The following is a 56361-nucleotide window of genomic DNA, read 5'->3' as shown; positions in this document are numbered from 1 at the left end:
TCGCGCCCGCCGTCCCGGCCACACGGGGAGCCGGTCCCGTCCTGCTCCCCGTGTGCCGCCCGTTCCCCGCCCGCCGGTCATCCGGTGGCGGCGGCCAGCGGCTCCGGGGCGGGGACGCGGCTGTGTGGAACGGCGGTCCGGCCCAGGCCCTCGACGGCTGCCCGGAGCTCGGTGGCGTCGACCGGGGTGAGCAGGCGGCCGCACGCGCAGTACGGGTGCCCCAGGCCGGCGAGCAGCAGCAGACCGGGCCCGGCGGTGGCGGCGAGTACGGCGGCGGCCGGGGTGCGGGCGCCGGTCCCGGCGGACCGGACGGGGAGCGCGGGCAGGGCCGTCGCCGAACCGTTGCGGGCGAGCAGTGCGTGGTGGGCCCATGCCCCGGCACCGTCCAGCAGGCCGCGGTGGACGGCGATGCGGGCGGCGAGGAGCAGCCCCAGGGCCTCGGCGTCGCCGGGCGCGAGCGCGGCAACGCCGGCACCGGGGGCACTGGCGTCGGCGGCGGCGGCGATGACGTGCACCGCAGCGCCGAGACTCCGCCCGTAGTCGAGCGCGAGGGCCGGGCCGGTCTCGAACGGATCGAAGCAGACCAGCGCGGCACGGGCGTCGGCGCAGAGGGCGAGGCAGGCGGCAATGGCCTGCGGCGAGTAACGGCCGTCCGGGCGCAGCACCTTGGCGAGCACCTCGTACTGCGCCGGGCAGACGGCGAGGACGTGGCGGATCACCTCGACCAGGCCGGCCCGGGTCTCCGGAGCGGGACGGCCGGCCAGCACATCGCTGCGGACCCAGACCAGCGCGGGCGCGGTGCGGGGAGCCCGGTGCCCGCCGGCGGGCGGGCGCAGCAGCGCGAGCGCGGGGCCGCACGCTGCCGCGAGCGTGGTCGGCAGGCGCACGTCGGCCGGGACGCCGCAGGCCCGTTCGCCACCGATCGCGATCACCACGGTCCGGCCGTCGGACGCCGGTCGCGCCGCCGGCCGATCGGACGGTGCGAGGACGGTGCACGGGGCCTGCGCCTCGGCGATGGTCCGGACCCGGGCGAGATGGTCGGCGGGAGCAGCGCCGTCGGTCACCAGGATGAATCGATCGGCTTCGAACTCGGCCAGGAGGTAGGCGAGTTCCGTCCAGGACGCTTCGCCGCCGCGCACCAGGAGGGCGAAGTTCGCGGGTCCGGCCTGGATGCGGCGGTCGAGTTCGGCGGTGCGGCCCATCATGGTCCTCCTCCCACTGGGTCTGTGACCTCGACCATGGGCCGCCCGGCGCCCCGGGCACCTGAGCCGCCGTTCCCGTCCCGGCCGGGCCCGGGCCCGGCCGGGAGCGACCGGGACTGGGCAGATCCAGCCGGGACGGGCCGGAGGCGGCCGGGAGCGACCGGACGGGAAGCACCGGGGGCGGGCACCCGCAGAAACGGCAGATGACCGGCGGCGGGAGTTGCGATCCGTCGTCCGGCATCGGCCGGTTGACATCCGTCAGCCGTCTGCGGCCGCCGCCCCTTCCACCACGAGCTCCGCGTGGACGTACTCCAGCCCGTCCGGGCCGGCCGCCAGGTTCGCCGCACTGCCGAGCGGCAGGGTGAGCGCCGTCCCCGGCCGCAGCGGCACCCGCACGTCCCCGGCGGCGGCCCGGCCGCTCCCCGCCGTGACGAAGAGCGTGTGCTCGACCCCGTCGGCGGTGTGGCCGGCCCGCTCCCGGGGAGCCAGGCGGGCGGACTGCAGCAGGCGCAGCGGACCACCGAGGACTGCGGACGGGTCCGCCGGGCCGGTGCGCCGCAGGTCCCGGATCACCGTGCTGCCCACGAGAGCGTCGCCGTCCCACTGCGCCGGGAGTTCGATCACCAGCCGCTCCAGTGCCCCCGCTCCGAGGTTGCGCAGGCAGTGCCGGGTGCCGACCGCCGTCAGCACCGCGTCTCCGGCGCCGACGGCGTACGGGCGGCCGTCGAGCGTGACCAGGCCGTTCCCCGCGAGCACGACGGAGATCTCCCGGGTGCGGGTGTGCAGGTGTTCCCCGCTCACCCCGCCGGGCGGGATGCGCACCCATTCGACGGCCTCCCAGGCCCCGGCGAGCCCGGCGCGGCGGGCCAGGCAGGCCGACCGCGTGGCCCCGGCCGCGCCGGGCACACCGTGGACGTCCGCCGGTGCGCCGGTGTCAGCGACCACGACCGCGCTACGCACGGACCTCACACCCCTCCGGCTCCGCGCGCTCCTCACCGACCGGGGTTGCGGTCGATCGGTCCCTCAACCACCATGCAGCGCAAGCACGTTCACGATCAGTCAGATCGTCCACGAACCCGCCCGACCCGATCCCCGCCGGCAGTGGCAACCGCTGCCGGCCGTCACGACGGCGGACGGTGTCGGCGAGCGCCTCGGCGAGCGTGACCGGTTCGATCAGCGGGTGCCAGACCCGCAGTCCGAGCCGGCGCGTCAGCCTCAGGATCCGCTCGGCCTGCTCCGTGCCGAGCAGCCCACGCCGCTGGGCGACCACCGTGGTGAGCGCCATGTCGACGCAGACCGCCTCGCCGTGCAGCAGTTCGGGCAGCGCGCGCAGCTCGACCGTCGGGCTGAACGAGTGGCCGTAGTCCGTCAGCCGTTCCGGCCGGTGGTCCCGGGCGTTGGGCTGCAGCTCACGGAGCATGCCGCGCACGGCCCGGGTGAGCACCCGGGCGCCGGCGCGCGGGCTGCCCTGGAACCGTTCGTCCAGGAGGTCGCGGCCGTGCCGTTCGAGCAGCTCGAAGAGATGCCGGTCCTTGATCAGCGCCACCTTGAGGATCTCGGCGAGCCCGTTCCCGAGGTGCCGGCGGTCGAGGGTGATGAGGAAGGCCGGGTCGGGCAGGGTGTCGACGGCGGGGCGGTAGGTGCCGAAGGAGTCCATCCGGTCGGCGACCCGGAACACGGAGTCCATGGTCTTCACCTGCTCGTGCGCGAGCAGGACTAGCGTCTCGTACTCGACGCCCCGGGCGGCCAGGTAACGGTGGAGGTGGTGGCCGTAGAGCTCGTGCACCCGGGCCTCCACGACGACCAGCCGCCGACCGGGCGGTCCGCCGACCCGGGCCAGGGCGGGGTTGCCCGGATCCAGCACACCGGGCACGAAGCGGACCTGGTGGCGGACGGGCAGCGCGGTGCCCACCGTCCGGCCGGTGACCGGCTCGCCGGTGGCGTGCGGTCCGTACGGCAGGACCGGGCCGTGGGCGTGGACCGGGCCCTCGGCGGGGTCGTGCACGGCGGCGGGGTCGCCGGGCGGTCGGTGCGGACGGTGGAGGGTCACGGCGTGACTCCTTCTGCTCGGGCTGCTGCTTCGGGCGCGTCCCGTCCGGGGTGCACACGTCCGCCCGGGCCTCGCATCGGTCCGTTCGGGCCTCGCGTCCGTGCGGGCGGGCGCAGCCGGTTCGGACGCGGCCGCCCGGCCGGGCCAGACGCCCACCGGACGGCCGGTCCGACCCCACATTCCGGCGCCCGGTGTCCCGGGCGCACGGGCGACCGGGCCCATCCGCGTCCCGGGCGGAGCACGGGACATGCCCGCGCCGAAGGCCATTCGCGCCCCACCCCGGCCCCGCCCACCCCGGCCCCCGCCCGGCCCGGCCCCCGACCAACCGCAGCCGGCCCCACCTGCACCCCCGCCCCACCTCCGCCCCGCCGACGTACGGTGGAACTCGGAGGCCGCGCCATGCACGTCACCGGTACCCACTTCACCGACCGCACCGACGCGGGCCGCAAGCTTGCCGCCCGCCTGGGCCACCTGCGCGGCCCCGGCACCGTCGTCGTCGCCCTCCCGCGCGGCGGTGTGCCGGTGGCCGCCGAGGTGGCGGCGGCGCTCGGCGCCCCGCTCGACATCTGCGTGATCCGCAAGCTGGGCGTGCCCTACCAGCCGGAGCTGGGCATGGGCGCGATCGGCGAGGACGGCGTCCGGGTGCTGAACGACCAGGTGATGCGCATCGCCGGGGTCAGTGCCGAGCAGCTCGCCCGGGTGGAGCAGGCGGAGCGCGCCGAGTTGGAGCGCCGTGCCCGCCGCTACCGGGGCGACCGCCCGCCCGCCGACCTGCGCGGTCGCACCGTGGTCGTGGTCGACGACGGTGTCGCGACCGGCTCCACCGCCCGGGCGGCCTGCCGGATCGTCCGGGCCAGGGGCGCGGACCGGGTGGTCCTGGCCGTGCCGGTGGCACCCGGGGACTGGACCGACCGGCTCTCGGACGTGGCCGACGAGCTGGTCTGTGTCGGAACGCCGTCGCCGTTCTTCGCGATCGGCGAGTTCTACGCCGACTTCTCGCAGACCGGGGACGACGAGGTGCTGCGCCTGCTCGCCGAGGCGCGTGGCGGCCACCCGCCGGCGCCCGTCGAGGTGGACCGTGAGCTGACCGTGCCGGCCGCCGGCGTCCTGCTGGCGGGGCGGCTGACCGTCCCGGCGCGGGCGGCGGGCGTGGTGGTGTTCGCGCACGGCAGCGGCAGCAGCCGGCACAGCCCGCGCAACCGTTACGTCGCCGCGTACCTCAACCGGGCGGGCCTGGCGACGCTGCTGTTCGACCTGCTCACCGAGGCCGAGGAGCCGGACCGGCGGAAGGTCTTCGACGTCGACCTGCTCGGCGCCCGGCTGACCGCCGTCGCCGGACGCCTCGCGGACCAGGAGGAGACGCAGGAGCTCCCGCTCGGCCTCTTCGGCGCCAGCACCGGCGCCGCCGCCGCGCTCTGGACGGCGGCCCGGCTGGGCGACGACGTGCGCGCCGTGGTCTCCCGGGGCGGGCGGCCTGACCTCGCCGGTCCCGGGCGGCTGGCCGCGGTCACCGCGCCGACGCTGCTGGTGGTGGGCGCCCGGGACGGCACGGTGATCGATCTGAACCGGCAGGCGCGGTCCCGGCTTCGCTGCGAGAGTGAACTGGCGGTGGTGCCGCACGCGGGTCATCTGTTCGAGGAACCGGGCACGCTGGACCGGGTCGCCGAGCTGGCCCGCGACTGGTTCCTGCGCCACCTGCCACCCGGCTCACCGGCCTGACCAGGCAGACCTTGCACGCCGGGTCGGCACCGCCGGCCGGCCGACCCGGTCGGCCGGCCGGTGTCGGCAGATTACGCCGTCACCCCGATCAGCAGCACATTTTGCCCAGCCGAACCCAGGATTTCCTGATCAGCTTGTACACATTGAACAGTGAAATCCCGACCTGTTGCCCAACCACCCCGCAAGGAGCAAGCTCTCCGCTCAGCCGCACCGCCCACCCTATGCGGCGCGGGCGCCTCAAGCGGATGCCTCAATGCCGAGGCCTCAATGTGGAGGAACGACCGATGACCCCGCAGTCCCACGCCCTTGAGCTCACCCCCGAGGAACGCGAGGCCGGTCTCGACGCCGAGCAGCTGCGCCGCCTCGTCGGACTCGTCGAGCACGACCCCGCCACGGACCCGTTCCCTGTCATCGCGCAGGACGCCATCGTGTTCGTGGTGGGCAACGCCACCCAGACGGCGCAGTTCTACCAGGCCGTGTTCGGCATGGAGCTGGTCGCCTACTCCGGTCCGGAGACCGGCCGGCGCGACCGCAAGGCCTTCGTCCTCCGCTCGGGCTCCTGCCGCTTCGTCATCAAGGGCGGTGTCGCCCCGGACAGCCCGCTGCTGGACCACCACCGCCGGCACGGCGACGGCGTCGTCGACCTGGCGCTGGAGGTGCCGGACGTCGACAAGTGCATCGCGCACGCCCGCGCCCAGGGCGCCAGGGTGCTGGAGGAGCCGAACGACGTCTCCGACGAGCACGGCACCGTGCGCCGCGCCGCGATCGCCACCTACGGCGAGACCCGGCACACCCTGATCGACCGCTCCCGCTACCACGGCCCCTACCTGCCGGGCTTCGTGGCCGCCCAGACCAGGGTGACCCGCCCGGCCGGGCACCCGAAGCGGCTGTTCCAGGCGCTGGACCACGCGGTCGGCAACGTCGAGCTCGGCAAGATGGACGAGTGGGTCTCGTTCTACAACCGGGTGATGGGCTTCGTGAACATGGCGGAGTTCGTCGGCGACGACATCGCCACCGAGTACTCGGCCCTGATGTCCAAGGTGGTGGCCAGCGGCAACCACCGGGTGAAGTTCCCGCTCAACGAGCCGGCCATCGCCAAGAAGAAGTCGCAGATCGACGAGTACCTGGAGTTCTACGGCGGCCCGGGCTGCCAGCACCTGGCGCTCGCCACCAACGACATCCTCTCCACCGTCGACCAGCTGCGTGCCAACGGCGTGGAGTTCCTCTCCACCCCCGACTCGTACTACGACGACCCGGAGCTGCGCGCCCGGATCGGCAAGGTGCGCGTCGAGGTCGAGGAGCTGAAGAAGCGCGGCATCCTGGTCGACCGCGACGAGGACGGCTACCTGCTGCAGATCTTCACCAAGCCGCAGGGCGACCGGCCGACCGTGTTCTTCGAGTTCATCGAGCGGCATGGCTCGCTCGGCTTCGGGAAGGGCAACTTCAAGGCGCTCTTCGAATCCCTGGAGCGCGAGCAGGACCGTCGCGGCAACCTCTGATCACCACCCCTGATCAGAGCCGGTCACGCGGTGACCGGCAAGGAACCGACGGACGGGCCAGGAGGAGCAGGACGATGGCGTACTACCGGCAGCTGGGCAGCATCCCGCCCAAGCGGCACACCCAGCACCGCACACCCGAGGGCGGGCTGTACTACGAGGAGTTGATGGGCGAGGAGGGGTTCTCCTCGGACTCCTCGCTGCTCTATCACCGGGGCATCCCCTCGGCCGTCGTGGACGCGGTGCCGTGGGAGCTGCCGGACCAGTCCACGGTGGCCAACCATCCCCTGCTCCCCCGCCACCTCAAGCTGCACGAGCTGTTCGCGGGCCAGGAGTGGAAGTCCGCGGACGTCGTCGGCAGCCGCCGCCTCGTTCTCGGCAACGCCGACGTGCGGATCTCGTACGTCGCCGCCGGGGCCCCGAGCGAGCTGTACCGCAACGGGCTCGGCGACGAGTGCGTGTACGTGGAGTCCGGCACGGGCACGGTCGAGACGGTGTTCGGCACGCTGGAGGTCGGCCAGGGCGACTACGTGGTCATCCCGCGGGCGACCACCCACCGCTGGGTGCCGTCCGGCGACGAGCCGCTGCGCGCGTACTGCATCGAGGCGAACAGCCACATCACCCCGGTGAAGCGCTTCCTCTCCAAGTACGGCCAGCTGCTGGAGCACGCCCCGTACTGCGAGCGGGACCTCCGCGGCCCGTCCGGCCCGCTGCTGGTCGAGGGCACGGACGTGGACGTGCTGGTCAAGCACCGGGGGGCGAACGGCGTTTCGGGCACCCGGTACACCGTGCCGCACCACCCGTTCGACGTGGTCGGCTGGGACGGCTGCCTCTACCCGTACGTGCTCAACATCCGGGACTACGAGCCGATCACCGGCCGGATCCACCAACCGCCGCCCGCGCACCAGGTGTTCGAGGGCAACGGCTTCGTGATCTGCAACTTCGTGCCCCGCAAGGTGGACTACCACCCGCTGTCGATCCCCGTCCCGTACTACCACTCCAACGTGGACAGCGACGAGGTCATGTTCTACTGCGGCGGCGACTACGCGGCCCGCAAGGGCTCGGGGATCGGCCAGGGTTCGATCTCGCTGCACCCCGGCGGCCACACCCACGGCCCGCAGCCGGGTGCGTACGAGCGCAGCATCGGAGTGGAGTTCTTCGACGAGCTCGCCGTCATGGTGGACACCTTCCGCCCGCTGGAGCTCGGCGAGGGCGGCCGGGCGAGCGAGGACTCCAACTACGCCTGGACGTGGTCGGGCCGGGGGCCGCAGCGATGAGCGGCGCCCCCACCGGCTCCGACGGCGCCGTCCCCCCGCTCTTCCAGGGCCTCTTCGACGACGCGGCGGTGTTCCCGCCGGGGAACCTGCCGCTCGCCGAGGCGCTGCCCGCGCACCGCGCGCACCGCTCCGCGTGGTACGCCGAGGCGGTCGGCCCGCTGCTCTGCGGCGCGGGCCGGCTGGGCGAGCTGGCCGCGGCGGCCCCGGCCGGCGCGGGAGACGCTCTCCGGGTCGGGCTCGTACTGCCGGGGGGCAGTGCCGAGCTCGGCCCGGCGCTCGCCGCCGCCGCGCCGTTCGAACTCGCCGGCGTCGAGTTGGCCACCCGGGACGCCCACGAGGCGGTGACCGCCCTCGACCTGCTGCTGCCACCGGACGTGCCGGCCGCCGTCGAGCTGCCGCGCGAACTGCTGCGCGGTGATGCCCTGGGCGAGGTGCTGGACGTGCTGGTCGACAGCCCGTACCGGGCGAAGTTCCGCACCGGCGGGGTCGTGGCCGGCGCCTTCCCGGACGAGGACGAGCTGGCCGGCTTCCTCACCGGCTGCGCGCAGCGCGGCCTGCCGTACAAGTGCACGGCCGGGCTGCACAACGCCGTCCGGCACACCGACCCGGTCACCGGCTTCGAGCACCACGGTTTCCTGAACGTCCTGCTGGCCGCGCTGGAGACCGACCGGCGGGCCGCGGCCGAGGTACTGGCGGAGCGCTCGGGCGAGGTGCTGGCCAAGGCGGTCCGCGCACTGACCGACCGTCAGGTTACGGTGATCCGGAACTCGTTCACCGCGTTCGGCACCTGCAGCATCGCCGAGCCCCTGGACGACCTGGCCGCCCTCGGCCTGCTGTCGCCCGGTGCCGGCCCCAGCCCCACGCCCCAGGAGGACCGTTGACCACGCCCCGCAGCTGGCTCGCCAGCGCCCAGGACTCGCCGTTCGGCGTGCACAACCTGCCGTACGGCGTCTTCACGGCGGCCGACCGGCCCGGCCGCCGGCGGATCGGCGTGCGCATCGGGGAGTTCGTCCTCGACGCCGGCGCCGCCGCCCGCGCCGCCGGGGCGCCGTCCGCCCTGCTGGACGCCGACACCCTCAACCCGCTGCTGGGTGCGGGCCGTTCGGTCTGGTCGGAGGTCCGCGCGTCGCTGACGCACTGGCTCACCGACGAGTCGTTCCGGGAGGCTCTCTCGCCGCTGCTGGTCCCGGTGGCCGAGGTCGAGCTGCACCTGCCGTTCGAGGTCGCCGACTACGTCGACTTCTACGCCTCCGAGCACCACGCCACCAACCTGGGCCGGATCTTCCGCCCTGGCTCGGACCCGCTCACCCCCAACTGGAAGCACCTGCCGATCGGTTACCACGGCCGGGCCGGCACGGTCGTGGTCTCCGGCACCCCGGTGGTCCGCCCGCACGGGCAGCGCAAGGCGCCCGCCGACGCGGTGCCGTCCTTCGGCCCGACCCGCCGGCTGGACATCGAGGCCGAGGTCGGCTTCGTGGTCGGCGCCCCGTCCACGCTCGGCACGCCCGTAACCCTGGACGACTTCCGCGAGCACGTGTTCGGCGTCTGCCTGGTCAACGACTGGTCGGCGCGGGACATCCAGGCCTGGGAGTACGTGCCCCTCGGCCCGTTCCTCGGCAAGTCCTTCGCCACCTCGGTCTCGCCGTGGATCGTGCCGCTGGACGCCCTGGAGCATGCGCGGGTCACCCCGCCGGCCCGGGACGTCGAGCCGCTCCCCTACCTGGACGACCGCGGCGGCGAACCCTGGGGCCTGGACCTCGGGCTGGAGATCCGCCTGAACGGGCACCCGGTCTCGCGCCCGCCGTTCGCCTCGATGTACTGGACGGCGGCGCAGCAGCTCACCCACATGACGGCGAACGGCGCCTCGCTGCGCACCGGCGACCTCTTCGCCTCGGGCACCGTCAGCGGCCCCGGGCCCGAGACCCGGGGTGCGCTGATCGAGCTCACCTGGAACGGCGAGGAGCCGCTCAAGCTCCCCGACGGCACCACGCGCACCTTCCTGGAGAACGGCGACGAGGTCACCATCACCGCCACCGCCCCCGGCCGCGACGGCACGGTGGTCGGCTTCGGCGAGGTGACCGGCCGGGTCGTGCCGTAACGGCCGGTGGGTGAAGGGCGGCGCCGGGCTCCCGGTGCCGCCCTTCGCACGCCCGCCACCCCGGCCCCTGTCCGGACAGGACCTTGTACCGTGGGCGGCGAGGATCTTCGAACACGCGGCGACGAGGAACGGGAGCGGGCCCGATGAGTGCAGAGGTGCAGGTCCACCGGGACGGCGGCGTGGGGCGGATCGTGCTCGACCGGCCGCGGGCGCTCAACTCGCTGACGCACGGCATGATCACGGCCGTCCACGCGGCGCTGGAGGGCTGGGCGGCGGACGACGCCGTGCGCGTCGTGGTGCTGACCGGGGCCGGCGGGCGCGGGCTCTGCGCGGGGGCGGACATCCGGGCGATCCACGAGGACGCCAAGGCGGGCGGGGCCGGGTCGCGGGCGTTCTTCCGGGACGAGTACCGGCTGAACGCCCTGATCGCCCGGTACCCGAAGCCGTACGTGGCCGTGATGGACGGCATCACGATGGGCGGCGGCGTCGGTCTCTCCGCCCACGGCGCGGTGCGGATCGTCACGGAGCGCTCCACCGTGGCGATGCCGGAGACCCGGATCGGCCTGGTGCCGGATGTCGGCGGCAGCCTGCTCCTGGCCCGCGCCCCCGGCGAGTTGGGCACGCACCTCGGGCTCACCTCCGCCTCGATGGGGCCCGGGGACGCGCTGCTCTGCGGCTTCGCGGACCACTTCGTGCCGTCGGCGGCCGTCCCCGCGCTGCTCGCGGAGCTGACCGCCGCAGCGGACCCGGCCGCGTCCGTCGCCACCGCCGTCGCCGCCGTCACTGCTCATGCCGAGGCGGCGCCGACCGCCGCGCTCGCGGCGCAGCGGGAGTGGATCGATGCCTGCTACGCCGCCGACACCGTCGAGGAGATCGTCGCGCGGCTGCTGGACACGGGGCTCCCGGAGGCCAAGGAGGCGGCCGAGCAGGTGCTCGGGAACTCGCCGACGGCCGTCAAGGTCACCCTGGCCGCGCTGCGGCGGGCCCGCACGCTGCCCACGCTGGAGGCGGTGCTGGACCAGGAGTACCGGATCTCCTGTGCGGCCCTGGCCGGGCACGACCTGGTCGAGGGCATCCGCGCGCAGGTGGTGGACAAGGACCGCAACCCGCGCTGGTCGCCCGCCGACCTCGCCGGGGTGTCGGAGGCGGACGTCGCCCGCCACTTCGCGCCGCGTGAGGGCGACGAGCTGGACCTGGCCTGATCGGGCGGGGCCGGGCCCCCGGGGGCGGTCGGTCACCGTCGCCGCCCGCGCCGCTGCGACCCACCGCGCTCGCCCACCGCGGCGTCGTCGGGGGCGGTCACCGCCCGGCGGGCCGCCGAGCGCTACGGCGTGCGGGCCACCGAGCCGTACGGCGCGTGCGGGTCCGCCCGTCGCCGACGGTGGCGGGCGGCGCGATCCGTGACGACCGTCTCGCATGGCAAGACTGGCGCGAGCAGGGGTGCTTCGGAGATCGTTGGGCGGTCAGGGCGCCCCCTGAGCGGTGCCGAGCAGCGGACATGGGAGTCAACGGCGATGACCGAGACCACCGAGACCTACGAGACGATCCTGGTCGAGCGCAAGGGCCGGGTCGGGCTGATCACGCTCAACCGGCCGGAGGCGCTGAACGCGCTGAACACCCGGCTGATGAACGAGGTCGTCGCGGCCGCCACCGCCTTCGACCGGGACCCGGAGATCGGCGCCCTGGTGATCACCGGCTCGGAGAAGGCCTTCGCGGCCGGCGCCGACATCAAGGAGATGCAGGGCAACCGGTTCCCCGACGTCTACCTGGACGACTGGCTGGGCCCGTGGGACCGCCTCGGCGAGCTGCGCAAGCCGGTGGTGGCGGCGGTGGCGGGCTTCGCGCTGGGCGGCGGCTGCGAGCTGGCGATGCTCTGCGACATCCTGCTCGCCGCGGACACCGCGAAGTTCGGGCAGCCGGAGATCAAGCTCGGTGTCATCCCGGGCATCGGCGGCTCGCAGCGGCTGACCCGTGCGGTCGGCAAGGCGAAGGCGATGGAGCTCTGTCTGACCGGCCGGATGATGGGGGCCGAGGAGGCCGAGCGGGCCGGCCTGGTCTCCCGGATCGTCCCGGCCGACCAGCTCCTGGCCGAGGCGCTGGCCGTCGCCGAGAAGGTCGCGGAGATGTCGGCCCCGGCCGCCATGATGCTGAAGGAGAGCGTCAACCGCGCCTTCGAGACCACCCTCGCCGAGGGCGTCCGCTTCGAGCGGCGCCTGTTCCACGCCGCGTTCGCCACGGCCGACCAGAAGGAGGGCATGGCCGCCTTCGCCGAGAAGCGGCCCGCCTCCTTCACCCACCGCTGACCGGAACGGCGGCGACCGGCAGCGGTTCGGCGACGGCGGCCGGCCGTCGGCGGCCGGCGACCGGCGGGTGACGCGTCACGGATATGGCGGCTGACGGATGCTGAAGTCCGTCAGCCGCCGTCCGTCCACCGGGACTTGCCGGCCGTGACCCGTCGACGTCGGGCCCGTCACTCCTCTCTCACCAACGCCGTGTTGAGCCGGGCCAGGCCGCTGCGGGTCGCGGCCACCACGATCCGGTCGCCGGGGACGAGGGCGCGGGTGCGGTCGGGGTAGTTCCACTGGTAGGTGTGCGGGCTGCGGGCCAGGCGGACGGCGACCACACGGACGCCGCCCGGGTCCTCCAGGTCGTGCCGGTTCATGCCGATCAGGCCGCTGCCTTCCTCGACCCGCAGTTCGGCGATGAGCAGCACGTGCCGGAACACCGACAGGGTGCCCAGCACCTCCCGCCCCATCAGGGCGGCGGCGAAGGCGGGCGCGGCCAGGTAGGAGGTCGAGCGGGAGGCCGCGTTGTCCAGCGTGGCGTAGACGTGACTCGCGAAGTTGTCGTCGAACAGCCGGACGACCACCCTGACGTCCGGCCGCCCCGCACGCGCCTCCAGTGCCGCCTCCAGGTTGGTGGCGTCGTCCCCGCTCACCGCGACGACCGCCCGGCTGTGCTTGAGCCGGGCCCGGCGCAGCTGTTCCGCCAGCGGGCCGTCGTCGACGACCACCGGCACGCCGAGCGCGCGGACCGCCGAGATGCCGCGCGCCTGCGGATCGCGTTCCAGCCCCACCACCGGCACGCCCAGTCCGTGCAGTTGGGCGACGACGCGGGTGCCGACGTTGCCCAGGCCGGCCACGATGACGTGGTCCCGGGTGCCGGCGCCGGGGTTGCGGTGCTGGCCGCGCCGGCCGGAACCGAGCACCTCGACCATGATGGCGGTGGCGACCGGCGCGAAGGTGATGCCGCAGAAGGTGATCACCACCTGGGCGACCCGCTGCCAGAGGCCGCCGGTGCCGGCGCCCGAGGCCGCGTCGGCGGGCTGGTCGGGCTGGGCCGCGCCGGCCAGGTCGAGCAGCGAGACGTAGAGCGACCAGCCGAAGTCCCGGTTGAGGTACCAGAGCAGGCCGAAGGCCATCAGCACCGCGGCGAGCGCGGTGATCAGCACCAGCCGGAGCCGGGCGCTGGTGAAGTAGCGCAGGGTGTCGAGCAGCCGCCAGCGCAGCCGGCGCGCCCAGGCGATCCGGACCGGCGGTTCGCTGGGCAGGGCCTGCAGCGCGGCCACGCCGCCGGTCTCCTCGGGCTCGGGCTCCCGTTGCGCGGGGACTCCCCCGCCCTCTCCTCCGCCCTCTCCTCTGCCTTCTCCCCTGTCCTCTCCCCCGCCGCCGGCTCCGCCGAGGCCGCCCCCGGCTCCACCCCGCCGGACCGGTCCGTCGTCGCCGAACTCGGAGGCCAGCCGGACGAAGGGGGCCGAGTCGCCCTCCTGCTCGGGCAGCAGCCGGATCCGGGTGAGGTCCTGCCGGTCGATCTGGTCGGCGACGATGCAGATCCGGCCGGAGTCGATGTCGTCGTCGTAGGCGATGTGCAGGAAGCGGTCGCCGACCTGGACGGAGTTGGGGCGGGAGAGGGCGGCCGCCGCGAACGCGGGCGCGGCGGTGGCGGAGCCGGAGAGCGCGGCGCCGTTCTTCAGCAGCCGTTCGATGTTCTCGCCGAGCCGCTGGTTGAACATCCGCAGCACGATGCGGATGTCGGGGTTGTGCTCCTGGGCGCTCAACGCGGTGTGGATGTTCTCCTGGTCGCTGCCGTCGACCAGGGCGATCCCGCGGGCGGTCTCGACCCGGACGGCGCGCAGCGCCTCCTCGGTGAGGCTGCTGTACTCGACCACGGCGGCGACACCGGGCAGCTGTTCGATCTGCGGCGCGTGCTCGCGCGTGCGGTCCGGGACCAGCACCACCACCGGGACCTCGTAGTGTTCGACGAGTTCGACGATCAGGCGGTGGGCGAGCGCGTTGCCGCCACAGACGATGTAGTGCTGGCTGACCGGCTCGACCGGAAGGGTCCCCCACCCTGCAGAAGTCATATCGCCGGATGATATCTACCGCGTGTGAGCGGAAGGTGTCCCCCGGGTGGCTGAGGGGAGATCAGTTCGCGCCCCGGGCCGCCGGATCCGCGGCCCCACGCCCGGGTCCCGCCCCGCCCCCGCCCCCGCCCGCCCCGTGCCGTCCCCCGAACGGGCGTACCCGACGGGCGGCCGGCCCCTCCCGTGACGATCATGAGGAGCGCCCGCCCGTCACGGGCCCGCACCGGCCCGCAGATGCCCTTGCGGGCCCGTGGGGCCCCCGCCCGTCACCCGCCGTCAGGAGTACGCCACCGTGGTCTCCCCGATCATCACCCCCAACGGTTCCCCGGTCCAGGGCCCGCTCGCGCTGCTCGCCAAGGCCGCCTGGCAGGTGCTGCTGATCGCCGGGCTCGCCTCGCTCGCGCTCGGGATCGTCGTCTTCGTCTGGCCCAAGCAGACCCTCCTGGTGGTGGGCGTGCTGTTCGGCCTCTACCTGCTGATCATCGGGATCGTGCAGCTGGTCGCCGCCTTCGGCACGCACGCCAGTACCGCCATGCGGGTGCTGGCGTTCATCAGCGGCGCCATCTGCGTGCTGCTCGGCCTGCTCTGCTTCCGCAGCGCGGCGCAGTCGTTGCTGCTGCTGGCGATCTGGATCGGCATCGGCTGGCTGTTCCGGGGCATCACCCAGCTCGCCGCCGCGATCTCGGACGACGCCATGCCCGCCCGCGGCTGGCAGGCCTTCGCCGGCGTGGCCAACACGCTGGCGGGCGTGCTGCTGATGGTCTGGCCGGTCGGGTCGATCACCGCCCTGACCGTCCTGGCCGGGTGCTGGCTGGTGATCCTGGGCCTGATCGAGGTCGTGACGGCCTTCCAGGTCCGTTCCCGGGCCAGGCAGATTCCCGCCGGCGTCTGACCCCGGAGCCGGGGACCCCGGCCACCCACGTCTGCGTGCGCCCGCAAACGGCCGCCACGGCCGCGACGGCCGCTTACGGCTGCGGGGCGTAGCCGAGCAGGAAGCCCGCCGTGTCCAGGCGCTCCGGAGTGAGACGGACGTCCGTCAGCCGCTCGGCGAGCGCGAACGCCGCCTCGGTGTGCAGCCTGGGCCCGGCGTGGTCGGCGTCGGTGAGGTCGAAGCCGCAGTGCGCGAGCAGCTCCGCCACCCCCGGGGCCTCGGCGTCCTCGCCGTCGCGCTGGGTGGGGAAGAGCGGCTCGAAATGCAGCCGGTTCAGCGCCCCCTCCTGCCAGTGGAAGCTGTCCACCGCGTTGCAGTTGCGGAAGTGCGAGACCAGGCGGGTGCCCTCGGCGAGCCTGGGCAGCACGTCCCACAGGGACCCCAGGTAGCCGTTGACCTCGACCGCGACGGCCCAGCCGTCGATTTCGGTGACGGCGACGAGCATCAGCTCCTCGTCGCCGTCCGGGGCGTGCTCGTCCTCGCCGTCGTCGAACTCCTCCCAGGCCTCCACGACCGCCGCCAGGCCGGTGACCCGACGGCCCGGGGCGGCGTCGAACCGCCGCAGCAGATCGTCGGCGGAGATCCCCTGGACGTGCGTCAGGCAGTAGGCCTCGGCAAGGTCGGGGTAGCGGTCCTCGAACCAGGTGAAGTCGGCAGCGTGTGCAGGCATGTGGGGGATGCTGCCAGATGCCTCCGACACCCGGACACCTGGGACGGCATCAGCACCGCCGCCGCCTCGGCCGCGCCGGGCCCGCCCGTCGGCGCCGCACCGGATTCGTCAGCGCCAGGCCGGCGCGTCCGTCCCCCAGCGCCCGGGCGGGCGGGTCCAGTCGGTGGGTGCGCCGGTGTAGGAGACCGGGGGGAGGGCGTGGCGCAGCCGGCCGTACGGCGAGTCGGTCTCCGCGAGCCAGCGCTCGGGCTCGTAGGGCAGGTCGTTCAGCGGCGGAGCCAGCGTGATGCCGTGCTGGAGCCAGGAGGCGGTGCCGGCCAGGGAGTAGCGCAGGTGGCGGCCGCCGGGCCGGCCGGTGCGCTGGTCGGTGAGGGCACGCAGGACGCCGGCCGCGATCAGGTAGCCGGTGCCGTGGTCGAGGGCCTGCGCGGGCAGGACGCCGGGGCGCCCGGCGGGACCGATCGCCCCGGCACCGTCCCCGGCACCGTCACCCGCCTCCACGGCCGCGATGCCGACGCCGGCCTGGACCAGGCTGTCGAAGCCCCGGCGCCCGGCCCAGGGGCCGGTCCAGCCCCAGGCGTTGAGCTGGGCCACGATCAGGCCGGGCCGGCGTTCGAGCAGGGCGTCGGGGGCGAGGCCGTAGGCGTCCAGGGCGCCGGGGCGGTAGCCGGTGACGACGGCGTCGGCGGTGGCCAGCAGCTCTTCGAACGCGGCGCGGTCGGCCGGGTCGGCGAGGTCGAGGCGGGTGGAGCGCTTGCCGAAGCCGGTGTCGGCGTGGGCGTCCTCGGCCTCGGGCAGCCGGGGCGAGTCGACGCGCAGGACGTCGGCACCGAGCAGGGCGAGGGTGCGGGTGGCGACGGGGCCGGCGATGACCCGGGTGAGGTCGAGGACGCGGACGCCGGCGGCGGGCAGCGGCGCGGCGGCCAGCGGGCGGGCGGCGGCGTCGTCGGCCACCCGGATCTCGACCAGGGGGTGCGTGGTGTCACCAGGCGGCGCGATGGCGACGGCGAGCGCCCCCGCCGCGTAGGCACGGTCCTGGATCCAGACGGCCGGGTGCTCCCGCAGCGTCCCGGCGAGCTGCTCGGGCCCGGTGTCGGCGGGCAGTCCGAGGACTCCGAGCAGCCGGTCGCGGTGGTGCGGGTAGTTGGCGTGGGTGCGGACCCAGCCGTCGGCGGCCTGCCAGAAGCCGGAGAGCGGCGCGAAGCTGACCGGGGTGCGGCCGTCGATCTGGAGATGGCGCTCGCTGACGAAGGCGGTGGCGACGGCTCCCTGGTCGACCCTCACCTCCGGGACGGCTCCGCCGGCCCGCAGGGCGGACAGCTCGGCGGCGGCCAGCGAACAGGCGGCGACGGTGGCCCGGGCCAGCCGGCGGACGGGGAGCCGGGCGGGCAGGACGCGGTCGGGGCCGTGGAAGGAGACCCGCTCCAGCAGCCCGGCCGACCCGCCGAGGGCGTCCCACGCGTGCGCGGTCGGCGCGTCGTGGGGGGCGGGCTGGTCGACCGGGGGCATCGGACGCTCTGTCATGCCCGCATTCTGCTCCCGTTCTCAGGCGCTCGCAGTGACGCCCGCCACCAGCATCAGCAGCACCGCGGAGACGACGGTCATCCGGCGGGCGGCCTGCGGGGTGGAGCCGAACCGGCCGCCGAGACGTCCGCTGGCATGGGCGACCAGGCCGTACACGACGGCGCAGGCCAGCACGTTGAGCGAGCCGAGGGCGAGCACCTGGCCGCCGACCGGCAGGGCGGCGGCGGGGTCGACGAACTGCGGCACCAGGGAGAGGTAGAGCAGCAGCCCCTTGGGGTTGAGCAGGGCGGTGAGCATGCTCTGGCGCAGCACGGTGGCGGTGGGCTGCGGGCGGGACTCGGCGAGGACGGCCGAGCCGCCCCGGCGCAGCGCGAGCAGCATGGTGGCGGCGAGGAGGACCAGGTACGCGGCCCCGGTGAGGCGCAGGACGGGCAGGACGGCGGGGACGGCGCGCAGGGCGGCGGCGAGGCCGGCGCTGGAGAGCAGGGTGTGCACGGCGTAACCGGCGCAGACGCCGGTGACGGCGGTGAACGCGGCGCGGCGGCCCTGGCCGAGGCCGCGGGCGGCGATGTAGAGCCAGTCGGGGCCGGGGGTGCAGACCAGCAGCAGGTCGACCCCCAGGAAGAGGAGGAGGGCGTGGGTGTCCATGGTGCTGACCTGTCGTGTTCGTCGCGGGCGTTCCGGTTACCGAAGGTAGCCGGAATGGGGCGGCACGCGATGGCCACTTCGCGCTGGTCAGGGCCACTCTTTGGCAGAATATTGCGCCATGGACCGCATCGACCGCAGAATCCTCCACGAGCTCCAGCAGGACGGCCGGCTCACCAACGCCGAGCTGGCCGCGCGGGTGGACCTCACCCCCTCCCCGTGCCTGCGCCGGGTGCGGCAGCTGGAGCAGGACGGCGTGATCCGCGGCTACCGGGCGCTGCTGGACGGCGCGGCGGTGGGACGTGGTTTCCAGCCCTTCGTGACGATCACCATGCGGCACGAGGACCGGGCCACGGTGGCGGAGTTCGAGCGCCGGGTGGCGGAGCTGCCGGAGGTGGTGGAGGCGCACCGGCTGTTCGGCGAGCCGGACTACCTGCTGCGGATCGCGGTGGCGGACATCACGGCGTACGAGCGGTTCATCACCGACGTGCTCTCGGGGCTGCCCGGGATCGCCCAGGTGAACTCGCATCTGACGATGAAGCAGGTGAAGGCCGACCGGGGCATCCCGACCGGCGGGTAGGGTGCGAACGGCGGGGGGCCGACCGCAGCTCCCGGACCGTTTCCAGGGGGCCACGCCATGCAGAGCACGATCCGCCGTCTCGACCTCGGCTACTTCGTCCGTCCCGCGTCCGAGACGGGCGGCCCGAACGCGGGCGGGCCCACCGCGGGCGGCCCCGAGCCGCGCGTCGAGCCGGTGTTCGCCTACCTGGTGCGGCGGCCGGAGGGGCTGCTGCTCTTCGACACCGGGGTGGGCGGCGGCGATCCGCAGACCGCCGACCCGGAGACCGAGGCCCACTACCGGCCGGTCCGGCGGCCGCTGCCTGCGGCGCTCGCGGCGGCCGGGGTCGCGCCCGCCGACATCGACCTCGTCGTCAACTGCCACCTCCACTTCGACCACTGCGGCGGCAACCCGCTGCTGGCCGGTACGCCGGTGCTGGTGCAGGCGGTGGAGCTGGCGACGGCCCGGCGCGGCGACTACACCTTCGACGCGCTGGTGGACTTCCCGGGCGTGGCCTACCGCGAGCTGGACGGCGAGGCGGAGGTCTGGCCGGGCGTACGGGTGGTGCCGACCCCCGGGCACACCGCCGGTCACCAGTCGCTGGTGGTGGAGCGGCCGGACGGCGGCCCGGTGGTGCTGGCCGGCCAGGCGTACGACTTCGCCTCCGAGTACGGCTCGGCGGTGCTGGCCCGGCAGGCGGCCGCCGAGGGCGTCGCGCCGCCGCTGCCCGGCTACCGGGCCTGGGTCGACCGGCTCGCGCGGTTCGCGCCGAGCCGGGTGCTGTTCGCGCACGACAACGCGGTCTGGGAGCCGGCCGGATAGCGGTGGGGCGCGCCCCTAGAACGCGAACCGCAGTGCGCGCACCCGGTTGTCGAAGTTGGACGGGATCAGCTCCGGCTCGCCGACCGAACGGGCCTCGGGCAGGCGGGTGAACAGTTCACGGAAGAGCACCTTCATCTCCTGCCGGGCCAGGTACGCGCCCAGGCAGTAGTGCGGGCCGCCGCCACCGAAGCCGAGGTGGGGGTTGGGGGAGCGGGTGATGTCGAAGGCGTCCGGGTCGGTGAACACGGCCTCGTCGCGGTTGGCGGAGCCGAAGAAGAGCACCGCCTTCTCCCCCGCGCGCAGCAGGGTCCCGTCGGGGCCGCCGAGGCGGTGGTCGACGGCCAGGGTGCGGCGGAACTGGATGATCGGGGTGGCGTGGCGGACGATCTCGTCCACCGCGCCGCCGAGGTGGCGGTCGGGGTCGCCGAGCAGCAGGGCGCGCTGCCGGGGGTGGGCGGTGAGCAGGTGCAGGCCGTGGGCGAGCGCGTTGCGGGTGGTCTCGACGCCGGCCACCAGCAGCAGGGAGAAGAAGGCGCCGAGCTCGCGCCCGGTCAGCCGGCGGCCGTCGACATCGGCGGTGACCAGGGCGGAGATGAGGTCGTCCGTGGGGCGGCGGCGGCGTTCGCGGCCGAGGTCGGCGACCATGCCCTGCATCCGGGCGAGCGCGCGCAGCCCGCGCCCGGGCATCCGGATCCGGCTGCGCAGCGGGCGGGCCACGCCGGTGTGCTCGGAGGCGTGGTTGACCTGGTCGAGGATGGCGCGGCGGGGCTCCTCGGGGATGCCCATCATGTTGCAGATCACCCGGAAGGGGAGTTCGGCGGCGACCGCGGCGACGAAGTCCTCGGGCCGGTCGCGCTCCACCCGGTCGACCAGGCGGGCGGCCACCTCGCGGATGTCGTCCTCGACCTTGGCGATCAGGCGCGGGGTGAAGGCTCGGGAGACGATCCGGCGCAGCTGGGCGTGGCGGGGGTCGTCCAGGTTGACCATCGAGTCGCCGAAGAGCAGCCGGACCCAGCGGGCGGGTTCGGGGGTGGTGACGCCGGGACCGCTGAGGAAGACGGCGGGGGTGCGGCTGGCCTCGACGACGTCGGCGTGCCGGACGAGCGCGTGGAAGCCCCGGCCGCCGGACCGGCCGGCCGCCCGCTCGCCGAAGTAGACCGGGCCGGGGAGGCGGCGCAGTTCGGCGAAGGCGGCGGCACGGTCGGGGGCGGAGAGCCGCCAGAAACGGGGGTCGGCGAGGTCGGCCGCGGGGGTTTCGGGTGCGGTCGCTGTGCCCATGCCGGGCCTCCTGTCCTGTCGGTGCCCACCGGGAAGGCTCCGGAAGTCCGTGTGCTGGTGAGGCCCACATTTAGTCAGCACCGACAGGGACGGTGTCAAACCGCAATTACCGTATGATTACCGGCTTTTCGGGGGTCGGGTCGCCACGCTTGAGAGGTGGCCGGGCCCGGGAGCGGCCCGGGTCCGTAAGCCGCCGGGGTCCGGGGCTGGCCCGCGGGTCCGCCGGCGTGCGGAACGGCCGGGGTCCGCGGACCGTCGGCTTTCGGGAGCGGCCTGGTTCCGGGAACGGCCGTCACACCCGGGCGTGGGAGGTGATGTCCGCGCCGAACTCCTCGGTCATCGGCGGGGTGACGGTCGGCCGGGCCTGGGCGATCGCCGCCAGGTAGTCGGCGGTGCCCGCTCCCTCGATGCCGTCGGCAACGCCGTCCGGCGTGATGAGGTCCCGCTCGAAGGCGGCCTGGGCGGCCACCCGCGCGGCGTGCTCGATGTCGGCCGGGGTGAACAGCTCGCTCGCGCCGACCAGCGCGTCGAGGTCCACGTCCGCCCGGCCCGCCGCGTACCGGGACCAGATCGCTGCGCGGGCGGCCGCGTCGGGGGTGCCGATCGGGATCAGGTAGTCGAAGCGGCCGGGGCGGAGGAAGGCCGGGTCCAGCGAGCGGATCGAGTTGGTGGCACAGACCAGCAGCCGCTCCTCACCCTCGCGGAAGCCGGGGATGAGCTTGAGCAGCTCGTTGGTGACGCCGTGCATGCCGCCCTGCGCGCCCTCGGTGCGGACCGGGGCGATCTCCTCCACCTCGTCGATGAAGACCAGCGCCCGCTCCAGCCGGCCGATCCGGGCGAAGGCGTCGCGCAGCGCGGCCGCCAGGTTGCCCTCGTCGGCCAGCCGGGACGGCAGCAGCTCGACGAACGGCCAGCCGAGCCGCGAGGCGATCGCCCGGGCGAAGGTGGTCTTGCCGGTCCCGGGCGGCCCGAACAGGGCGATCGCCCGCGGCGGCCGCACACCGTGCCGGGCCGCCCGCTCCGGTTCGGCGAGCGGCAGCACCACCCGGCGCTCGATCAGGTTCTTCTCCGTCTCCATGCCGGCCACCCTGGCCCAGAGGTCGCCGGGCAGCAGCCGGCCGCCCAGCTCGTCCAGCAGCCCGCTGGCCGCGCCGGCCGGCGGCTCGTCCTTCTCGAAGTAGGCGGCCGCGGGGCGCCGGGTGTAGCCGGCGTTGTGCAGGCCCTCGCCGAGCAGCTCCTCCTCCGGCAGGACGTACGCGATGCGGCGCACCCGGCAGGCCACCAGCCGGCGCTCCAGCTCGCGCAGCAGCGCGCTGGCCAGGCCGCGGCCGCGCCAGGCGGGGGCGATCGCGATCCGCATCACCCAGGCGCGCTCGCCCGCCACGGTGGCGAGCGCGGCACCGATCGGCTCGCCCTGGTGGACGGCGACCACGGCGGGCTGGCGGGAGGTCAGCGCGCCGATGCACTCCGCGAGGGAGAACACCGACTCCTGGCCGAGCCCGGCCGTGGTGTCGATCAAGTGGACCACCGCCGCGAGGTCGTCCTCGCGATAGTCGTGAATCAGCCAGTGCACCGGCCGGCCCGCCTCTCCGTCCTCACCGGCCCCGGGCCGGTCGTCCGACCGCCGGCGCTGCGCCGCGCGGTGCCCGAACGGTACGGGCGGGCGCGGACGGCGGTCCCGCGCCGGAACGGACAAGCCGCACCCCGGCAACCGTACGAACCGCCTCTACCGCACGGGGCGGCGAGCGGCACCGGGCCGGGGCGGGCGCGGCACCGGGCCGGGGCGGGCAGGGCGGCTGACGGGCCGGCACCGCGGCGGCGGCCGGCGCGGTCCGGCGGGAGGGCGGCCCGGCCGGGCATGCTCTCACGGGGCGGAACCGGCCAATACCCGAGGGGGCGGTACGGGCCGGGCGAGGCGGGTGCGACGATGAGTGTCATCGTGATGACCGACCGGATCCGCTCGCTGCGCGCCGTGGTCTTCGCTGCGCTCTGCGTGGCGCTGGCCGCCACGGCGCACGTCGCCATGGCCGGCTCCGGGGTCTCCGCGCCGGTGCTCGCGGGCGCGTTCGCGGTCACCCTCGGGTTCACCTGGCTGCTCGCCGGCGGCCGCCGCGGGCTGGGGCCGATCAGCGTCTGGATGGTGGCGGCGCAGACCGCGCTGCACCTGACCTTCGAACAGGCCGGGGCCCTCGCGTCCGGCAGCGGGCTGGCGCGGCTCGGCTCGACGGACTGGGCGGGCCTGCTGCTCTGCAACCCGGAACGGGCGCCGGCCGGGATCTCGCCGGCCGACCTGGCCCGGATGGCCGGGATCGACCCCGACGTCCCGCCCCCCGGGGACCTCCGGCCGCCGGCCGGGGCGCACCACCTGGGCGCACACGGCGGGGCGGCGTCCGCCGGGACGGCCGACCAGAGCATGGCGGGGATGGCCGGCATGCCCGGGATGCCGGGCGGCTCGGACATGCCGGGGATGCCCGGGGTGTCCGGCGGCTCGGGGATGTCCGGCCACGACATGGCGGCGCACGGCATGTCCGTCGGGATGATCGCCGCCCATGTGCTCGCCGCGCTCGCCTGCGCGCTGCTGCTCTGGCGCGGAGAGACGGCGCTGGCCCGGCTGTTCGAGCTGCTCGGCGCGCTGGGCGCCGTCCTGGCGGGTGCGCTGCTCGCGCCGCTGCTCGCCCTGTGGTGCCGGCCGACCGGCTTCCGGCCGCCGGCCCCGCCCGGACCCGCCGCCCACCGGGTCCGCCCGCCGCGGCTGGTGCTGCTCTCGCACGCCCTGGTCCGGCGCGGCCCGCCGTGCGCCGCCCCCGCCTGCTGACGCGCCCACCGTCCGACACCCGACGCCGCTCCCGGCGTCCGCTGCGCGGTGGGCAGGTCGCCCTGCGCCGTGCCGTGGCCGACCGGCCACGCCGCCAGGGCCCGGGCCCGCGCCTGCCGCCGCCGCCCCACCGGGGCGCCGCGGCGTACCCGGCCGGGCCCCACCGACGCCGAGCGTGCCGCCCGCGGCGGCCGCTCCCCAGCCCTCCCCTCAGGACCTTCCATGCCTGACTACGACGGCGCACCGGCCTCGTCCGGCGCCACCGTCCTCGTCGATCCGCCCGTCGTCTCCCTACCGGGGACGGTCACCCGCACCGGGCCCGTCCGCACCGATGCCGTTCCCGCCGAGGCCGCCCGCCTGGCCGAGCCTCGCGAGGAGCTTCGCCGACCAGTCCGCCGACGGGCCCCCGGTACCGGCCCCCGGCACCGCGCCGCGCAGCCGTTCCGCCCGCTCCAGCCACTCCCGGCAGGCCTCGCACCGGGCGACGTGCTTGTCCACCCGCCGGTCCGGCACACCGGCCGCCTCACCGTCGAGGCGGGCGGAAAGAGCGGTACGGAACTGGGCGCATCTCATCCGACCATCGTCCCGCATCACCCGGCACATCGGACCGGCCGGGTGGGTGGCACCGCAGGAACCACAGGCACACCACCCGCCCCGGACGCCTGCACGGGACTCCCTACGGGAGGCCGCACGGGAGGCCGCCGTGGATGACGACCAGCTGACCGCGCTGGCCCTGTCGGCGCGGGAGGGCCGGGCGGCCGACGTCGAGGCCTTCGTCCGGGCCACCCAGCGGGACGTGTGGCGGTTCGTCGCCCACCTCACCGACGTGCAGTCGGCCGACGACCTCGCCCAGGAGACCTTCCTGCGCGCCCTGCGCAGCCTGCCCGGGTTCGCCGGCCGCTCCTCGGCCCGGACGTGGCTGCTGTCCATCGCCCGGCGGACCGTCATCGACCGCTACCGCACGGCCGCCGCCCGGCCGAGGTGCGCCGCCCTGCCGGACTGGCAGGAGGCCGCCGAGCGACAGGGCACGCCGCCCGCGGCAGGGTTCGAGGACGGGGTCGCGCTCGGGGACCTGCTCGACCGGGTGCCGGCGCAGCGCCGGGAGGCGTTCGTGCTCACCCAGGTGGTCGGGCTGAGCTACGCCGAGGCCGCCGAGGTGGCCGGCTGCCCGGTCGGCACCGTCCGCTCCCGGGTGGCCCGGGCCCGCGAGGAGCTGATAGCCCGGCTCCGCGCCGCCGAGCGCGGCGAGGCTCCCCCGCCGGGGCAGGCCGCCGAGCTGGCGGCGGCCTGCTGACGGCGTCACGCACGCCCGCGCCCGGGTGGCGGTGCCGACGCACCGCCGCCCAGGCCGCCGGCACCCCGGCCGGCGCGACAGGCGGGCCAGGCGGGCCCGCGTACGGCTACGCCCGGAACGACTCCGGCCGCTCCGGCGAGGCGGCCGCCAGGGCCTTGGCCACCGCCTCCGCCCCGGCCCGGAGGCCGTAGACGGGGGTCTCGGGCTGCTGGCGCCAGGACTCGTCGATACCGCCGGTGTCGACGGTGTCGAAGCCCAGCTCGTCGATCAGGGCGCGGACGATCCGCTTGGCCGCCTCGTCGTCCCCGGCGACCGGCAGGGCCATCCGCTCCGGGTCCCCCGCGGGACGGGGCCGGTCCAGGAGGTCCTGGGCGTAGGTGCCGTTGAAGGCCTTCACGACCGGGTGGCCGAGGTGCTGCTCCGTCCAGCGGCTCTCGGTCAGGCCGTCGTCCTCGATGCCCCCGATCCGGCCGTCGCGCTTGGGGTAGTAGTTGCCGGTGTCGATCACGGCGAAGCCCTCGGCGGCCCCGTCGAACAGCCCGGACGGGAGGTCGGGCACGTTCTTCAGCGGCACGGTGACCACCACGACCTGCGCGCCGCGGGCCGCCTCGGCGACGGTGACCGGGGTGGCGCCGGTCTCCTCGGCGAGTGCGCCGAGGGTCTGCGGGCCGCGTGAGTTGGCCACCGAGACCTCGTGGCCGAGTGCGGTGAGGCGCCGGGTGAGGTTGCCGCCGATGTTGCCCGCGCCGATGATGCCGATCTTCATGGTTGTCCTTTCGGACCCCTGCCGGGGGTCGGGTCGGGCCGGCGTCACGCCGTGTGGTGCCTGGCTGCAACCCCGGGCCGGACGCGGCTATTTCCGGACCGCGGCGATGTCCGGGACGGAGCGCCGTCGTTCCCGGCGACCGGGCCGGCCGCGCGGTCCGGATCGGCCACGACCGCAGTATTCCGGCCAACCGGGAAAATTCCTTCAAGTGTTCGGAACTGGACCCCTCCTGCCTCCGACTGCTGTACCGGACGCCGCCGCCGAGGTGGTGTCCGGAACGGCACGGGGAATCGGAGGAGCGCCATGTCCGCGCAACAGCCACTGGCCACCGGTGGGCTGACCAAGGACCAGGCCCAGCCGGAGGACCGGTGGATCCTGGTCGTGGCCGCGGGACTGCTCTCGTTCGTGGCGATGCTCGACATGAACGTGGTCAACCTGGCCCTCACCGACATCGCGGACGGCCTGCACGTCTCCCCGACCACCGCGCAGTGGGCCGTCCTCGGCTACCAGCTCCCACTGGTGGCCCTGCTGCTGCCCGCCGGGCGCTGGCTCGACCAGGTCGGCACCCGCTCCGCCCTGCTGCTGGCGGTCAGCTGCTTCGCGCTCTGCAGCGTGCTCGCCGCCGTGGCACCGTGGGCGAGTTGGCTGGTCGCCGCACGACTGGCGCAGGGCGCGTTCGGCGCGGTGCTGTTCGTGCTGATGCCGGTGCTGGCCGCCACGGCCGTCCGGCCCGAGCTGCGCGGGCGGGCGATGAGCGTGCCCGCCACGCTCGGCCCGCTCGGCGCCGTCACCGGGCCGGTGGTCGGCGGCCTGCTGCTCGACCACGTCGGCTGGCGGGCCATCTTCCTGGTCAAGCTGCCGATCTGCCTGGCCGCCCTGGTGATCGCCCACCGCAACGCGCCGCACGGCGGCAGGCTGCGGCTGCCCGACCGGGGTTCCCTCGGCGACGCCGCGCTGATCGGCTCCGCGGTGGCCGCCGTGCTGCTCGGCCTCACCCTCGCGCCCGACGCGCCGGTCTGGCTGCTGCTCGCGCTGCCCGCCGCACCGCTGGTCGTCCTCTGGCTGCGCCGCCCCGGCGGACGGCCGGTCGCCGCCGTGCTGCGGGAGTCCGGCACCGCCGCCGTCAACGGCTCGGTGCTCTCACTGGCCGCCGGGTTCGCCGCCACCCACTACCTGCTCGCCCAGCACCTGCGCCGGGACGACGGGATCAGCGCCACCACCACCGCCCTGACCATGCTGGCCTTCCCGCTCGGCATGGTGCTGGCCGGCCGGTTCGGCGGACGACTCGCCGACCGCTGGGGCGCCCGGCCGACCGCCCTGACGGGTGCGACCGTCACCGCCCTCGGCATGCTGCTGCTCGTCCCGCTGGACACCGACTGGTCGCCGCTCGACATCGCGTGGCGGCTCGCGCTCGCCGGGACCGGCATGGGCCTCAACGGCGGCCCGGTCCAGGCCCTGGTGATGACCGCCGCCAAACCGCAGCAACTGGCCACCGCCGGCTCCGCCGTCCAACTGGCCCGCAGCCTCGGCTTCGCCCTCGGACCCGCCCTCGCCACCGCCGCCACGCTGTTCGGCGACTCCGCCACCGCGGGCGTCCGGGCCGGGCTCGTCCTCGCCACGCTGGCCGCCGTCCAGGCCGTGGCCCTCCTCTCCCTGCGCCACCGCACCAACCGCGCGGGCACCTGACGACCCGCCCGCGCGCACCACACCTCGACCGGAGGAACAGACGCAATGACCGACACCGTCCACGATCCGACCGCGGGAAGGCCGGCCGACGACACGCCGCGCTGCCCGTTCGGATACGACGAACTCCCCGACCCGATACCGCTGTACGGGCCGGAGTACAAGAGCGACCCCTATCCGCTCTACCGGCGGATGCGCGAGGCCGGCCCGGTCCACCGGGTGAAGTTCCCGAGCGGGATCACCGCCTGGCTGGTGACCGGCTACAAGGCCGCGCACGAGACCCTCAACGACCCCCGGCTCGGCAAGAACCACGAGCTGGGCAACGAGGGTTGGCGCAGGCTCGCGTCGATCATGCCGGAGCCGCAGCACTCACAGCTCCAGGTCCACCTGCTGCACCAGGATCCGCCGAAGCACACCCGGATGCGCCGGCTGGTCCTGGACGCCTTCACCCCGCGCCGGGCGGAGGCTCTTCGCCCGCGCCTGGAGGAGCTGGCCGGCTCCCTGGTCGACGAGCTCCCGGAGACCGGCGGCGCCGACCTGGTGGCCGGCTTCGCGGCGCACTTCCCGTTCCGGGTACTCGCCGAAGCGATCGGCCTGCCACAGGAGTTGGCCGTCCGCTTCGACCGGGACTGGGGCAAGGTCGTCCAGCCGGTCGGGCCGCTGGACCCGGGCCGCCCGGCCTACGAGGGCCGGCTGCGCGGCCTGCAGACCTACATCGCCGACGTCGTGGCGCACAAGCGCGCCCACTACGACCCGGCCGGGCCCGACGCCGACCTGCTCGGCCGGCTCGTCGCCGCTTGCGATGCGGGCGAGTTGAGCCGCGAGGAGCTCGACTCGATGGTGTTCCAGCTGCTGGTGGCCGGCCAGGAGCCGGTGACCAACCAGATCACCACCATGCTGATCACCCTGCTGCGCCGCCCCGACCAGCTGGCCCGGCTGCGCGACGGCCTCGCCGCCGACCCGGGCCTGCTCACCCGCGCGGTGGAGGAACTGCTGCGCCACGACGCCGCGTTCGAGCTCACCACCTGGCGCTTCTTCGCCGAGGACAGCGATCTGCACGGGACGTCCGTTCCGGCCGGCGACTCCGTGATCGTCTCGCTCTGCGCGGCCAACCGCGACGACGAGCAGTTCCCGGACGCCGACGTCCTCGACTTCGACCGCACCCCCAACGCCCACCTGGCGTTCGGCCACGGCATCCACTACTGCCCCGGCGCGGCCCTGGCCCGGGTCGAACTCCAGGTCGCCCTCGCCACTCTGCTCACCCGGCTGCCCGGGCTGCGGCCCGCCACCGGGCCCGGCGAGGAGATCGACTCGCTCGCCTGGGTGCCCGCCGTCCTCGCCCGGGGGGTGAACAGGCTGCCGGTCGCCTACGACAAGCGGGTCTGACCGGCCCCACCACTCCCCGGCACCCCCCTCAGCGTCCCGGCGACCGATGCCGGGGCGTGGCTACGCCTGCCCTGAAGCCCGTACACCGTTCCGTGGAGGACCACCATGCCGCCCGCCGGCACCGTTTCCACCGATTCCCAGACCGCGGCCGACCAGAGCGCGGCCGACCGGAGCACCACCGGCCGGACCGCTTCCGGCCCGACCACCACCGCCCGGACCACGTCCCCGTCCCCGTCCGCGTCCGCCACCGTCACGCCGGCCGGCGCCACACCGCCCGGCGCCGTCACGGACCCGCAGGAGATCGCCCGGATATCCGCCGGGATCCTCGATCTGCTGCTGCCGCACCGCCGGGCCTCCGACCCCGGCGTCCACGCCACGCCCGCCGACTTCCCGATCCAGCTGGAGCAGCTGGCGGACTTCCTCTCCAGCGGCGACCCGATCCTGTTCACCCTGCCCGGCTTCCCGTGCAAGTCGCCCAACCTCGCCAAGGTGCTCGGCCACCTGCCCGACGAGGGCGAGCGCCTCTCGCTCACCTTCCTCAACGGTCTCTGCGAGGAGATCGGCAAGCTCTACCAGCCCGGCGCGCAGATCCTGATCTGCTCCGACGGCCACATCTTCGGCGACCTGATCCACGTCCCCGACGACCACATCGACCAGTACTCCGACGAGCTGACCGCCATGATCGAACGCGAGGGCCTGAGCCACCTCGCCACCTTCGACCTGCGCGCCGTCCTCGGCGACCTGCCCTTCGACGAGAAGCGCGCCCGGGTGCACGCCCGGTACGCACCCACCAAGGAGGAGCTGCGCGAGCAGGTGATGACCGACGAGGAGACGCTGAAGCTCTACCGCGGCATCACCCGCTTCCTCACCGAGGACACGTTCGGCTTCGAGGGCAGCAAGTCCGCCCTCCAGCGCGAATGCCGCCGGCGCGCCTACGGCGTCATCCAGCGCAGCCGGGCCTGGGGCGACCTCATCGCCGAGCAGCACCCGCGCTCCTTCCGGCTCTCCATCCACCCGCAGAAGGCGGGCGTGCTGAAGTTCGGCATCCGGCTGCTGGAGGCCGCCGACGCGTGGATGACGCCGTGGCACTCCTCGGTGCTCCACCGGGCCGACGGCGGCTGGGAGCTGCTGCGCAGCGAGGACGCCGCGAAGGTCGGCCGCCTGGTCGAGCGCAACGGCCGCCCCAGCCACTACGAAACCTCCTGACGCTGCATCACCTCGGCCGAGGACGCGGGCGTGCGGTGGTCGAACGCGATCAACGGGTCACCGGTGAGCGGATGTTCGACCACCGCCGCCCGCACGCCGAACACCTCGGCGAGCAGTTCGGCGGTCAGGACGTCCCGCGGCGCCCCGGACGCCACCAGGGTGCCGCGGTGCAGCACGTGCAGCCGGTCGCAGACCGAGGCCGCCGCGTTGAGGTCGTGCAACGCCACCAACGTGGTGCGGCGCTGCTCCCGTAGCAACGCGAGGAGTTCGACCTGGTGCCGGACGTCCAGGTGGTTGGTCGGTTCGTCCAACACCAGGACGTCCGGTTGCTGGGCCAACGCCCTGGCCAGCAGGACGCGTTGGCGCTCGCCGCCGGAGAGCTCGGCGAACCGCCGCCCGCCCGCGTCCGTCATGCCCACCCGCTCCAGCGCGCCGGCGACGATCCGGTGGTCCTCGGCGTCGTCCGCCGCGAACGCCCGCTTGTACGGGGTGCGGCCCATCGCCACCACTTCACGGACGGTCAGCTCGAAGTCCCCGCCCCGCTCCTGGGGCAGTGCGGCGATGTGCCGGGCGGACTGCGCCGGGCTCAGCCCGGCCAGCTCCCGGCCGGCCAGCAGGACCCGGCCGGCGCTCGGCTTCAGGTGCCGGTAGACGGTGCGCAGCAGGCTGGACTTGCCGCTGCCGTTCGGCCCGACCAGCCCGGCGATCTCCCCCTCCTTGGCGACCAGGTGGACGCCGGCCACCACCGTCCGCCCGGACAGGGTGACGCTCAGATCCTCGACCGCGATCCTCAATTCCGCTCCAGTCGTCGGTCCAGCAGGTAGAGCAGGGTGGGCGCGCCGAGCAGGGCGGTGACCACGCCGATCGGCAGTTCCTGGGTGTCCAGCGCGGTGCGGGCGATGGTGTCGACCACCACCAGCAGCACCGCCCCGGTCAGGGCGGAGAGCGGCAGCAGCCGGCGGTGGTCGCCGCCGGCCAGCAGCCGGCAGACGTGGGGCACCATGAGGCCGACGAAGCCGATCGCGCCGGAGACGGCGACCAGGACGCCGGTCAGCACGCTGGTGACGACGAAGATCTCGCGGCGCAGCCGGGTGACGTCGACGCCGAGCCCGGCCGCCGTCTCGTCGCCCATCAGGAGCGCGTTGAGCCCCCGGGCGCGGGCCTGGAGCAGGCCCAGCCCGAGGGCCACGGCAAGGGCGGGGACGGCGAGTTGGCTCCAGACGGCGCCTCCGAGGCTGCCCATCAGCCAGAACAGCACGCCCCTGGTCTGCTGTTCGTCGCCGGTCTGCAGGACGAGGTAGCTGGTGAAGCCGGTGAGGAACTGGCCGATGCCGATGCCGGCGAGCACCAGGCGCAGCGGGGAGAAGCCGCCACCGCGCCGGGCCAGCAGCCAGACCAGGGAGAAGGCGGCGAGCGCGCCGAGGAAGGCGGCCAGCGAGATGGTCAGGCCGACGGCGCTGCCGAAGGCCATTTCGAGGCCGAGCCCGCTGCCGAGGACGATCACGGCGACGGCGCCGAGCGAGGCGCCGGAGGAGATCCCGAGCAGATAGGGGTCGGCGAGCGGGTTGCGGACGAGTGCCTGGACGGCGGTGCCGACGAGGCCGAGCCCGGCCCCGACCATCGCCGCAAGCAGGGCGCGCGGGACGCGCAGTTGCCAGACGATGAGGTCCCGGGTGCCGGGCTCGGGTGCGCTGCCGGTCAGGCGGTGGGCGACCACCGACCAGACTTCGCCGGGCGGGATGTCCACCGATCCGAGCGAGACGGCGGCGGTGAGCGCGGCGACCAGGGCGAGGGTGAGCACGGCCGCGAGCGGCCCGGCACGCAGGGTGCGCGTGCGGGTCCGCCCGGCGGCGGTGGTGGTGGCCGATGCCACGGTCTACTGGCCGTTCTTGACGAGGTCCGGGTGGACGGTGGCGGCGATCTGCCGGACGGTGTCGGCGTTGCGGACCCCGGCGATGGTGGTGACCTCGGAGCCGATCCGCAGGAACTTCCCGCCCTTGACGGCCTTCAGGCCCTGGGTGGCGGGGAAGCTCTTCAGGAACGCCTCGGCGTCGTCGAAGGCCTTGCGGTTCTCCTCCTCGGTGCCGCGGGTGCGGACGGCGAGCTGGATCCAGTCCGGGTCCTTGGCCACGACGTCCTCCCAGGAGACGGGCTTGAAGTCGGCGTCGCAGTCGGCGAACACGTTGCGCGCGCCGGCCAGGGTGATCACCGCGTTGGCGACCTGGCGGCCGCAGACGGCGACCGGCTGCTTGGTACCGGCGTCGAAGTCGAAGAAGAAGTAGCCCGGCCGCTGGTCGGCGGGGACGCCGGCGGTGGCGGTGCGCACCTCGCCGACCTTCTTCTCCATCCCGGCGACGAGCTCCTCGGCGCGGGCGCCCGTGCCGGTGACCGCGCCGAGCCGGCGGATGTCGTTCTCCACCTCGCCGAGGTCGGTACGCGGCCCCTTGGCGGCCTTGGGGGTGCCGGAACAGGCGGTGGAGAGGAGGAAGACGTGCTGGATGCCCGCGGCGGTGAACTCCTCCTCGCTCGGGCCCGCGCCCGCGCCGCCCATCATCGGCATCGCCCCGAAGGCGTCGACGTAGAGGTCGGCGCCGGAGCCGAGCAGCTTCTCCTTGGCAATCCCCATCTCGCCCAGCACCGGTACCCTGGCGCCCTGTTCGGCGATCGGCCCCGGCAGGCTGCCCTTGCCGGGCGGGAATCCGGTGCCGATCACCCGGTCCCCGGCGCCGAGCTGGAGCATCATCTCCAGGCCGGCGGCGTTGCTGGTGACGATCTTCTTCGGTGCCTGCTTGACGGTGGTCTCCTTGCCGGCGCAGTCGGCGACCTTCACCGGGAACGCACCGGCGGCGGTGGCCTGCCCGCCACCGCCGCCACCGCTGCTGCTGTCCGTGCTCCCTCCACCGCCGCTCCCACAGGCCGTGGCGAACAGGGCAACAGCGGCCGCGATACCGCAGAACACGCGAGGGCGCATGACAACTCTCCTGGTCAATGGTCGTGCTCGGGCCCGTCCTACGAACCCGGACCAGGTAGTCGGCCACCAACCCCGCCCGGTTCCCGGGACTTTCCGGCGCCGTACGGCCGGCGTCCGGCCGAGGTCCGGTCCGGTGGATCGCGCGCCCGGCGAGACCGGCCGGAGAGGGCCTAGGGTGGCCGTATGGCCTCCCTCTCCGGTTTCCCTGCAGAGCCGTCGGACGACCTCGGGCTGCCGGTGGCGCTCGGGGCCGGACCGGTGCGGCGGGTGGTGTCGCTGGTCCCCTCGCTGACCGAGGCCGTCGCCGTCTCCGCGCCCGGACTGCTGGTCGGTGCCACCGACTGGTGCAGCCACCCCGCCGGCCTGGCGGTGGAGCGCGTCGGCGGCACCAAGAACCCCGACGTCGGCCGGGTCGTCGCGCTCGCCCCGGACCTGGTCCTCGCCAATGACGAGGAGAACCGCCAGCCGGACCTCGATGCGCTGCGGGCCGCCGGGCTGGCCGTCTGGGTCACCGACATCCGCACGCTGGAGCAGGCGTTCGCCTCGCTGGACCGTCTCCTGACGGTCGGCTGCGGCCTGCCGCGGCCCGCGTGGCTCGACGCCGCCGAGGCCGCGTGGTCCCCGCAGGCCGCCCGGACCTCGTGGGCCGGTGTCCATCCGCTGTCGAGCCCCCTCCGCGCCGTCGTGCCGATCTGGCGCCGCCCCTGGATGGTGCTCGGGCGCGACACCTTCGCCGGCGACCTGCTCGGCCGCCTCGGCGTCCACCTGCTCCACGCCGGCCACCCGGAACGGTACCCCGCGGTTCCGCTGCCCGAACTCCTCGCCGCTGAACCCGACTTGGTGGTCCTCCCGGACGAGCCGTACCGCTTCACGGCGGACGACGGCCCGGAGGCGTTCCCCGGCGTCCCGGCGGCGCTGGTCAGCGGGCGCCATCTGACCTGGTACGGACCCTCCTTGGCGGAGGCGCCGGAGGTGCTGGCGGCCCAGCTGGCGCGGGCTCTGCGACCCTGCTGAGGCCGCGGCACCGCCCCGGAGCGAGCAGTGGGGCGGCGCCGGGCAGCGGCCGGCTCGTGGGGGAACGGCTCACATGAGCGGGACGCACCGGATGACCCAGTTGGACGCCATCAGCCCTTCGAGGACGCGGACGAGTTCGGTGTCCTCGCACGGCCCCTCTCCGTCGAGCAGGTTCGCATCCACCAGAACGGCGTTCACCGTGTGCCCCTCCGCCTCCAACAGCTTCCGCACGTAGTCGCCGGGGGCGGAACGCAGTGCCTGCCGCTCGCCGCCCTCCAGGTGGAGCCGGTAGGTCTCGACCGTGAACGTCTCGGTTCGTTCCCGGGTGATGCGTGCCATGGGACGCCGTCCTTCCTGGGGCTGTTGCGTCGGGGCCCCCTGGGCACACCACGCTCGGCACGGACGTCGCCGGACGCACGACACCCCGGCCGAACAGCCCAACGCCGCGACTCCGTCACGGTGCAGCCGGCCGAACCGGCGGACGGGCCGGCCATGTCTGGGCGCCGGTGCCCCCAGCGCGTGAGATTCGTACCGGACCGGTGCCCGGGCCCCGGCGGGCGGCGCACCGATCCGATCATCGTAGGATGTCGCCTCTCGCCGGGTCGGCCGGCGACACAGGGGGGCGGAACGACATGAAGGTGCGTGCTTCACGGCAGGCGCTGGTACTGGTGTCGGCGGCGGCCGTGTCGACGGCGCTGCTGACCGGCTGCGGCACCAAGAAGGCGGACGACACGGCCGGCGGGACGCCGGCCCCGGCGGCGGCCACCGCCACGGACGCCACGCCGTCCACGACGCCGACGGCCGCGCCGTCGCCCAGCGCGACGGCGAGCGCCACCCCGAGCGCCAGTGCCTCACCGACCGCCTCTCCGAGCACGACGGCGGGCAAGACGGCCAAGCCGAGCCCGAGCGCTGCGGCGAGCACCGCCAAGCCCACCGCCGAGAAGCCCGCCGACCCCGCCCCGAGGGCCGCACCGGCCCCGGCTCCCGCCCCGGTCGCGGCGGCGCCCGCGCCCGCGCCGGTCGCCAAGCCCGGGCCGGTCGCACCCCCGCCGCCGCCCGCGCCCGCCACCCCGCACGTCCCGCCGCTGCAGAGCGGCTGCACGCCGAGCAAGCCGCAGCCCGACGAGCCCAAGGAGGCCGTCGCCGCGGCGCTCACCTCGGCCGCCGGCCAGCCCCGCACACTGACCCTCGGCAACGGCGGCACCGACAAGCTCCCGGCCCTTCCGGTCGGTCTGGTCAAGGCGATCGCCTGGCAGGAGAGCGGCTGGCAGTCCGGCATCCTCGCCTGCGACGGCGGCATCGGCACCATGCAGGTCATGCCCGCCACCGTGAGCTGGATGAACAGCAAGTTCGGGACCACCTCCGACCCGAAGACGCTGGCCGGCAACGTCCAGCTCGGCACCCAGCTGCTCGACTGGCTGGTCGCCTACTACGGCGACTCCTCGTTCGGCGGGAAGTACGACCTCTCCCCCGACCCGGCCACCGGCAAGACGCCGCTGCTCGACCTGGTCATCTCCGCGTACAACGCGGGCGCGGGCAACGTGCACTACAACACCGTCACCGACCCGGCCACCGGCGCGACCACCGGCAGCCTGGCCATCCCCAACCCGAGCTACGTGGCCAACGTCAAGGCACTCATGTCCAGCGCGCCCTGGAACAAGGCGGGCTGAGCGAGCACGGGCACGGCCATGACGAAGGGCCCGGTGGAGGCGGTGCGACACCACCCCACCGGGCCCTTCGTCGTCGCCGAACCGGTCGGCGCCGCTCCGCGTCAGGCGCGCGCGGCAGTGACGGCGGCGCCCAGCGCCTCCTTGATCCGCGGGCCGAGGCGGGCGAAGCCCAGCTCCTTCATGGCCGCCCGCAGCAACTCCTCCTCGCTGCGCTCCACACCGTCGGCGTCCACCCACCGCACCACGGCGAGCAGTTCGTCGGCGGAGTAGGCGGTGACGGGACGGCCCGGCGTGAAGTCGGGCTTCTCGGGCTGTCCGGCAGTGGCGGGCTCAGCCTCGGCGACGGGCTCGGGAACGGCGACCGGCTCGGGCTCAGCCTCGGCGACGGGCTCCGGCACGACGACCAACTCGGGCTCAACCTCGGCGACGGGCTCCGGCACGACGACCAGCTCGGGCTCAACCTCGGCGACGGGCTCCGGCACGACCTCATCGGTCGTCTCCTCGGCCACGACGGCCTCCGGCTCGGCCTCGGCCACGACCTCTACGGCCTCTACGACCTCGGGCTCTTCGGCCACCGCGTCGGCCTCGACCTCGGCGGCAACGGGCTCGGCCTCGGTCGGCTCCGCCTCGACGGCCTCGGCGGGGGCGTCGACCTCGAGGGCCTCCACCTCGGCGACCGGCGCCACGACCACGGGCGCGGTCTGCTCGACCACGGGCTCGACCTCGGCGGCAACGGGCTCGGCCTCGACCGGCTCCGCCTCGACGGCCTCGGCCGGGGCGTCGACCTCGGCCACCTCAACCTCGGGCTCGATCGCAGCCACGATCTCGGTCTCGGCAACCGGCGCCACAATCTCGGGCTCGACGACCAAGGGCGCGGGCTCCTCGGCCACGGCCGGCTCGGTGTCGGCCACGGTCTCGGGCTCGACCTCGGCCGGCTCGACCTCAGCCGGCTCGATGTCGGCCATCGCCGTGACCGAGGTGACGTCGACCAGGTCGTCGGCTGCGGGGGACGGCGCCGGGAGGGTGACCACGACGGGCCGGACCTCGTCGGGCTCCTCGGCCGTAGGCTGCTCAGCCTCGACCTCGACCTCGACCTCGACCTCAGCCGCGGCCTCGACCACAGCGTCGGCGTCGGTCTCGTCCTCGGCGTCCACCTCGGTCGCGTCCTCGGTCACGTCCTCGGCGACAACCTCCGGCCCAGCAGCCTCGACCTCGGTCGCAACGTCAGCCTCGGCCTCGGCCTCGGCAGCCGGCTCCGACACCGCCTCGGCGGTCTCCTCGCGCCCCGTCAGCCCGTCCCGCTGCCCGCCGGCCAGAGCCTGGCGGGCGCTGAAGGCGGCCTCGGCGGCGCGGCGGTCGGCGCGGGCGGCGGTGAGCTCGGCGAGCAGCTCGCCGAGGCCGGCCTCCTCCAGGGAGGTGCGCAGGGAGCGGATGGTGGGGAGGCGGTACAGGGTGCCCTCGTCGGCGGCGAGGCGCTCGACCAGGTCGATCAGCTCGCCGACCGGCAGCGCGTCGAGGTCGTGCTCGGGCAGCAGGCGGCCGAGGTCGCGCAGGCCGGCGCCGATCGCGTCGAAGGCGGCGGCGGTGCCCTCGGCCAGGGCGCCGTCGGCGGGCGGGACGGGCAGCGCGCCGGTCGGGGCGAGGACGGCCCAGGCGCGGCGCTCGATCTCGGCGGAGGCGAGCGCCTCGTGCAGCTCCTCGGGGCGGACCTTGCGGCCGCCGGCGGCGAGCGCGGCGGCCTGCTTGCGCAGTGCCCGCACCTTGAGGAAGGAGAGCTTCACACCGCGCTCGCGGCGCCAGGCGCGGTCCGCGGTGGCGGCGACGAGCGCGTCGAGGTCGGCGTCGTACGCGGCGCCGGTCAGGGTGGCGGAGGTCTGGTGGACGCGCTGGAGCGTCTCGGCGAACAGGGCGGCGACCGCGATGGTGCCGGGCTCGTCGAGCTTGGCGTCGGCGGCGAGGGTGGTGACGGCCTCCCAGGTCTGCTGGAGGTCGCGGCCGCGCAGTTCGGCGAGGACGGTGGAGGCGGCGCGGGCGTCCTCGGGGGTGGCGACGGTGTCGACGGCCGCGTACCAGGCGTGGGTCTCGGCGGTGAGGGTGAAGGCACCGAGTTCGGCGTAGCGGCCGAGTTCGTCGCGGAGGTCGGTGTCCGCCGCCTGGCTGCGGGTCGGCTCCAGGTCCTTGGCGTCCTTGGCGTCGTTGGCGTCGGCGTCGGCCGTGGCGGCGTCGGCGGCCTTGGCATCGGCGGCGTCGGCCGCGTCGGCGTTGCGCGAGTGAAGCACTGTCATGTGAGGTCCGGTTCTGGGCGACTGCGGCGGGGCGGGCGGCGAGGGGGACGGCGGACCTGGTGCGCACGGTTGCCCCGGCGGGTGGGGCTGGGGCGCGCGGTCGGCCTGCCGGTTGTGGAGGCCAAGAATACGGGTGCCCGTTCGAGCCTTGCACGCACCCACCGCCCTCCGGGCCGGTGTGGCGTGCCACACCGCTCGCCTGGCCGCTACTCGGGAGGGCCGGGCGGGTGGTGCGGCGCGGGGCCGGGCGGGTGACCGGGCGGGTGGTGCGGCGCGGGGCCGGGCGGGTGACCGGGCCGTCGGCGCAGCCCGTTCATCGGCACGGTGCGGGTGCGCCGGCCGAGCGGTGGCCGGTAGCCGGATCGGGTGAGGGTGTCGAGGCTGACCGGCGCGAGGTACTCGTGGAGCGCGGTCCGGTGCCACCAGGCTCCGGTTTCGCGCAGTTCGCGCCAATCGGTGAACCGGTAGAGGTGGAGGGTCGCCCGGACGTGGGTCGGCGGGGCGTCGGGAAAGGGGTTGTGGCGCAGCAGCCGCAGGGTGTCCGGGTCGTTGGCGAGCAGCCGGGCGACGAAGGGCAGGAACCAGGGCCGGGCGTAGGCGGGTGAGATGCCGGCGAACCACATCAGCCAGTCCAGGCGCAGGTGGTAGGGGGCGTACTGGCGCGGGAGGCGGCGCACGTCGCCGGGTTTTCCCTTGAAGGCGTACTCGCGCCAGACGGTGTACGGGGTGACGGCCGGCTCGTCGGTGCCTTCGACGACGACCTCCTGACGGATGCGGTTGACGCTGCCGAAGGCGCCGTAGGTGTTGACGAGGTGGAGGCGGTTGAAGGAGCGGTTCATGACCTGCCGGCGCGAGACCAGGTTCCGTACCGGCCAGTAGCTGAGGACGGCGACGGCGAGGGTCAGCGCGATCACGACGCCCTCGAACCAGCCGGGCGTGCCGCCGTACGCGTGGGGGTGGACGGGCAGGCCGAGCCGGGCGGGGTCGACGGCGGCGAGGGCGAGCGTGATGGTGAGCCAGTTGAGCCAGGCGAAGTTGCCGGAGGCGACCAGCCAGAGCTGGGTGGCCACGATCACGCAGGCCGCGTAGGTGGCGGCCGGCTGGGGGAGGAGGAGACCGACCGGGACGAGGAGTTGGGTGACGTGGTTGGCTGCCGCCTCGACCCGGTGCAGCGGGGCGGGCAGGTGGTGGAAGAACCAGCTGAGCGGGCCGGGCATGGGCTGGGTCTCGTGGTGGTAGCGCAGGCAGGTCAGGTCGCGCCAGCAGCTGTCCCCGCGCAGTTTGATCAGTCCGGCGCCGAACTCGACCCGGAAGACCAGCCAGCGCATCAGCCAGAGCACCAGGACGGGCGGCGCGGTGTCCTCGTTGCCGAGGAAGGCGGCCAGGAAGCCGGCCTCCAGCAGCAGGGACTCCCAGCCGAAGGAGTACCAGGTCTGCCCCACGTTGACGATCGAGAGGTAGAGCACCCAGAGGAGCGCCCAGAGGAGCACCGACGCCCAGAGCGGGACGGCGTCGCCGAGCCCGGCGACCAGGGCGCCGGAGGTCGCGGCGCCGGTCCACGCGACGGCGGCGAAGTAGCGGTCGCTGTAGTGGAGGTGGAAGAGGCCGGGCGCCTGGCGGAACGACACCCGGGCGGTGAAGCGGGGGACGGGGAGCATGCCGTCGGTGCCGATCAGGGCCCGGAACTGGGCGGCGGCGGCGAGGAAGCCGGTGAGGTAGACGGCGGCCAGCAGCCGTTGCACGAGCAGCCTGCTCAGCCAGTACTCGGGGGCGGCGAACCAGTCCATGCGGCCCATGCCTACCACCGGCCCGGGCCGCCGGGCACCGGCGCGGGTGTGCGACGGTGCCGGTTCACCCGCCCGGCACTGGGCGGCGCCGGTCGACACGGGCCGCGGGGTGCACGTGCCGCGGGCCGCGGGGTGCGGGGTGCGGGGTGCGGGGTGCCGGGTGTACGTACTGCGGGGTGCACGTGCCGCGGGCCGCGGGGTGCCGGGTGTACGTACTGCGGGGTGCGGGGTGCACGTACTGCGGACAGCACCGTGGCGGGGAGCCTCTCCTCGGGGGTGAGAGGCGCCCCGCCACGGTGGCGGTGGGCCGGACGGTGGCCGGGTGCCGGCTCAGCCCGGGAGGACGAGGCCGGTGTTCCCGGCGCCGAGGCCCGGGCGGCCGGTGGTGGCGCCGTTCTGCTGCAGCCGGTCGACCAGGAGTGCGGCCAGCGTGCCCAGCTCCTCCTCGGTGCGGGACTGCGCGGTGACGTCCATGCCGACGGTGAGGACGCCGTTGACCTGGCCGGTGCGCGCGGCCCGCAGGGGGGTGCAGGTGAAGCTGAAGATCTGCTGGATCCGCTGGGCGTCCGGCCGGGTGGAGTTGATGCGGACGTCGTTGAGGACGGTGGCCCGCCCGGTGTGGTACGCCTCGGCGACCGCCTGCTGGAGGCCGGCCGCGCCGAGCTGCGGGTAGGCGTGGCCGATCGCTCCGTACGCCGCCGGGGCGCCGAAGATGTCGGCGTGCTGGGCGTTGGCGTAGCGGATCTCCTGGCCGGGGCCGTCGGTGAGCATGATCGGGAAGGGCGAGCCGTCGAACGCCGCGAACATCTCCTGCTGCTGGGCGAGCAGGTTGTCGCGCAGCCGGATCTCGGAGAGCAGCGCCTCGGCGAGGTGCTGGATGTCGCGCAGCCGCTCGCGGCCCCACTGGCGGGGTTCGCGGTCGAGGACGCAGACGGTGCCGATGACGGTGTTGCTGTCGTCGACCAGCGGGGCACCGAGGTAGGCGCGCACGCCGAGTTCGTCGACGACCGGGTTCCCGGCGAACCGGGGGTAGGCGAGGATGTCGTCGAGGGCGAGCGGCGAGCGCTGGGCGACGACGTGCGGGCAGAAACCGTGGCTCAGCGGCATCTGACGGGTCGGAAGGTCGAACGCGATGCCGCGATCGGCCCAGGAGGCGCCCCCTTCGGCCGCGTTCTCGGCCGAGCTTGGCGGAATATAGAGCCCCCGGAACATCTGCCGCTCGTCGTTGATGAAGTTGACCATCGCGATGGGGGCGCGGGTGATGCTGGCGGCCAGGTGAGCGAAGCGGTCGAAGGCCTCGTCCGCGGTCGGTTCGTTGAGACCCAGGCTGCGCAGCCTGCGGGTCCGCTCGGACTCACCGCCGGCACCCGGGAACTGGCCTGGAGTGCTCATCACATCAGTCATGGCGCACATGTAATCAGACATCCGGCACGATCCGCGCTCCCGGCCCACCCGGATCAAGTTTGCTGATGGACAGTCAAAGGTGCATGTGGGCGACGTCCGGACTGGTCGTCAAAAGTGGGGGAAGATCACTTCCCCGCTTCGCGACCTTTCAATCCTCGGCCGCCCCGGGGCGATCCGATCGCGCCAATCAAAGATCAACTCTGGAGACACCCGGATCCCCATACAACAATGAGCCCTGCCGAAAATACGGACGGTGTCCCCCGTGACACGGTCCGCACTTCCGCACGCACCGGCTGCACTGGGGCAGCCGACCGCCACCCCAACTCCCCACCCTCGGGCGGCCGGCGCGGATCGGCTGTATGGACGGAGGCACGACCACCCCCCCGAACCCGAGAGGACCCAGCATGGCGATGGACTACTTCACCGACGAGCGACACGAGAGCCTTCGCGCGGAGGTGCGTGAGTTCGCGGAGAAGGAGGTGCGCCCGCAGGTCGCCCGGATGGAGGCCGACCGCCAGGTCGAGTTCGAACTCTCCCGGGAGATCGCCCGCCGCGGCTGGATCGGTGTCACCATCCCGCAGGAGTTCGGCGGCCTCGGGCTCGGCCACCTCGCCAAGACCGTCATCGTCGAGGAACTGGCCCGGGTCAGCGGCGCGATGGGCGCCATGGCGCAGGCCTCGCAGCTCGGCGTCGCCAAGGTCATCCACTTCGGATCCGACGCCCAGCGCCGGAAGTGGCTGCCGCTGTTCGCCTCCGGCGCGTCCCTGCCGACCATCGGCGTCACCGAGCCCGAGTCCGGCGGCCACGTGCTCGGCATGAGCGGCACCGCACACCGCGAGGGCGACGAGTACGTACTCAACGGCCGCAAGTGGTTCGTCGGGAACTCGCACATCGGCGACGTGCACGGCGTGGTGTTCCGCACCGGCAAGGGCAGCAAGGGCCTCTCCGCGTTCCTGGTCGAGAGCGACCGTCCCGGCTTCCGCACCGGGGACCCCGGCTCGCAGAGCGGCCTGCACGGGTTCAGCTTCGGCGAGATCGTCTTCGAGGAGTGCCGGATCCCGGTCGCCAACCGGCTGGGCCGGGAGGGCCAGGGCCTGGACGTCGCCTACTCCTCCTCCACCCTGTACGGCCGGCTGAACCTCGCCGCCGTCGCCCTCGGCATCCACGTGGCGATCGTCGAGGACACCGTGCGGTTCACCGAGGGGCGGATGCTGTACGGCAAGCCGCTCTCCCAACTGCCCAACATCGCGCTCAAGCTGGGCGAGATGCAGTCCCGGCTGATGACCGCCAAGCTCGCCGCGTACCACGCCTCCCACCTGCTCGACCACGGCAAGCCCTGCGACGCCGAGCTGATGAACGCCAAGCTCATCAACACCGAGTACGCGCTGGACTCCGCGCGCAACGCGATGGAGATCCACGCCGCCCGGGGCCTGCAGGCCGAGTTCCGCATCGAGCGCTACCTGCGTGACGCCACCCACGTCTACCCGCCGGCCGGCACCTCGGACGTCCAGCGGCTGCGGCTCGGCCAGGTCGCCGCCGGAACGTACGGCAAGCAGTGGTCGGCGGAGCTGTCCCATCTGGCCGGCTGGGCCTGGTCCGAGCTGGGCGAGCGCGAGTCCGCCGCGGAGGCCGAGGCCGAGGCCGGGCAGTCGCTGGAGGCGGCGCTGCTGCACCTGCCGATGGCGGTCTGAGGCGGTCCGAGACGGACGGGGGCGGATCCGGGTCAGCCCGGGCCCCCCGCCCGGGCCCTCGGGCCCGCCGGGCCCCCGGCATCCCCCCGCATCCCTCAGGTCTCCCCGAGCCCCTCGGGCCCCTCGAGTCGCTCGGGCCCCGGGGTGACCCGAGGGGCCGGCGCGGCCGGATTCGCCGTCTGGGCGGACGCCACCTCGACCCGCTAGACTTGACCTGTTCCTGACGACTTTCCGGAGGCCGGTCCTCGGCCTCCGGAAAGCCGCCGGCACGTCCGGAGCGGCGCCACGACCAGCGGCGATCCGCATCCCGGAACCGTTCCGGATGGCGGACGAACGGGTCATCGGCCATTCACATACCGTCAGTTGATGTTGCCGCGGGGGCACCTGGGGCTGGTAGCGTGCCATGCAGTCGGCGGCCGTGCTGCACCCCGTCCGGACGGTGACACAGCGTCATATCGTCCGGCACCCCTCCGGGCACCGCCGGCCGTGGCACCCCCGCTGCCCGGTCGGAGCACACGGGCGATACCGCCGTTCGGCCCAGCAACAAGGAATCAGATGCCAGGCATATCGGCCCCCCGCACGGGCCACCGCGCCGGCCGGTCCGGCTCTCTCCGCGGCTCGCTACTCGCCCTCGCGCTGGTCCCCTGCCTCGGCCTCGCCGCCGCCTGGGGATACGCCGCCTACCTACTGCGCAACACCGGCCACCACACAGCCCTGTTGGCCGTCAGCGCCGTCGTCGCCGTCGTCCTGCTCTGGAGCCTGATCAGCGGCGTGCGGCTCGCCGGGACCCTCTCCGCCCGGCTCTCCGGGCTGCGCACCGACACCCTCTCGCTCGCCCAGCGCGAGATCCCCGAAGTCGTCGGCCGCCTCCAGGCCGGCGAGTCCGTGCCCGCGCCGCCCGCCTGGGCACCCTCCCGGCGCGCCGGCGACGAGGTCCAGCAGACCGCCGACGGCCTCGCCGCCGTCCGGCAGGCCGCCATCGCCGCCATCGTCCACCAGGCCCAGGGCCGCGAGGGGACGAAGAAGGTCTTCCTCAACATCGCCCGCCGCACCCAGATCCTGATCCACCGACAGATCAGCATGCTGGACGCGCTCGAGCGCGAGCACGAGGACCCCGAACTGCTGCGTGAGCTGTTCGCCGTCGACCACCTGGCCACCCGGATGCGGCGCAACGCCGAGAACCTGGTCATCCTCGGCGGCGCCCTGCCCGCCCGGCGCTGGCGCAACGCCGTGCCCGTGGTCAACGTGCTGCGCAGCGCCGTCTCCGAGACCGAGAACTACGCCCGGGTGGTCGTCCAGGGCGTGCCGCGCACCTCGCTCAGCGGGCAGGCCGTCGCCGACGTCATCCACCTGGTCGCCGAACTGATCGAGAACGGCACCACCTTCTCCCCGCCCTACACCCAGGTGCAGGTCTCCGCGCAGGAGGTCCCCAAGGGTCTCGTCGTCGAGGTCGAGGACCGCGGCCTCGGCATGAGCGGGGACGAGTACGAGCGGCTCAACGACTACCTCGCCAACCCGCCCGAGCTGGACGTCTCCGCGCTCGGCGACGACCTGCGGCTCGGCCTCTTCGTGGTGGCCCGGCTGGCCGCCCGGCACGACATCCAGGTGACCCTGCGCCCCTCCCCGTACGGCGGGACGCGGGCCGTGGTGCTGGTGCCGGCGCCGTTGCTGGAGCAGGCGGAGCAGGCCGCCGACGTGCCCGGCCTGCCGGCCGGCGCCCGGGTGACCCGGACGCCGGTGCCGGAGCAGACCGTCGACGGCGGGCTGGGCGAGACCGACGAGGAGCTGTCGGGGGCGCTCTCCGGGGTGCTGAGCGGGCTGCTGAGCGGTGGTTCCCCGGCTACCGGGCCGGCCGCGGGAGCCGGAGCGGGCGCGGAGAGCAGGGACGCCGTGCTCCCGGGGAGCCCCATGGACCCCGTCGGCCCGGTGGACCCCGTCGGCTTCGGCGCCCCCGGGAGCCCCGGGGGCCGGCACGACAGCGGTGTGATCATCGGCGAACTGCTCGCCGAGTACGGCGACGGCGCCGCGCGGGGCGAGGGCGAACCCGCGGGCGGCGGCCTTCCGGTGGGAGCTCAGATCCCCGGACTGCCCGGCGCCGTGGTCGTGCCCCGGCCCGCGCCGCCAAGGCCGTACGACGAGCAGGCGGGCGAACCGCCGGCCGCGGGCGCCGCGGCGGGTGCTCCCGCCGGCGGCGGCCACGCCGACGGGCTGTGGGCCGGCCCGGCGGGAAACCCCCCGGCCGACCCCGCCGCGCCCATCCACGAACGCGCTCAGGAGGCCCCTTTGGAGCACAACCCGGACGGCGAGCTGCGCACCCCGCGCGTCCTGCCGCAGCGGGTTCGCAACGCCAGCCTCGCCGAGCAGCTGCGCGAGGCCCACGCCCCCGGCGCCGCGCTCCGGCCGCCGGCCGCCTTCCCGGGCGCGCCGATGGGTGGGCCGATGGGTGGGCCGCTGGGTGCGCCGATGGGTGGGCCGGCCCGGATGCCGGCGGGTGGTCCTGGAGGTGCGCCGGGCCTCCCGGCGGCCGGTCCGGCGGGCTCCCCCGCCCCGGGCACCGCCGACGACACCGCGCCCCAGCGCTCCCGCACCACCATGGCCGCCATCCAGCGCGGCACCCGGACCGCCCGCGCGGCCGCCCCCGACTCGGACGCACCGGCCGCGCCCCCCGCACCGGCCGCACCTTCCGCAGCTAAGGAACAGCAGTGATGACGCAGCACACCGACACCCAGCGCGACCTCAACTGGCTGCTGGACCAGCTGGTGGCGCGGGTCCCGGAGACCCGGCACGCCATCGTCCTCTCCGAGGACGGCCTGCTGGTCGGTCTCTCCCGAGGCCTGGACCGCGCCGACGCCGAGCACCTCTCGGCCGTCGCCTCCGGCTTGCAGAGCCTCGCCCGCGGCGCCGGCCACCGCTTCAACGGCGGCCGGGTCCGGCAGACGGTGATCGAGATGGACCAGCTGTTCCTGTTCGTCACCACCGCCGGCCAGGGTGCCCGGCTCGCCGTGCTGACCAGCGAGATGGTCGACGCCGGCCTGATGGCGTACGAGATCAACATGCTGGTCAAGCAGGTCGGCCAGTACCTCACCGCGGCGCCGCGCGGCGACGCCGGCCAGGCCGGCGTGGGCGGCGGTGCGTGACCGCCGACGCCGAGGAGGCCTGGTTCTTCGACAAGGACGCCGGGCATCTCGTCCGCCCCTACGCCATCACCAACGGGCGCACCGGCCCGGCCCGTGACAACTTCGCGCTGATCACCCTGGTGGTCACCGCCGACCCGCGAACCGACACCACCCGGCTCGCCCCCGAACCGGCCGCGATCATCGACCTGTGCCGCGAACGCCCGCTGGCCGTGGCCGAGATCGCGGCCGGCCTCGACCTGCCGGTGAGCGTGGTGAAGGTGCTGCTGGACGACCTCGCCGAGGCCCGGCTGATCCTCACCCGCGCGCCCGTCCAACTCGCCGAGGCGCCGGACATCTCGCTGATCCAGGCCGTGATCGAGGGCGTCCGCCGGCTCTGACCGGCGGGGGCCTCCGCTTGCGTCCACGCTTCCAGTTCCCCTCCAGGAGACCCGAATTGACGACCCAGAGCCTGGTGCCGGGCGCGGTCAAGATCCTCGTCGCCGGCGGCTTCGGCGTCGGCAAGACCACCATGGTCGGCTCGGTCAGCGAGATCGAGCCGCTGCAGACCGAGGAGCGGATGACCCGCGCCAGCATCGGGGTCGACAGCCTCGACGGCGTCCAGGACAAGTCCACCACCACCGTCGCGATGGACTTCGGCCGGATCACCGTCCACGACGAGTTGGTGCTCTACCTCTTCGGCACGCCCGGCCAGTTCCGCTTCTGGTTCATGTGGGACGACCTGGCGCTGGGTGCGCTCGGCGCGATCGTGCTGGCCGACACCCGGCGGCTGGAGTCCAGCTTCGCCGCGGTGGACTTCTTCGAGCAGCGCGGCATCCCGTTCGCGATCGGTGTCAACTGCTTCCACGGCCGCCGCGACAGCAGCCCCGAGGACGTCCGGCGCGCCCTCGACCTGGATCCCGGCGTCCCGGTCGTGCTCTGCGACGTCCGCGAGCGCGCCTCCAGCAAGGAGCTGCTGCTCGCCCTGCTGGACCGCGTCCACCGGGACGCCCTCGCCTCGCGGCGTTGAGGGCGGTCGGGGCGGTCCGGGCCGCCGGTATGCGGTCCGGGCCGCCGGTGTGGGGTCCATCGAGGTCGCCTGACCCCGGCGCCTCGGGTGCCGGGGCCGAGCGCCGGGTGCCAGGCGGCGTGTTCCAGATGCCGGGTGCCTGCGTCAGGCGGTGGCCGGGGCGCCCGGGGTGAGCTCCAGCTCGTCCAGCGCGTGCACCAGCGGGGCCAGCTCCGGAATCTCGGTGGCCTTCGCCAGCGTCGCCTCCAGGGTGGCGTCGTGCACCGGGCGCGCGGCCTGGAGCAGTCGGCGGCCCTGCGGGGTCAGCTCGGTGTAGATGCCGCGCCGGTCGTCCGCGCACAGGTAGCGGCTGAGCAGGCCGCGGTCCTCCAGCCTGGTCACCAGGCGGGTGGTCGCGCTGCTGCTCAGCGCCGCCGCGCGAGCCAGCTGCTGCATCCGCATGTGCCAGCCGTCCTGCCGGGAGAGCGCGTCCAGCACGGTGAACTCGACCACCGAGAGCTGGTGCTCGGCCTGCAGCGCCTTCTCCAGCGCCGCGTCGATGAGCCCGTGCAGCGCGGCGAGCGTGCGCCACCCGCAGGCGCGGATCTCGGCGGCATCGTCGTGGATACCCATGGCTCGCCCTTCTCTTCCCGGTCCCGTCACTGGTGCCGGCCCCGGTACCGTGTCCGGCCCGGGTCGATGGTGTGACGAGGTCGAACGTCTCCCGTCCACCCAGTATGCCATTCGGCGCGGTTTACCTGCCTGTGCAAGTACTTCCCCGGGCCGCCGACGTGACCGCCTCCCCCTGCGGAGCCCAGCCGACCGCGCAGAGCGCCGAGGCGAGCTCCTCGCCGTAACAGGCCGCCGCCAGCCACGCGGCGGTGAACGCCGCGTGGTCGTCCGCCACCACCCGGCCGAACACGTCCCGCCGGTGGTCCCCCGCCGCGGCCCGGAGCCCACCCAGCAGCGCCGCCCCCGTGGCCAGGCCCGCCGACACCAGCTGCGCGGCCTCGGCGGCCGGCGTCGTCGAACCGAGCGCGAGCGCCTGTCGGCCGCCGGTCACGGCCTGCTCGACCCTGCGGGTGAGCAGGTGCACGGGGGCGTCGGGGGCGTCGGCGGCCTCCGGGACCGCCGCCGGCGCGGGGATTGCCGGGTCGCGGAGGGGCGCGGGGAGGGTGAGATCGGCGGTCTGCAACCGCTCCAGGCCCAGGTTGACCCGTCCCGCCCGGTCGGCGGGCAGGGACAGCGACGGGACGCCCGCCAGGTCGTGCGACTCCGGCTCCCGTCCTGGCCGCGGCCCCGGCTCTGATCCCGGCCCCGCCTCCGGCCCCGGCCCCGGCTCGCTCGGGGCCGGACCGGCGGCGAGCAGGCGCAGCTCCGGGCGGGCGGCCCGTTCCAGCCGGCCGATCACCCGCAGTCTCAGCCCCGGGGCGGTGGCGAGCAGCGCCAGGTTGCCCCGGTACGCCAGGCCCGGGTGCTCGTGGGGCGCGCGCAGCGCGACGACCAGGCCGCCGCAGTCGGCGAGCAGCTGCGGTACCCCGGTCGGCCCGTACGGGGCGGCACCGAGCAGCGTGACGTCCAGGAACAGCAGGTCGCTCCCGGCCGGCCGGCTCTCGTACGGCAACGCCGCCGCCGAAAGGGCGCGCTCCACCTGCGCGGCCGGCGGCTCGGCCCAGAGTGCGGCGACCGGCTCCGCCGTCCACGCCGCGCCCGCCGCGCGGACCGCCTTCACCGAGGCCCCCGCGCCGAGCCGCCCGGTGGCGGACCTCGTCGCCCCCTGGACGGCCAGCCCGGCACGGCTGAACTCGCGGTGGCTGAGCAGCGCGTCGCCCAGCCGGACCGCGCGGTTCCCGGTGCCGACGGCCTGCGGGGCCGCGGCCGTCGCATCGGCGTGCGGCATGACCTCCGCGACGGTGCTCAGCCGCCCGGTGGCGTCCACCGCCCAGGTGAGCACGCCCGCGTGGGTGGCCGTCAGCACCGGCTCGGCGAACAGCCCGTACAGCCGCAGCCCGCCCGCCTCCCCGTAGGCCTGCCGGGCGGTGCCGCGCAGCTCGGCGGTGCCGACACCGCCACCGGGGTGGCCGCTCGCCAGGGCCGCGGTCGGTTCGAGCAGCTCGCGCACGGCTGTGACGAGGTCGGCGAGCCGGTGGTCCGGCTCGCCCGAGCGTGCCGCGCGGACCCGCGTCACCACGGCGACCGCCGCCGCGGCCGGCCGGTGGAGCCCCGCCAGCCGGGCCCGGTGCCCCGCCCGGAGCAGCTCCGCCTGCAGGACGGCCCCCGCCCCGCCCACCCCGGCCGCGAGGACGGCGGAGGCGGCCCGGTGCAGGTGACGGGCGGCCGCCTGCTCCGCCGGGGTCAGCGGCGTCTCCGACCCGGCTCCGGGGGCCGCGGCCCCCGTGCCCTCCGCCGCCGGAGTGTCGGCTGCCGGGGTACCGGCGGCCCGGGTGTCCGCGGCCCGGGCGTGGGCAGCCCCGGGGTCCGCTGCGGCGTCGGGCCCCTGATCGTCGTCCGCGAGACGGCAGAGCGAGACCGCGGCCGCCCGGTGCACACAGGCGGGCGCCAGCAGGCAGCCGCAACGCACGCCGGACCGGTCGGCGACCACCCCGCCGGGCGCGTGCAGGACCAGCTCCGTCTCCTCGTCCACCGCGACCCGCCAGTCGTCGCCGGACCGCTGCACCGGGCACGCCGCCAGCTTGGCGGCCGCGCCGTCCAACCTCTTCTGCAGCCGCGCCGACAGCCCGGCCACCACCTCGGCGACCACCTCCGGCCGGACCGCCGGCCAGTGCGCGCCGGCTTCCATCGGTACCGTCATCGGACCTTCTCCCCCACCCAACGGGCCAGTTCGAGCGGGCTGAGCGCCGCCACCGGCATCCCGGCCGCGACCAACCGGCTCGCGACCGCCTTCGAGTACCGCGCCTTCCCGGTGTCGTCCAGCGCGGCGCAGCCGAGCAGCTGGCAGCCGGAGTCGACCAGCGCCCGGGTCTGCGCCAGCAACCCGCCGATCGGACCGCCCTCCTCGAAGTCGCTGACCACCGCGACCAGTGTGCGGGAGGGCACCGTCACCAGCTCACGCGCGTACTTCAACCCGGCCGCGATGTGCGTGCCGCCGCCGATCCGGACCTCCAGGAGCAGACCGAGCGGATCCTCCACGCGCTCGGTCAGGTCGACGACCTCGGTGGAGAACGCGACGAAGTGGGTGCTGAGCGCCGGTACCCCGGCCAGGATCGAGGCGGTCAGCGCCGCCCACACCGTGGACGACTCCATCGACCCGGAGACGTCCACGACCAGGATCAGCCGCCAGTCCGCCGCCTTGCGGGCCCTGGTCCGGAAGACGGGCCGCTCGGGGACGATCACCGTGCCGGCGTCCGCCTCCCCCGGCCGCGCCGGGCGGGCGGTGGCGAGGTTGGCCCGGATCGTGCGGTCCAGGTCCAGGCCGCCACCCGGCCGGCGGCTGGGCCTCGGCACGCTGATCCCGGTCAGCGCCGGGCGCAGCCTCGTCGCCAGCTCCCGCGTCAGCTCGTCGACCAGCCGCCGCACCAGCGGCCGCAGGCCGGCGATCCGCGCCTCGGGGAGCCCGCCGGCGTGCTCCAGCACGGTGCGGAGCAGCTCGACGGAGGGACGGACGGCGCCCGGATCGAGCGCCTCCAGGGCATCCGTGCGGCCCTGCGCCGCGGCCGCGGCCAGCACCTCCTCCCGAATGCCCGGACCGAACAGCGCGGCCAACTCCTCGCCCCACTCCCGCACACCCGGATACGGCGCCTCCCGGCCGCCCCGGTTGCCGCCGGCACCGCCCCGCCCGTCCAGGCCGGGCCCGGATCCCTCGCCGCGCCCGGTGCCGTAGAGCTCGTCGAGGGCGGTGGCCAGCCGGGCGGACCGTCCGCCGAAGCCACCGCTGCCCGGCCGCCCGAGCAGCAGCCGCCACCGCTCGGCGGAGGCGAGGGCGTGGGTGGCGGGGGCGGTCGGGGCGGGGGCGGTGGGTGCAGGGGCCGTGGGTGCAGGGGCCGTGGGTGCAGTGGCGGTGGTGGGTGCGGCCGGCGCCGGGTGGCCCGGCGGCCCGGCGAACGCCTCCGGGAGCAGGCCGCGCCGGCCCAGGGCGGCGCGGGCCGCCAGGTCGGCGCGGGCCCAGCCGGCGAGCAGGGCGGGCGTGACGGTGTCGGGCAGGGCGCGCAGGCGGGTGCCGAGCCGCTCCTCGACCAACGTCAGCAGCCGGTCGCGGGCGGCCGGGCTGAGGGTGTCGAAGCCACCGCGCAACGCGGGCAGCCGGTCCAGGAACCCGGTGTCGGACAACGTGGTGACCCGCTCCAGCACCGGCTCCAGCACCTCGGGCGCCGTGTCGAAGAGCCCCTCGGCCGCCGTCAGCAGCCCGACCAGCGAGCGCCCGAGAGTGTGCCGGCTGTCGGGCCCGGTGGCACCGTCGACCCACGAGGCCGCCCGCCCGCCGAACGCCGCCGGGCCGTCCTGCCCGAGCAGCACCCGCACCGCACCCGCCGCGCCACGGACCAACGGGCTGCCCTCGTCGGCGAGTTCGGCCAGCGCACGGCCGAGCCGCAGCCCGCCCGACCGGTCGGCCCGACGCGCCAGCTCCACCAGCGCGCGGGCATCGGCCGGGTCGTCGGAGCCGGCCAGCCCCTCCAGCTGCCGCACCGCCGCGATGGTCAGCACCTCCCCTGCGGAGGCCAGAACTTCGGCGCCCTCGCCATGCCGGAAGGCGGCCGGGACCGCGGAAGCCGCCGGGGCCGCCGGAGCGGCGGTAGCCGCGAACGCGCCGGTCTGCGCGGCCTCTTCGCCGTCCGACGGATCAGCGGCGAGGCCGGGGATGTGGCCGGCGGCAAGGCGGTCCAGGAGGGCGAGGCCGTCGAGGAGTTCGGGGAGGGTCGCGGTCCCGGGCAGGACGCTGGTGAGCTGGGTGAGGCGGGTGCCGGCCAGCGCGGGGAGGCCGCAGGCGGCGGCCTCGGCCAGGCCGGTCAGGACTTCGCGGGCGGTCGGGCCGTCGGCCTCCTCTTCGCGGCGCAGCCGGTCCCGCAGGGTGCCTTCGGCGGCCTGGGCCGGGGTGACGCCGCGGGTGCCGGCGACGGTGAGCATCGCCGCGGTGGCCGGGGTCCACCGGACGCGCCAGCGGGTGCCCAGGGTCTCGGTGCCGCCGGCGCCGGTGGTGGTGACCGGGTCGGCGTACGGGACGGCGCAGGCGGCGAGGCGGTGGAGGAGCAGTTCGCGGCGGCGGTCAAGGGGTGAGCGCAGCGGGTCGAGGCGGAGTTCGCGCGGGCCCGCCTCGGCGGTGTCGCCGGGACCGGGGAGACCGAGTCCGGCGAGGAGTGACTCCACGGCGGGGGCGAGGCCGCTGCGGGGGGCGTCGGGGGCTGCGCGGCCGGTGCGGGTGCCCACCAGGACGCGCTCCAGGGCGCGGGCGACCGCGCGGCCCCGCCCGAGCGGCTCGCCCTGGGCGAGGACGGTCTGCACGGCTTCGACGAGTTCGCCGCGGCCGGGGGCGGCGAGGCCGCGCAGCCGGGCGAGGTCGCCGGCGAGGCGGACGATCTCGCGGGCGTCGGCGGGGCCGGAGGGGTGGTCCTGGGTGCGCAGGGCCTCGCAGATCCGGACGGCGGTGTGGGTGAGCGCGTCGGCGAGGCGGGCTGGGTCCCCGCCGGCGTCGAGGACGGTGTGCTGCCACTCGGGGTCGCGGATGCCGGCCGGGTAGCCGGAGCGGGCGTCGAGCAGGGGGTAGGTGTAGGGGATCAGCGAGACGACGTGGCCGCCGTCCGGCACGGGTGGCGCGCCGGCCTCCGTGCCGTCCGGCGGGTCGAGCAGCGCGGGCGCGTGGAACGCTCCGACCACGGCGGCGACGCGGCGCCCGCCGGCTGTGGCGTCCTGGATGCGCGCCCGCATCCAGGCCTCGCGCCTCAGGTCGTACGGGTCCACGCCGGTGCTGTCGGCGGCGTCGCGGCGCAGGGCCCAGCCGACCAGCAGGGCGGCGCGACGGACGGCCTCCGGGGTGGAGCCGGGGGCGGCGGTCTCGACCAGGCGGTCCCAGAGGTCCTCGTCGTCGTCGCGCCCGGTGAGCCGTTGGCGCAGCGCGTCGGCGACCCCGGGGCGGGCGCCCGCACCCGGCCCGGCCGCCGAGCGGTCGGCCGGGCCGGAGCCGCCCTCGCCGCGGTGGGCGAGCGGCAGGTCGCAGGCGACCACCGCCACGCCGTTGCGCCTGGCCCACCGCAGCGCGGCCAGCTCCGGGGAGAAGTCGGCGAACGGGTAGAAGGCGAGCCCGGACGCACCGTCACCCGCTCCCTCACCGGCGCCGCTCCCGGCCGCCGCCGGGGCGGCGGCGAGGGCGACCGGCGCCCGGGTGGACTCGTCGGCCAGCCACCCCAGCCAGGGCTGGAACTCGGCGGGCAGCTCGACCAGCACCACCTCGGGCCGGGCGGCGTCGAGCAGCGCGGGTACGACCGCGCTGAGCGAGGGCGCGTGGTGCCGGACCCCGATCAGGTACGGCCCGGGTGTGCCGGCGCCCGAGGCGGCCAGCCGTGCCGCCTCCGCCTCCACCACCGCGCGCGGGTCCGCCGGTGCCCGGCGGGGGTCGTCGAGGTCCGCCCCGAGGGCCCGGACCGCGCTGCTCGTCGTCATCGCCTCACGCCTCCAGTGCCGAGCGAAGGTCCCAGAGGGTGCGCCAGGTGCCGGCGCCCTGTTCGGCGCGGCGGCGGACCGGGCCGTCCCAGTAGCCGAGCAGGCGGGCGGCGTCCGCCGGGTCGTCCTTGCGGACGACGCCGATCAGCTGGCCGGGCAGCCGTCCGAGCAGGTCGCCGCCGTCGGGCAGGTAGGCGGCGGAGACGCCGAGGGCGGTGGCCACCGAGACGGCCTCGGCGGTGCTCATCACGGTGGACGGGCGTTCGACGTCCCAGCCCTCGGTGGAGCGGCCGGTGCGCAGGTCCCGGAAGGCGGTGACGAGCGCCTCCAGCACGGCGTCGTCCACCGCGTACGGGGCACCGGCGCGGGCGACGGCTGCGGTGGACTGGCGGCGGACCAGCTCCACCTCGGCGGCGAGGCTGCCGATGGGGCCGACCGTCTCGAAGTTGAACCGCCGCTTGAGGGCGGCGGACATCTCGCTGACGCCCTTGTCCCGCAGGTTGGCGGTGGCGATCAGGGTGAAGCCGGCCGCGGCGTGCAGCTGGCCGTCCGGGCTGCCGGCCAGCTCGGGGACGGCGATGCGCCGTTCGGAGAGCAGCGAGACCAGGGCGTCCTGGACCTCGGGCAGGCAGCGGGTGACCTCCTCGACCCGGGCGACCGCGCCGGCGGTCATCGCGGTGAGCACCGGCGAGGGCACCAGGGCCTCCCGGCTGGGGCCCTTGGCGAGCAGCAGGGCGTAGTTCCACCCGTACTTGAGCTGGTCCTCGGTGGTGCCGGCGGTGCCCTGGACGGTGAGCGCGCTGGTGCCGCAGACGGCGGCGGCGAGCAGCTCGGAGAGCATCGACTTGGCGGTGCCGGGCTCGCCGACGAGCAGCAGGCCGCGCTCGCCGGCGAGGGTGACGACGCAGCGCTCGACCAACGCCCGCTCGCCGACGAACTTCTGCTCGATGACGAGGCTCTTCCGCCCGGCCTTGAGCTTCTCGCCGTCGCTGCCCATCACGAAGGTGACGACGGCGCGCGGGGTGAGCCGCCAGCCCGGCGGGCGGGGGCCGGAGTCGTGTGCGGCCAGGAACTCCAGTTCGGCGGCGTACTTCTCCTCCGGCGGGACGATCTGCCGCGTCCCGCCCGCCGTCGCGGCAGCGGGAGCCGTCGCGGCCCCGGAAGCGGTCCCGGGCCCGGTCGCGCTCGGTGTCTCGGTGGTCGTGCTCATCGGCGGGCCTTCCTGCGGTTGCTGGTCCGGAGCTCTTCGTAGCCGGGGGTGTCCCCGTCGCCGATCCGCCGCCAGGCCCGGGCGAACAGCTCCGGGACGGACAGGTGCGGCAGGACGGCGTGATGGGTGGGCAGTTCGTACAGGCCGGCCTTCCAGGTCTCGGCGGGCAGGCCGGGGGCCTTGGCCTCCTGCCAGCCGCCGGGCAGGAAGAGACTGCGGCCGGCCCGGGCCCGTTTGGCCTCCAGCACCAGTCCGGTGGCGGCGAGTTCGGCGCGCGCCCGCTTGAGCCGGGCGGGCTTCCAGCCGGTCCAGCGGGCGACGTTGCGGTCGGTCGGGTCGGGCAGGGCGAGCAGTTGGAGGTAGAGCGCGGCGGCGTCCTCACCCAGGCCGTGCGCCTTGGCCACCTCGGCGACCAGGTCGGGCGCGCCGAGCTGCGGGTCCTGCGCCCAGCCGGTCACCGCCCCGCCCTCGGGCCCGGACTCCGGCGGCGCCACCAGCCGCTCCAGCTCGCCGCTCAGGATCACCTGAAGGGCGCGCCGCTCGACGCCGAACCAGTAGCTGTCGGAGAGCCCGTCGAGCAGCTCCAGCAGCGGGTCTCCGGCACCGGCGAGCCCGGCGGGGCGCAGCCAGATGTGTTCGTCGCCGGCATGGCCGGGGGCCAGGACGAGCGCCTCTCCGCAGCGGACCAGACCGTCGGCGTCGCCGCCCCCCTCGGCCGGCAGGCCGTACCGGGTGCGCAGGATGGCGGCCGGCTTCTGGTCCTTGACGGTGCGCTGGAGGTCGTAGTCCAGCAGCAGGCCGGGGTCGGCGAGCCTGGCACGCACTGCGGCGACGGCCTGCGGCAGCAGCGGGCGCAGCGGGCTGTCGGCGGGCAGGTGGTAGGCCAGCCAGCGGAGCGCGTCGACGGTGCCGCTGAGCGTGTTGCTCCCGGGCAGGGCGGCGGCGTCGTCGGGGCGGAGGCGGACGTCGCCGGCCTCGTCGGCGCGCACCCGGAAGCCGGTGGTGCGGCTGAGCCAGGGCGTCCGGGCGGGGTTGAGCACCGCCTCGATGTGGCCGATGGCGGCGCCGCTGACGGCGGCCTGGGCCTCCTCGGGCAGGGTGACGAGCGTGCCGAACCGCTCCGTCCAGCGGGCTGCGCCGGCGAGGGTGTCGGGGCCCTCGGTCCAGAGGCTCTTCGGGTCGGCGGGCAGCAGGGCGGCCCAGACGTCGGCGAGGCCGGTCCGGTCCCGGTCGCGGAGCCAGTCGCGGGCGGCCCTGGCCTCGGTGGACTTGAGGCCGAACTCCTTGAGCCGGTCGGCCGGGAGCACGTTGCCGTACCACTGGAAGAGACCGCTGGTGGGGCTGAGCAGCAGGGTGGCGCGGGTGGTGCCGATGCCCGTCCGCCCGGCGAAGTCGGCGGCGTGGCCGGCCTGGTGGGCGAAGGCGCCGTGCAGGGCGAGAAGGGCGGTGAACCGGGCCGTCCAGTCGGCGGTGAGGGTCTCCGCGGTGGTGCGCTCCTCGGCGGTGGCGAAGTGGGCGACGGGGCCGAAGGCGCCGCTCGGGTCGTGGTCGACGGCGAGCCAGTGCACCCGGTCGCCGCGGTGGTGGCGGCAGCCCAGGACGATCACGGTGCGGTCGCCGTGCCGCAGCACCTGGCCGGTGCGCTTCTCGTGCTTGTGGTTGTGGCTCGTGCCGTGGAGCGGCTCGGTCAGGGTGATCTCCCGCAGGGTGGCGCCGCGGTCGGCGAGCGGACCCTTCGTCAACTCGTCGAGCAGCAGCGCGAGAGCGGACCGATCGGCGTCTCCGGTGAGCGGGGCGGCCGCGGCGTAGGC

The 56361-nt window shown here is 75.2% G+C and carries 45 protein-coding genes (1 of these 45 running past the window's edge); 22 read left to right on the top strand and 23 right to left on the bottom strand.

Annotated elements, in window-relative coordinates:
* Window positions 1–77: 77 nt before the first annotated feature.
* The 3 genes from ACZ3YO_RS06155 to ACZ3YO_RS06145 form a co-directional block, all read right to left on the bottom strand.
* A complete protein-coding gene (locus ACZ3YO_RS06155; protein WP_465565471.1) occupies window positions 78–1205 on the bottom strand; it encodes a dehydroquinate synthase/iron-containing alcohol dehydrogenase family protein in 1128 nt (375 codons plus the stop codon).
* A gap of 255 nt (window positions 1206–1460) precedes the next feature.
* Window positions 1461–2162 carry a cupin domain-containing protein gene (locus tag ACZ3YO_RS06150; RefSeq protein WP_465565468.1) on the bottom strand — a complete coding sequence of 234 codons (702 nt, stop codon included), beginning with the start codon at window positions 2160–2162 and terminating at the stop codon, window positions 1461–1463.
* A complete protein-coding gene (locus ACZ3YO_RS06145; RefSeq protein WP_465565465.1) occupies window positions 2155–3252 on the bottom strand; it encodes a 3-dehydroquinate synthase family protein in 1098 nt (365 codons plus the stop codon). The genes ACZ3YO_RS06150 and ACZ3YO_RS06145 overlap by 8 nt, the downstream gene beginning before the upstream one ends.
* 399 nt (window positions 3253–3651) lie before the next feature.
* On the opposite strand from ACZ3YO_RS06145, the gene ACZ3YO_RS06140 reads away from it, so the two are divergent.
* The 7 genes from ACZ3YO_RS06140 to ACZ3YO_RS06110 all read left to right on the top strand — a co-directional run bounded on the left by ACZ3YO_RS06140 (window position 3652) and on the right by ACZ3YO_RS06110 (window position 12145).
* The gene (locus tag ACZ3YO_RS06140; protein WP_465565463.1) at window positions 3652–4971 is read left to right on the top strand and encodes an alpha/beta family hydrolase; all 1320 of its coding nucleotides are present in this window, start codon (window positions 3652–3654) and stop codon (window positions 4969–4971) included.
* Between the two features lie 284 nt (window positions 4972–5255).
* On the top strand, window positions 5256–6470 hold the full coding sequence (hppD, locus tag ACZ3YO_RS06135) for a 4-hydroxyphenylpyruvate dioxygenase (RefSeq protein ID WP_465544536.1): 1215 nt from the start codon (window positions 5256–5258) through the stop codon (window positions 6468–6470).
* Window positions 6471–6544: 74 nt separating this feature from the next.
* The gene (locus ACZ3YO_RS06130; RefSeq protein WP_465565459.1) at window positions 6545–7744 is read left to right on the top strand and encodes a cupin domain-containing protein; all 1200 of its coding nucleotides are present in this window, start codon (window positions 6545–6547) and stop codon (window positions 7742–7744) included.
* The gene (locus ACZ3YO_RS06125) at window positions 7741–8625 is read left to right on the top strand and encodes a hypothetical protein (RefSeq protein WP_465565456.1); all 885 of its coding nucleotides are present in this window, start codon (window positions 7741–7743) and stop codon (window positions 8623–8625) included. Before ACZ3YO_RS06130 ends, ACZ3YO_RS06125 begins: the two co-directional genes overlap by 4 nt.
* A complete protein-coding gene (fahA, locus tag ACZ3YO_RS06120; protein WP_465565453.1) occupies window positions 8622–9842 on the top strand; it encodes a fumarylacetoacetase in 1221 nt (406 codons plus the stop codon). The genes ACZ3YO_RS06125 and fahA overlap by 4 nt, the downstream gene beginning before the upstream one ends.
* A gap of 143 nt (window positions 9843–9985) precedes the next feature.
* The gene (locus tag ACZ3YO_RS06115; RefSeq protein WP_465565451.1) at window positions 9986–11044 is read left to right on the top strand and encodes an enoyl-CoA hydratase/isomerase family protein; all 1059 of its coding nucleotides are present in this window, start codon (window positions 9986–9988) and stop codon (window positions 11042–11044) included.
* A gap of 312 nt (window positions 11045–11356) precedes the next feature.
* On the top strand, window positions 11357–12145 hold the full coding sequence (locus ACZ3YO_RS06110) for an enoyl-CoA hydratase (protein ID WP_396319784.1): 789 nt from the start codon (window positions 11357–11359) through the stop codon (window positions 12143–12145).
* 167 nt (window positions 12146–12312) lie between these two features.
* Here ACZ3YO_RS06110 and ACZ3YO_RS06105 read toward each other — a convergent pair whose 3' ends face one another.
* The gene (locus ACZ3YO_RS06105; RefSeq protein WP_465565448.1) at window positions 12313–14205 is read right to left on the bottom strand and encodes an NAD-binding protein; all 1893 of its coding nucleotides are present in this window, start codon (window positions 14203–14205) and stop codon (window positions 12313–12315) included.
* Between the two features lie 250 nt (window positions 14206–14455).
* Between ACZ3YO_RS06105 and ACZ3YO_RS06100 the strand changes: the two genes are divergently transcribed.
* Window positions 14456–15097 carry an HdeD family acid-resistance protein gene (locus tag ACZ3YO_RS06100; RefSeq protein ID WP_465565445.1) on the top strand — a complete coding sequence of 214 codons (642 nt, stop codon included), beginning with the start codon at window positions 14456–14458 and terminating at the stop codon, window positions 15095–15097.
* 73 nt (window positions 15098–15170) lie between these two features.
* On the opposite strand, the gene ACZ3YO_RS06095 is transcribed toward ACZ3YO_RS06100, so the two are convergent.
* The 3 genes from ACZ3YO_RS06095 to ACZ3YO_RS06085 form a co-directional block, all read right to left on the bottom strand.
* On the bottom strand, window positions 15171–15806 hold the full coding sequence (locus ACZ3YO_RS06095) for a DUF6461 domain-containing protein (RefSeq protein ID WP_465565442.1): 636 nt from the start codon (window positions 15804–15806) through the stop codon (window positions 15171–15173).
* A 108-nt stretch (window positions 15807–15914) separates the two neighbouring features.
* A complete protein-coding gene (locus tag ACZ3YO_RS06090; protein ID WP_465565439.1) occupies window positions 15915–17330 on the bottom strand; it encodes a CoA transferase in 1416 nt (471 codons plus the stop codon).
* A 21-nt stretch (window positions 17331–17351) separates the two neighbouring features.
* On the bottom strand, window positions 17352–17978 hold the full coding sequence (locus ACZ3YO_RS06085) for a LysE family translocator (protein ID WP_465565437.1): 627 nt from the start codon (window positions 17976–17978) through the stop codon (window positions 17352–17354).
* Between the two features lie 118 nt (window positions 17979–18096).
* Here ACZ3YO_RS06085 and ACZ3YO_RS06080 point away from each other — a divergent pair, with 118 nt between their 5' ends.
* Window positions 18097–18555: an Lrp/AsnC family transcriptional regulator gene (locus ACZ3YO_RS06080; RefSeq protein WP_465544517.1), complete on the top strand. Its 459-nt coding sequence runs from the start codon at window positions 18097–18099 to the stop codon at window positions 18553–18555.
* Window positions 18556–18612: 57 nt separating this feature from the next.
* Entirely contained in the window at window positions 18613–19356 is a 744-nt protein-coding gene (locus tag ACZ3YO_RS06075) for an N-acyl homoserine lactonase family protein (protein ID WP_465565434.1), read from the top strand.
* A 15-nt stretch (window positions 19357–19371) separates the two neighbouring features.
* On the opposite strand, the gene ACZ3YO_RS06070 is transcribed toward ACZ3YO_RS06075, so the two are convergent.
* Both ACZ3YO_RS06070 and ACZ3YO_RS06065 read right to left on the bottom strand, forming a co-directional pair.
* Window positions 19372–20634, bottom strand: a complete 1263-nt coding sequence (locus ACZ3YO_RS06070) for a cytochrome P450 (protein WP_465565432.1) — start codon at window positions 20632–20634, stop codon at window positions 19372–19374.
* A gap of 292 nt (window positions 20635–20926) precedes the next feature.
* Window positions 20927–22207 carry an ATP-binding protein gene (locus ACZ3YO_RS06065; RefSeq protein ID WP_465565429.1) on the bottom strand — a complete coding sequence of 427 codons (1281 nt, stop codon included), beginning with the start codon at window positions 22205–22207 and terminating at the stop codon, window positions 20927–20929.
* 354 nt (window positions 22208–22561) lie between these two features.
* On the opposite strand from ACZ3YO_RS06065, the gene ACZ3YO_RS06060 reads away from it, so the two are divergent.
* Window positions 22562–23449, top strand: coding sequence for a hypothetical protein (locus ACZ3YO_RS06060; protein WP_465565427.1), 888 nt, complete (start codon window positions 22562–22564; stop codon window positions 23447–23449).
* Between the two features lie 291 nt (window positions 23450–23740).
* Here ACZ3YO_RS06060 and ACZ3YO_RS06055 read toward each other — a convergent pair whose 3' ends face one another.
* The gene (locus ACZ3YO_RS06055; RefSeq protein ID WP_465565424.1) at window positions 23741–24022 is read right to left on the bottom strand and encodes a zf-HC2 domain-containing protein; all 282 of its coding nucleotides are present in this window, start codon (window positions 24020–24022) and stop codon (window positions 23741–23743) included.
* A 130-nt stretch (window positions 24023–24152) separates the two neighbouring features.
* Here ACZ3YO_RS06055 and ACZ3YO_RS06050 point away from each other — a divergent pair, with 130 nt between their 5' ends.
* Window positions 24153–24743 carry a sigma-70 family RNA polymerase sigma factor gene (locus ACZ3YO_RS06050; RefSeq protein ID WP_465565421.1) on the top strand — a complete coding sequence of 197 codons (591 nt, stop codon included), beginning with the start codon at window positions 24153–24155 and terminating at the stop codon, window positions 24741–24743.
* 106 nt (window positions 24744–24849) lie between these two features.
* Here ACZ3YO_RS06050 and ACZ3YO_RS06045 read toward each other — a convergent pair whose 3' ends face one another.
* On the bottom strand, window positions 24850–25557 hold the full coding sequence (locus ACZ3YO_RS06045) for an NADPH-dependent F420 reductase (protein WP_465565418.1): 708 nt from the start codon (window positions 25555–25557) through the stop codon (window positions 24850–24852).
* Between the two features lie 255 nt (window positions 25558–25812).
* Here ACZ3YO_RS06045 and ACZ3YO_RS06040 point away from each other — a divergent pair, with 255 nt between their 5' ends.
* The 3 genes from ACZ3YO_RS06040 (at window position 25813) to ACZ3YO_RS06030 (ending at window position 29784) form a co-directional block, all read left to right on the top strand.
* Window positions 25813–27195, top strand: a complete 1383-nt coding sequence (locus tag ACZ3YO_RS06040; RefSeq protein WP_465565415.1) for an MFS transporter — start codon at window positions 25813–25815, stop codon at window positions 27193–27195.
* Between the two features lie 45 nt (window positions 27196–27240).
* Window positions 27241–28578, top strand: a complete 1338-nt coding sequence (locus tag ACZ3YO_RS06035; RefSeq protein ID WP_465565412.1) for a cytochrome P450 family protein — start codon at window positions 27241–27243, stop codon at window positions 28576–28578.
* 105 nt (window positions 28579–28683) lie between these two features.
* The gene (locus tag ACZ3YO_RS06030) at window positions 28684–29784 is read left to right on the top strand and encodes an L-tyrosine/L-tryptophan isonitrile synthase family protein (RefSeq protein WP_465565409.1); all 1101 of its coding nucleotides are present in this window, start codon (window positions 28684–28686) and stop codon (window positions 29782–29784) included.
* Here ACZ3YO_RS06030 and ACZ3YO_RS06025 read toward each other — a convergent pair.
* The 3 genes from ACZ3YO_RS06025 to ACZ3YO_RS06015 are packed head-to-tail and all read right to left on the bottom strand — an operon-like array spanning window position 29769 to window position 32755.
* On the bottom strand, window positions 29769–30578 hold the full coding sequence (locus tag ACZ3YO_RS06025; protein WP_465565406.1) for an ABC transporter ATP-binding protein: 810 nt from the start codon (window positions 30576–30578) through the stop codon (window positions 29769–29771). The genes ACZ3YO_RS06030 and ACZ3YO_RS06025 overlap by 16 nt on opposite strands.
* Window positions 30575–31657 carry a FecCD family ABC transporter permease gene (locus ACZ3YO_RS06020; protein WP_405365073.1) on the bottom strand — a complete coding sequence of 361 codons (1083 nt, stop codon included), beginning with the start codon at window positions 31655–31657 and terminating at the stop codon, window positions 30575–30577. Before ACZ3YO_RS06020 ends, ACZ3YO_RS06025 begins: the two co-directional genes overlap by 4 nt.
* 3 nt (window positions 31658–31660) lie before the next feature.
* Complete coding sequence (locus ACZ3YO_RS06015; protein ID WP_465565404.1) at window positions 31661–32755, bottom strand: ABC transporter substrate-binding protein; 1095 nt, start codon at window positions 32753–32755, stop codon at window positions 31661–31663.
* Between the two features lie 183 nt (window positions 32756–32938).
* Between ACZ3YO_RS06015 and ACZ3YO_RS06010 the strand changes: the two genes are divergently transcribed.
* A complete protein-coding gene (locus tag ACZ3YO_RS06010) occupies window positions 32939–33769 on the top strand; it encodes a helical backbone metal receptor (protein WP_465565401.1) in 831 nt (276 codons plus the stop codon).
* 69 nt (window positions 33770–33838) lie between these two features.
* Here ACZ3YO_RS06010 and ACZ3YO_RS06005 read toward each other — a convergent pair whose 3' ends face one another.
* Entirely contained in the window at window positions 33839–34108 is a 270-nt protein-coding gene (locus ACZ3YO_RS06005; protein ID WP_465565398.1) for a hypothetical protein, read from the bottom strand.
* 299 nt (window positions 34109–34407) lie between these two features.
* Between ACZ3YO_RS06005 and ACZ3YO_RS06000 the strand changes: the two genes are divergently transcribed.
* Entirely contained in the window at window positions 34408–35439 is a 1032-nt protein-coding gene (locus tag ACZ3YO_RS06000; protein ID WP_465565395.1) for a transglycosylase SLT domain-containing protein, read from the top strand.
* A 101-nt stretch (window positions 35440–35540) separates the two neighbouring features.
* Here the strand turns inward: ACZ3YO_RS06000 and ACZ3YO_RS05995 are convergent, their stop codons facing one another.
* The 3 genes from ACZ3YO_RS05995 to ACZ3YO_RS05985 all read right to left on the bottom strand — a co-directional run bounded on the left by ACZ3YO_RS05995 (window position 35541) and on the right by ACZ3YO_RS05985 (window position 40915).
* Window positions 35541–37724, bottom strand: coding sequence for a hypothetical protein (locus tag ACZ3YO_RS05995; protein ID WP_465565392.1), 2184 nt, complete (start codon window positions 37722–37724; stop codon window positions 35541–35543).
* Between the two features lie 206 nt (window positions 37725–37930).
* Window positions 37931–39511, bottom strand: a complete 1581-nt coding sequence (locus tag ACZ3YO_RS05990; RefSeq protein WP_465565389.1) for a lipase maturation factor family protein — start codon at window positions 39509–39511, stop codon at window positions 37931–37933.
* Window positions 39512–39841: 330 nt separating this feature from the next.
* The gene (locus ACZ3YO_RS05985; protein WP_465544480.1) at window positions 39842–40915 is read right to left on the bottom strand and encodes a GAF domain-containing protein; all 1074 of its coding nucleotides are present in this window, start codon (window positions 40913–40915) and stop codon (window positions 39842–39844) included.
* A 404-nt stretch (window positions 40916–41319) separates the two neighbouring features.
* Here ACZ3YO_RS05985 and ACZ3YO_RS05980 point away from each other — a divergent pair, with 404 nt between their 5' ends.
* From ACZ3YO_RS05980 to ACZ3YO_RS05960, 5 genes are all read left to right on the top strand, one after another.
* Complete coding sequence (locus ACZ3YO_RS05980) at window positions 41320–42606, top strand: acyl-CoA dehydrogenase family protein (protein ID WP_465544478.1); 1287 nt, start codon at window positions 41320–41322, stop codon at window positions 42604–42606.
* A 555-nt stretch (window positions 42607–43161) separates the two neighbouring features.
* Entirely contained in the window at window positions 43162–45312 is a 2151-nt protein-coding gene (locus tag ACZ3YO_RS05975) for a sensor histidine kinase (RefSeq protein WP_465565385.1), read from the top strand.
* Window positions 45312–45743 (top strand): roadblock/LC7 domain-containing protein, encoded by a 432-nt coding sequence (locus tag ACZ3YO_RS05970; RefSeq protein ID WP_465565382.1) that lies wholly within the window; start codon window positions 45312–45314, stop codon window positions 45741–45743. Before ACZ3YO_RS05975 ends, ACZ3YO_RS05970 begins: the two co-directional genes overlap by 1 nt.
* The gene (locus ACZ3YO_RS05965; RefSeq protein WP_396319755.1) at window positions 45740–46120 is read left to right on the top strand and encodes a DUF742 domain-containing protein; all 381 of its coding nucleotides are present in this window, start codon (window positions 45740–45742) and stop codon (window positions 46118–46120) included. Before ACZ3YO_RS05970 ends, ACZ3YO_RS05965 begins: the two co-directional genes overlap by 4 nt.
* A 56-nt stretch (window positions 46121–46176) precedes the next feature.
* Window positions 46177–46749, top strand: coding sequence for a GTP-binding protein (locus tag ACZ3YO_RS05960; protein ID WP_396319754.1), 573 nt, complete (start codon window positions 46177–46179; stop codon window positions 46747–46749).
* Between the two features lie 144 nt (window positions 46750–46893).
* Here the strand turns inward: ACZ3YO_RS05960 and ACZ3YO_RS05955 are convergent, their stop codons facing one another.
* The 5 genes from ACZ3YO_RS05955 to ACZ3YO_RS05935 form a co-directional block, all read right to left on the bottom strand.
* Window positions 46894–47361: a MarR family winged helix-turn-helix transcriptional regulator gene (locus ACZ3YO_RS05955; RefSeq protein WP_465565378.1), complete on the bottom strand. Its 468-nt coding sequence runs from the start codon at window positions 47359–47361 to the stop codon at window positions 46894–46896.
* Window positions 47362–47482: 121 nt separating this feature from the next.
* Entirely contained in the window at window positions 47483–49540 is a 2058-nt protein-coding gene (locus tag ACZ3YO_RS05950) for a hypothetical protein (RefSeq protein WP_465565375.1), read from the bottom strand.
* Window positions 49537–53340: a DUF5682 family protein gene (locus ACZ3YO_RS05945; RefSeq protein ID WP_465565372.1), complete on the bottom strand. Its 3804-nt coding sequence runs from the start codon at window positions 53338–53340 to the stop codon at window positions 49537–49539. The genes ACZ3YO_RS05950 and ACZ3YO_RS05945 overlap by 4 nt, the downstream gene beginning before the upstream one ends.
* Before the next feature lie 4 nt (window positions 53341–53344).
* Window positions 53345–54550: an ATP-binding protein gene (locus tag ACZ3YO_RS05940; protein ID WP_465565369.1), complete on the bottom strand. Its 1206-nt coding sequence runs from the start codon at window positions 54548–54550 to the stop codon at window positions 53345–53347.
* Window positions 54547–56361 carry the 3' portion of a hypothetical protein gene (locus tag ACZ3YO_RS05935; RefSeq protein ID WP_465565366.1) on the bottom strand. The gene runs 3378 nt beyond the window's last position, so only the last 1815 of its 5193 coding nucleotides appear in the window; the start codon falls outside the window, past its right edge — the gene reads right to left on this strand; the stop codon is at window positions 54547–54549. The genes ACZ3YO_RS05940 and ACZ3YO_RS05935 overlap by 4 nt, the downstream gene beginning before the upstream one ends.

It is taken from the genome of Kitasatospora sp. NPDC022785 (assembly GCF_055561295.1).
Note: the sequence above shows the minus strand (reverse complement) of the source record. Positions and strands in the feature narration are given on the sequence as shown.

Excerpts from the sequence above, each read along its gene's own strand:
- ACZ3YO_RS06155 (WP_465565471.1), bottom strand. The coding sequence starts at position 1,205 with ATGATGGGCCGCACCGCCGAACTCGACCGCCGCATCCAGGCCGGACCC.
- ACZ3YO_RS06140 (WP_465565463.1), top strand. The coding sequence starts at position 3,652 with ATGCACGTCACCGGTACCCACTTCACCGACCGCACCGACGCGGGCCGC.
- hppD (WP_465544536.1), top strand. The coding sequence starts at position 5,256 with ATGACCCCGCAGTCCCACGCCCTTGAGCTCACCCCCGAGGAACGCGAG.
- ACZ3YO_RS06130 (WP_465565459.1), top strand. The coding sequence starts at position 6,545 with ATGGCGTACTACCGGCAGCTGGGCAGCATCCCGCCCAAGCGGCACACC.
- ACZ3YO_RS06125 (WP_465565456.1), top strand. The coding sequence starts at position 7,741 with ATGAGCGGCGCCCCCACCGGCTCCGACGGCGCCGTCCCCCCGCTCTTC.
- ACZ3YO_RS06115 (WP_465565451.1), top strand. The coding sequence starts at position 9,986 with ATGAGTGCAGAGGTGCAGGTCCACCGGGACGGCGGCGTGGGGCGGATC.
- ACZ3YO_RS06110 (WP_396319784.1), top strand. The coding sequence starts at position 11,357 with ATGACCGAGACCACCGAGACCTACGAGACGATCCTGGTCGAGCGCAAG.
- ACZ3YO_RS06105 (WP_465565448.1), bottom strand. The coding sequence starts at position 14,205 with ATGACTTCTGCAGGGTGGGGGACCCTTCCGGTCGAGCCGGTCAGCCAG.
- ACZ3YO_RS06095 (WP_465565442.1), bottom strand. The coding sequence starts at position 15,806 with ATGCCTGCACACGCTGCCGACTTCACCTGGTTCGAGGACCGCTACCCC.
- ACZ3YO_RS06090 (WP_465565439.1), bottom strand. The coding sequence starts at position 17,330 with ATGACAGAGCGTCCGATGCCCCCGGTCGACCAGCCCGCCCCCCACGAC.
- ACZ3YO_RS06085 (WP_465565437.1), bottom strand. The coding sequence starts at position 17,978 with ATGGACACCCACGCCCTCCTCCTCTTCCTGGGGGTCGACCTGCTGCTG.
- ACZ3YO_RS06080 (WP_465544517.1), top strand. The coding sequence starts at position 18,097 with ATGGACCGCATCGACCGCAGAATCCTCCACGAGCTCCAGCAGGACGGC.
- ACZ3YO_RS06075 (WP_465565434.1), top strand. The coding sequence starts at position 18,613 with ATGCAGAGCACGATCCGCCGTCTCGACCTCGGCTACTTCGTCCGTCCC.
- ACZ3YO_RS06070 (WP_465565432.1), bottom strand. The coding sequence starts at position 20,634 with ATGGGCACAGCGACCGCACCCGAAACCCCCGCGGCCGACCTCGCCGAC.
- ACZ3YO_RS06060 (WP_465565427.1), top strand. The coding sequence starts at position 22,562 with ATGAGTGTCATCGTGATGACCGACCGGATCCGCTCGCTGCGCGCCGTG.
- ACZ3YO_RS06055 (WP_465565424.1), bottom strand. The coding sequence starts at position 24,022 with ATGAGATGCGCCCAGTTCCGTACCGCTCTTTCCGCCCGCCTCGACGGT.
- ACZ3YO_RS06040 (WP_465565415.1), top strand. The coding sequence starts at position 25,813 with ATGTCCGCGCAACAGCCACTGGCCACCGGTGGGCTGACCAAGGACCAG.
- ACZ3YO_RS06035 (WP_465565412.1), top strand. The coding sequence starts at position 27,241 with ATGACCGACACCGTCCACGATCCGACCGCGGGAAGGCCGGCCGACGAC.
- ACZ3YO_RS06030 (WP_465565409.1), top strand. The coding sequence starts at position 28,684 with ATGCCGCCCGCCGGCACCGTTTCCACCGATTCCCAGACCGCGGCCGAC.
- ACZ3YO_RS06015 (WP_465565404.1), bottom strand. The coding sequence starts at position 32,755 with ATGCGCCCTCGCGTGTTCTGCGGTATCGCGGCCGCTGTTGCCCTGTTC.
- ACZ3YO_RS06010 (WP_465565401.1), top strand. The coding sequence starts at position 32,939 with ATGGCCTCCCTCTCCGGTTTCCCTGCAGAGCCGTCGGACGACCTCGGG.
- ACZ3YO_RS06005 (WP_465565398.1), bottom strand. The coding sequence starts at position 34,108 with ATGGCACGCATCACCCGGGAACGAACCGAGACGTTCACGGTCGAGACC.
- ACZ3YO_RS05995 (WP_465565392.1), bottom strand. The coding sequence starts at position 37,724 with ATGACAGTGCTTCACTCGCGCAACGCCGACGCGGCCGACGCCGCCGAT.
- ACZ3YO_RS05990 (WP_465565389.1), bottom strand. The coding sequence starts at position 39,511 with ATGGACTGGTTCGCCGCCCCCGAGTACTGGCTGAGCAGGCTGCTCGTG.
- ACZ3YO_RS05985 (WP_465544480.1), bottom strand. The coding sequence starts at position 40,915 with ATGACTGATGTGATGAGCACTCCAGGCCAGTTCCCGGGTGCCGGCGGT.
- ACZ3YO_RS05980 (WP_465544478.1), top strand. The coding sequence starts at position 41,320 with ATGGCGATGGACTACTTCACCGACGAGCGACACGAGAGCCTTCGCGCG.
- ACZ3YO_RS05975 (WP_465565385.1), top strand. The coding sequence starts at position 43,162 with ATGCCAGGCATATCGGCCCCCCGCACGGGCCACCGCGCCGGCCGGTCC.
- ACZ3YO_RS05970 (WP_465565382.1), top strand. The coding sequence starts at position 45,312 with ATGACGCAGCACACCGACACCCAGCGCGACCTCAACTGGCTGCTGGAC.
- ACZ3YO_RS05955 (WP_465565378.1), bottom strand. The coding sequence starts at position 47,361 with ATGGGTATCCACGACGATGCCGCCGAGATCCGCGCCTGCGGGTGGCGC.
- ACZ3YO_RS05950 (WP_465565375.1), bottom strand. The coding sequence starts at position 49,540 with ATGACGGTACCGATGGAAGCCGGCGCGCACTGGCCGGCGGTCCGGCCG.
- ACZ3YO_RS05945 (WP_465565372.1), bottom strand. The coding sequence starts at position 53,340 with ATGACGACGAGCAGCGCGGTCCGGGCCCTCGGGGCGGACCTCGACGAC.
- ACZ3YO_RS05940 (WP_465565369.1), bottom strand. The coding sequence starts at position 54,550 with ATGAGCACGACCACCGAGACACCGAGCGCGACCGGGCCCGGGACCGCT.